The sequence below is a fragment of the Microcella alkalica genome (assembly GCF_014137945.1).
Lineage (GTDB): Bacteria > Actinomycetota > Actinomycetes > Actinomycetales > Microbacteriaceae > Microcella > Microcella alkalica.
The window spans coordinates 168679-224581 of record NZ_JACGWX010000005.1; the positions used below are offsets into that span (position 1 = coordinate 168679).

Annotated in this window: 55 protein-coding genes, 1 tRNA gene and 1 pseudogene (2 of these 57 running past the window's edge); 19 read left to right on the forward strand and 38 right to left on the reverse strand. The window is 70.6% G+C overall.

Features of this window, described 5'->3' with window-relative positions; translation table 11 throughout:
- The 3 genes in view from crtI to FHX53_RS10365 are tightly spaced (each overlapping or abutting the next) and all read right to left on the reverse strand, a layout consistent with a single transcriptional unit that may run on beyond the window.
- On the reverse strand, window positions 1-795 hold the 5' portion of the coding sequence (gene crtI / locus FHX53_RS10355) for a phytoene desaturase family protein (protein WP_182491276.1). 780 nt of this gene lie to the left of the window's left edge; only the first 795 of its 1575 coding nucleotides appear in the window; its start codon is at window positions 793-795; the stop codon falls past the left edge of the window.
- A complete protein-coding gene (locus FHX53_RS10360; RefSeq protein ID WP_182491277.1) occupies window positions 792-1688 on the reverse strand; it encodes a phytoene/squalene synthase family protein in 897 nt (298 codons plus the stop codon). The genes crtI and FHX53_RS10360 overlap by 4 nt, the downstream gene beginning before the upstream one ends.
- The gene (locus FHX53_RS10365) at window positions 1685-2755 is read right to left on the reverse strand and encodes a polyprenyl synthetase family protein (protein WP_343050959.1); all 1071 of its coding nucleotides are present in this window, start codon (window positions 2753-2755) and stop codon (window positions 1685-1687) included. Before FHX53_RS10365 ends, FHX53_RS10360 begins: the two co-directional genes overlap by 4 nt.
- A gap of 21 nt (window positions 2756-2776) precedes the next feature.
- On the opposite strand from FHX53_RS10365, the gene idi reads away from it, so the two are divergent.
- Window positions 2777-3313 carry an isopentenyl-diphosphate Delta-isomerase gene (idi, locus tag FHX53_RS10370; protein ID WP_182491278.1) on the forward strand — a complete coding sequence of 179 codons (537 nt, stop codon included), beginning with the start codon at window positions 2777-2779 and terminating at the stop codon, window positions 3311-3313.
- Window positions 3314-3344: 31 nt separating this feature from the next.
- Here the strand turns inward: idi and FHX53_RS10375 are convergent, their stop codons facing one another.
- Window positions 3345-5447: an ATP-binding protein gene (locus FHX53_RS10375; protein WP_343050960.1), complete on the reverse strand. Its 2103-nt coding sequence runs from the start codon at window positions 5445-5447 to the stop codon at window positions 3345-3347.
- Window positions 5448-5484: 37 nt separating this feature from the next.
- Between FHX53_RS10375 and FHX53_RS10380 the strand changes: the two genes are divergently transcribed.
- Window positions 5485-5853 (forward strand): response regulator transcription factor, encoded by a 369-nt coding sequence (locus FHX53_RS10380; RefSeq protein WP_343050961.1) that lies wholly within the window; start codon window positions 5485-5487, stop codon window positions 5851-5853.
- A gap of 48 nt (window positions 5854-5901) precedes the next feature.
- Here FHX53_RS10380 and dcd read toward each other — a convergent pair whose 3' ends face one another.
- Window positions 5902-6498, reverse strand: coding sequence for a dCTP deaminase (gene dcd / locus FHX53_RS10385; RefSeq protein WP_182491280.1), 597 nt, complete (start codon window positions 6496-6498; stop codon window positions 5902-5904).
- Between the two features lie 4 nt (window positions 6499-6502).
- Complete coding sequence (locus FHX53_RS10390) at window positions 6503-7990, reverse strand: aminotransferase class I/II-fold pyridoxal phosphate-dependent enzyme (protein WP_220476370.1); 1488 nt, start codon at window positions 7988-7990, stop codon at window positions 6503-6505.
- 81 nt (window positions 7991-8071) lie between these two features.
- Between FHX53_RS10390 and FHX53_RS10395 the strand changes: the two genes are divergently transcribed.
- Window positions 8072-8968: a LysR substrate-binding domain-containing protein gene (locus tag FHX53_RS10395; RefSeq protein ID WP_182491282.1), complete on the forward strand. Its 897-nt coding sequence runs from the start codon at window positions 8072-8074 to the stop codon at window positions 8966-8968.
- A 38-nt stretch (window positions 8969-9006) separates the two neighbouring features.
- Window positions 9007-9864 carry a MurR/RpiR family transcriptional regulator gene (locus FHX53_RS10400; RefSeq protein WP_182491283.1) on the forward strand — a complete coding sequence of 286 codons (858 nt, stop codon included), beginning with the start codon at window positions 9007-9009 and terminating at the stop codon, window positions 9862-9864.
- A gap of 11 nt (window positions 9865-9875) precedes the next feature.
- Here the strand turns inward: FHX53_RS10400 and FHX53_RS10405 are convergent, their stop codons facing one another.
- Genes FHX53_RS10405 through FHX53_RS10420 form a run of 4 tightly spaced genes read right to left on the reverse strand, consistent with a single transcriptional unit; the run spans window position 9876 to window position 15099 of the window.
- Window positions 9876-11123, reverse strand: a complete 1248-nt coding sequence (locus tag FHX53_RS10405; protein ID WP_343050962.1) for a M20 metallopeptidase family protein — start codon at window positions 11121-11123, stop codon at window positions 9876-9878.
- Window positions 11120-12319: an amidohydrolase family protein gene (locus FHX53_RS10410; protein WP_182491284.1), complete on the reverse strand. Its 1200-nt coding sequence runs from the start codon at window positions 12317-12319 to the stop codon at window positions 11120-11122. Before FHX53_RS10410 ends, FHX53_RS10405 begins: the two co-directional genes overlap by 4 nt.
- A complete protein-coding gene (locus FHX53_RS10415; protein ID WP_343050963.1) occupies window positions 12309-13664 on the reverse strand; it encodes a type I glutamate--ammonia ligase in 1356 nt (451 codons plus the stop codon). The genes FHX53_RS10410 and FHX53_RS10415 overlap by 11 nt, the downstream gene beginning before the upstream one ends.
- Complete coding sequence (locus tag FHX53_RS10420; protein ID WP_182491285.1) at window positions 13648-15099, reverse strand: APC family permease; 1452 nt, start codon at window positions 15097-15099, stop codon at window positions 13648-13650. Before FHX53_RS10420 ends, FHX53_RS10415 begins: the two co-directional genes overlap by 17 nt.
- A 259-nt stretch (window positions 15100-15358) precedes the next feature.
- Here FHX53_RS10420 and FHX53_RS10425 point away from each other — a divergent pair.
- The 4 genes from FHX53_RS10425 to FHX53_RS10440 all read left to right on the forward strand — a co-directional run bounded on the left by FHX53_RS10425 (window position 15359) and on the right by FHX53_RS10440 (window position 16955).
- Window positions 15359-15429: transfer RNA gene (locus FHX53_RS10425), tRNA-Gly, on the forward strand.
- A 2-nt stretch (window positions 15430-15431) separates the two neighbouring features.
- Window positions 15432-15818: a TIGR03618 family F420-dependent PPOX class oxidoreductase gene (locus FHX53_RS10430; protein WP_182491286.1), complete on the forward strand. Its 387-nt coding sequence runs from the start codon at window positions 15432-15434 to the stop codon at window positions 15816-15818.
- 9 nt (window positions 15819-15827) lie between these two features.
- Window positions 15828-16271: a DUF4383 domain-containing protein gene (locus FHX53_RS10435; RefSeq protein ID WP_182491287.1), complete on the forward strand. Its 444-nt coding sequence runs from the start codon at window positions 15828-15830 to the stop codon at window positions 16269-16271.
- A gap of 51 nt (window positions 16272-16322) precedes the next feature.
- Window positions 16323-16955 (forward strand): hypothetical protein, encoded by a 633-nt coding sequence (locus tag FHX53_RS10440; RefSeq protein WP_182491288.1) that lies wholly within the window; start codon window positions 16323-16325, stop codon window positions 16953-16955.
- Between the two features lie 18 nt (window positions 16956-16973).
- On the opposite strand, the gene FHX53_RS10445 is transcribed toward FHX53_RS10440, so the two are convergent.
- Window positions 16974-18299 carry an ATP-dependent DNA helicase gene (locus tag FHX53_RS10445; protein WP_182491289.1) on the reverse strand — a complete coding sequence of 442 codons (1326 nt, stop codon included), beginning with the start codon at window positions 18297-18299 and terminating at the stop codon, window positions 16974-16976.
- 57 nt (window positions 18300-18356) lie between these two features.
- Here FHX53_RS10445 and FHX53_RS10450 point away from each other — a divergent pair, with 57 nt between their 5' ends.
- On the forward strand, window positions 18357-19343 hold the full coding sequence (locus FHX53_RS10450; protein ID WP_182491290.1) for a hypothetical protein: 987 nt from the start codon (window positions 18357-18359) through the stop codon (window positions 19341-19343).
- Window positions 19344-19364: 21 nt separating this feature from the next.
- On the opposite strand, the gene FHX53_RS10455 is transcribed toward FHX53_RS10450, so the two are convergent.
- The 9 genes from FHX53_RS10455 to FHX53_RS10495 all read right to left on the reverse strand — a co-directional run bounded on the left by FHX53_RS10455 (window position 19365) and on the right by FHX53_RS10495 (window position 26018).
- Window positions 19365-21326 (reverse strand): bifunctional copper resistance protein CopD/cytochrome c oxidase assembly protein, encoded by a 1962-nt coding sequence (locus FHX53_RS10455; RefSeq protein ID WP_425488313.1) that lies wholly within the window; start codon window positions 21324-21326, stop codon window positions 19365-19367.
- Window positions 21327-21538: 212 nt separating this feature from the next.
- Window positions 21539-21811, reverse strand: coding sequence for an HU family DNA-binding protein (locus tag FHX53_RS10460; RefSeq protein WP_055857765.1), 273 nt, complete (start codon window positions 21809-21811; stop codon window positions 21539-21541).
- Window positions 21812-22050: 239 nt separating this feature from the next.
- Window positions 22051-22356 carry a 30S ribosomal protein S14 gene (gene rpsN / locus FHX53_RS10465; RefSeq protein WP_182491291.1) on the reverse strand — a complete coding sequence of 102 codons (306 nt, stop codon included), beginning with the start codon at window positions 22354-22356 and terminating at the stop codon, window positions 22051-22053.
- Window positions 22357-22359: 3 nt separating this feature from the next.
- On the reverse strand, window positions 22360-22527 hold the full coding sequence (gene rpmG, locus FHX53_RS10470; RefSeq protein WP_055857761.1) for a 50S ribosomal protein L33: 168 nt from the start codon (window positions 22525-22527) through the stop codon (window positions 22360-22362).
- A complete protein-coding gene (gene rpmB / locus FHX53_RS10475; protein ID WP_055857759.1) occupies window positions 22527-22763 on the reverse strand; it encodes a 50S ribosomal protein L28 in 237 nt (78 codons plus the stop codon). Before rpmB ends, rpmG begins: the two co-directional genes overlap by 1 nt.
- Window positions 22764-22915: 152 nt before the next feature.
- A complete protein-coding gene (locus FHX53_RS10480; RefSeq protein WP_182491292.1) occupies window positions 22916-23320 on the reverse strand; it encodes a Fur family transcriptional regulator in 405 nt (134 codons plus the stop codon).
- Between the two features lie 12 nt (window positions 23321-23332).
- Window positions 23333-24193: a metal ABC transporter permease gene (locus tag FHX53_RS10485; protein ID WP_182491293.1), complete on the reverse strand. Its 861-nt coding sequence runs from the start codon at window positions 24191-24193 to the stop codon at window positions 23333-23335.
- Entirely contained in the window at window positions 24190-25011 is an 822-nt protein-coding gene (locus FHX53_RS10490) for an ATP-binding cassette domain-containing protein (RefSeq protein ID WP_182491294.1), read from the reverse strand. Before FHX53_RS10490 ends, FHX53_RS10485 begins: the two co-directional genes overlap by 4 nt.
- Window positions 25008-26018 (reverse strand): metal ABC transporter solute-binding protein, Zn/Mn family, encoded by a 1011-nt coding sequence (locus FHX53_RS10495; protein ID WP_182491295.1) that lies wholly within the window; start codon window positions 26016-26018, stop codon window positions 25008-25010. The genes FHX53_RS10490 and FHX53_RS10495 overlap by 4 nt, the downstream gene beginning before the upstream one ends.
- Window positions 26019-26227: 209 nt before the next feature.
- Here FHX53_RS10495 and FHX53_RS14180 point away from each other — a divergent pair.
- Window positions 26228-26512: pseudogene (locus tag FHX53_RS14180) on the forward strand (nitroreductase/quinone reductase family protein); the annotation flags it as partial.
- 117 nt (window positions 26513-26629) lie between these two features.
- Here the strand turns inward: FHX53_RS14180 and FHX53_RS10505 are convergent.
- From FHX53_RS10505 to FHX53_RS10520, 4 genes are all read right to left on the reverse strand, one after another.
- Window positions 26630-28003: a dihydrolipoamide acetyltransferase family protein gene (locus FHX53_RS10505; RefSeq protein WP_182491296.1), complete on the reverse strand. Its 1374-nt coding sequence runs from the start codon at window positions 28001-28003 to the stop codon at window positions 26630-26632.
- A 22-nt stretch (window positions 28004-28025) separates the two neighbouring features.
- Entirely contained in the window at window positions 28026-28985 is a 960-nt protein-coding gene (locus FHX53_RS10510; RefSeq protein WP_246335659.1) for an alpha-ketoacid dehydrogenase subunit beta, read from the reverse strand.
- Window positions 28986-29113: 128 nt separating this feature from the next.
- Complete coding sequence (locus tag FHX53_RS10515; RefSeq protein ID WP_182491298.1) at window positions 29114-30229, reverse strand: thiamine pyrophosphate-dependent dehydrogenase E1 component subunit alpha; 1116 nt, start codon at window positions 30227-30229, stop codon at window positions 29114-29116.
- 34 nt (window positions 30230-30263) lie between these two features.
- Window positions 30264-31292, reverse strand: a complete 1029-nt coding sequence (locus FHX53_RS10520; protein ID WP_246335660.1) for a histidinol-phosphate transaminase — start codon at window positions 31290-31292, stop codon at window positions 30264-30266.
- 148 nt (window positions 31293-31440) lie between these two features.
- On the opposite strand from FHX53_RS10520, the gene FHX53_RS10525 reads away from it, so the two are divergent.
- On the forward strand, window positions 31441-31839 hold the full coding sequence (locus FHX53_RS10525) for a phage holin family protein (RefSeq protein WP_182491300.1): 399 nt from the start codon (window positions 31441-31443) through the stop codon (window positions 31837-31839).
- Here FHX53_RS10525 and FHX53_RS10530 read toward each other — a convergent pair.
- Together FHX53_RS10530 and FHX53_RS10535 are read right to left on the reverse strand one after the other, a co-directional pair.
- Window positions 31820-33229 (reverse strand): hypothetical protein, encoded by a 1410-nt coding sequence (locus FHX53_RS10530; protein ID WP_182491301.1) that lies wholly within the window; start codon window positions 33227-33229, stop codon window positions 31820-31822. The two genes, FHX53_RS10525 and FHX53_RS10530, sit on opposite strands and share 20 nt — an antisense overlap.
- Complete coding sequence (locus tag FHX53_RS10535; RefSeq protein ID WP_182491302.1) at window positions 33222-33536, reverse strand: hypothetical protein; 315 nt, start codon at window positions 33534-33536, stop codon at window positions 33222-33224. The genes FHX53_RS10530 and FHX53_RS10535 overlap by 8 nt, the downstream gene beginning before the upstream one ends.
- A 138-nt stretch (window positions 33537-33674) precedes the next feature.
- Between FHX53_RS10535 and FHX53_RS10540 the strand changes: the two genes are divergently transcribed.
- Window positions 33675-34202: a low molecular weight protein-tyrosine-phosphatase gene (locus FHX53_RS10540; protein WP_182491303.1), complete on the forward strand. Its 528-nt coding sequence runs from the start codon at window positions 33675-33677 to the stop codon at window positions 34200-34202.
- The gene (gene purB, locus FHX53_RS10545; protein WP_182491304.1) at window positions 34199-35581 is read left to right on the forward strand and encodes an adenylosuccinate lyase; all 1383 of its coding nucleotides are present in this window, start codon (window positions 34199-34201) and stop codon (window positions 35579-35581) included. Before FHX53_RS10540 ends, purB begins: the two co-directional genes overlap by 4 nt.
- Window positions 35582-35590: 9 nt before the next feature.
- On the opposite strand, the gene FHX53_RS10550 is transcribed toward purB, so the two are convergent.
- The 12 genes from FHX53_RS10550 to FHX53_RS10605 all read right to left on the reverse strand — a co-directional run bounded on the left by FHX53_RS10550 (window position 35591) and on the right by FHX53_RS10605 (window position 48420).
- Window positions 35591-35830, reverse strand: coding sequence for a hypothetical protein (locus FHX53_RS10550; RefSeq protein WP_182491305.1), 240 nt, complete (start codon window positions 35828-35830; stop codon window positions 35591-35593).
- Window positions 35827-36390, reverse strand: coding sequence for a hypothetical protein (locus FHX53_RS10555; protein WP_182491306.1), 564 nt, complete (start codon window positions 36388-36390; stop codon window positions 35827-35829). Before FHX53_RS10555 ends, FHX53_RS10550 begins: the two co-directional genes overlap by 4 nt.
- 159 nt (window positions 36391-36549) lie before the next feature.
- Window positions 36550-37734, reverse strand: coding sequence for a Wadjet anti-phage system protein JetD domain-containing protein (locus tag FHX53_RS10560; RefSeq protein ID WP_182491307.1), 1185 nt, complete (start codon window positions 37732-37734; stop codon window positions 36550-36552).
- Complete coding sequence (locus tag FHX53_RS10565; RefSeq protein ID WP_182491351.1) at window positions 37731-41099, reverse strand: ATP-binding protein; 3369 nt, start codon at window positions 41097-41099, stop codon at window positions 37731-37733. Before FHX53_RS10565 ends, FHX53_RS10560 begins: the two co-directional genes overlap by 4 nt.
- Complete coding sequence (locus FHX53_RS10570) at window positions 41096-41710, reverse strand: DUF4194 domain-containing protein (protein WP_182491308.1); 615 nt, start codon at window positions 41708-41710, stop codon at window positions 41096-41098. Before FHX53_RS10570 ends, FHX53_RS10565 begins: the two co-directional genes overlap by 4 nt.
- The gene (locus FHX53_RS10575; protein WP_182491309.1) at window positions 41707-43131 is read right to left on the reverse strand and encodes a DUF3375 domain-containing protein; all 1425 of its coding nucleotides are present in this window, start codon (window positions 43129-43131) and stop codon (window positions 41707-41709) included. Before FHX53_RS10575 ends, FHX53_RS10570 begins: the two co-directional genes overlap by 4 nt.
- Before the next feature lie 157 nt (window positions 43132-43288).
- A complete protein-coding gene (dnaB, locus tag FHX53_RS10580; RefSeq protein WP_182491310.1) occupies window positions 43289-44680 on the reverse strand; it encodes a replicative DNA helicase in 1392 nt (463 codons plus the stop codon).
- A gap of 487 nt (window positions 44681-45167) precedes the next feature.
- Window positions 45168-45620: a 50S ribosomal protein L9 gene (rplI, locus tag FHX53_RS10585; RefSeq protein WP_182491311.1), complete on the reverse strand. Its 453-nt coding sequence runs from the start codon at window positions 45618-45620 to the stop codon at window positions 45168-45170.
- A 10-nt stretch (window positions 45621-45630) separates the two neighbouring features.
- Window positions 45631-45891 carry a 30S ribosomal protein S18 gene (gene rpsR / locus FHX53_RS10590; RefSeq protein ID WP_055857729.1) on the reverse strand — a complete coding sequence of 87 codons (261 nt, stop codon included), beginning with the start codon at window positions 45889-45891 and terminating at the stop codon, window positions 45631-45633.
- 44 nt (window positions 45892-45935) lie between these two features.
- The gene (locus FHX53_RS10595; RefSeq protein WP_182491312.1) at window positions 45936-46451 is read right to left on the reverse strand and encodes a single-stranded DNA-binding protein; all 516 of its coding nucleotides are present in this window, start codon (window positions 46449-46451) and stop codon (window positions 45936-45938) included.
- 2 nt (window positions 46452-46453) lie between these two features.
- Window positions 46454-46843 carry a 30S ribosomal protein S6 gene (rpsF, locus tag FHX53_RS10600; protein ID WP_182491313.1) on the reverse strand — a complete coding sequence of 130 codons (390 nt, stop codon included), beginning with the start codon at window positions 46841-46843 and terminating at the stop codon, window positions 46454-46456.
- A 134-nt stretch (window positions 46844-46977) separates the two neighbouring features.
- Entirely contained in the window at window positions 46978-48420 is a 1443-nt protein-coding gene (locus FHX53_RS10605) for a CCA tRNA nucleotidyltransferase (protein ID WP_182491346.1), read from the reverse strand.
- Between the two features lie 26 nt (window positions 48421-48446).
- Between FHX53_RS10605 and FHX53_RS10610 the strand changes: the two genes are divergently transcribed.
- The 6 genes from FHX53_RS10610 to FHX53_RS10635 form a co-directional block, all read left to right on the forward strand.
- Window positions 48447-50597, forward strand: a complete 2151-nt coding sequence (locus FHX53_RS10610) for a DUF6049 family protein (RefSeq protein ID WP_182491314.1) — start codon at window positions 48447-48449, stop codon at window positions 50595-50597.
- The gene (murJ, locus tag FHX53_RS10615) at window positions 50594-52273 is read left to right on the forward strand and encodes a lipid II flippase MurJ (protein WP_182491315.1); all 1680 of its coding nucleotides are present in this window, start codon (window positions 50594-50596) and stop codon (window positions 52271-52273) included. Before FHX53_RS10610 ends, murJ begins: the two co-directional genes overlap by 4 nt.
- A 125-nt stretch (window positions 52274-52398) precedes the next feature.
- Window positions 52399-53355, forward strand: a complete 957-nt coding sequence (gene trxB, locus FHX53_RS10620; protein WP_182491347.1) for a thioredoxin-disulfide reductase — start codon at window positions 52399-52401, stop codon at window positions 53353-53355.
- Window positions 53356-53388: 33 nt separating this feature from the next.
- A complete protein-coding gene (gene trxA / locus FHX53_RS10625) occupies window positions 53389-53712 on the forward strand; it encodes a thioredoxin (protein WP_182491316.1) in 324 nt (107 codons plus the stop codon).
- Window positions 53713-53849: 137 nt separating this feature from the next.
- A complete protein-coding gene (locus FHX53_RS10630) occupies window positions 53850-55157 on the forward strand; it encodes an aminotransferase class I/II-fold pyridoxal phosphate-dependent enzyme (protein WP_182491317.1) in 1308 nt (435 codons plus the stop codon).
- A 10-nt stretch (window positions 55158-55167) separates the two neighbouring features.
- Window positions 55168-55903, forward strand: partial view of a D-alanine--D-alanine ligase family protein gene (locus FHX53_RS10635; RefSeq protein WP_182491318.1) — the 5' portion only. The gene runs 251 nt beyond the window's last position; 736 of the gene's 987 nt are visible here — the first part of the coding sequence; it begins with the start codon at window positions 55168-55170; the stop codon falls past the right edge of the window.

Below are 55903 nucleotides of genomic sequence, written 5' to 3' on the forward strand. Positions count from 1 at the left end.
CTCGACGCCGCGTGCGGCGCTCGACGCCTCGTCGACGAGGATACGGCCGACGGGCGCGCTCGTCCGGATCGTCACGCCGTGCTGCTCGGCGACCGCCTGGATGCGCTCGATGAGCGTCGTGAAGCCCCCCATCGGATAGAGCACGCCGTCGGCGAGATCGAGGTGGCTCATGAGGTGGTACATCGAAGGGGTGTCGAACGGCGAGGAGCCGAGGAAGACCGCCGGGTAGCCGAGGACCTGGCGCAGGCGCAGGTCGTCGAAGCGGTTCGCGACGTAGGAGTCGAGGTTCTGGAGGAGCATCTTCACGAGCTTCGGGGCGCGCTTGAGCACGTCGGTCGTGAGGAGCGGGCCGAACGACTCGAAGCTCGTGTAGAGGAAGCGGCGCTTGGCCATCTCGTACGTGTCGTAGGCGGAGTCGAGGTAGCGCTCGAGCTCGGCTCCCGCGCCCTTCTCGATCGATTCGAACAGCGCGACGTTCTCCTCGCGGGTCGCGGCGACGTCCGTCCACTCGTCGTGGCCCTGCGTGATGACGCGGTAGCCGGGGTCGAGCTGCACGAGCTCGAGCTGCTCGGCGGCGCTCGTGCCGAGGAGCTTGAAGAAGTGGTCGAAGACCTCGGGCATGAGGTACCAGCTCGGGCCGGTGTCGAAGCGGAAGCCGTCGGACTCCCACGAGCCCGCGCGGCCGCCCGTCGCGTCGCGCTTCTCGACGAGCGTCACCTCGTGCCCGTCGCGGGCGAGCAGAGCGGCGCTCGCGAGCCCGGCGATCCCGCCGCCGATCACGACGACGCGGCTCACGAGGTCACCGCCGATGCGCGTGCGGGGGCGGGCTGGGGAAGGCGCCCGGCGAGCACGCTCGCGGCGATGCGCAGCTTCACGGGGTCGGGGACGCGGACGCGCGTGCGCACGAGCTCGCTCGCGGGCGTGCGGCGCAGGCGCGCGGCGAGCTCGGCGAAGAGGCCCTGGGCGAGGGCGACGGCCCGCCGGCTGGAGATCGGGAGATCCGGGAGGACGGCGGCGGACATCCGCAGATCGTCGTCGATGTCGTCGAGCAAGCGGTGCTTCTCCTCTTCCGTGAACGAGTCAACGCGGACCCCCGGGAAGTAGCTGCGACCGAGCGTCTCGAAGTCGGCGGAGAGGTCGCGGAGGAAGTTGACCTTCTGGAACGCCGCGCCCAGGGCTCGGGCGCCGCGCACCATGCGGTCATTCTGCTCGCCCGTCACCGGGGCTTCCTGCATGAAGGCTCGGAGGCACATGAGCCCCACGACCTCGGCGGAGCCGTAGACGTAGAGGTCGAAGCTCGCCTGGTCGTGCTCGGTGTCAGTGAGATCCATGCGCATGGAGTGGAAGAAGGGCTCGGTGAGCTCGCGCCCGAAACCGACCTCGCGCGCCGTGCGGGCGAAGGCGTGCACGACGAGGTTGGAGCTGTAGCCGTGCTCCATCGCCTGATTCGTGTCGGCCTCGAGCTCGTCGAGATAGCGGCCGGCCGCCACCTGGTCGAGGCCCGCCTCGGCGACACCGCCGTCGACGATCTCGTCGGCGACGCGCACGAGGGCGTAGATGTTCTCGACGTGCTGGCGGATGCCCGGCCCCAGCAGGCGGGAGGCGAGGCCGAACGACGTGGAGTACCGGCGGATCACGACCCCCGCGACCTCGTCGGCGGTGCGGTCGTACAGGCTCAAGCGCGTCATCGCACCCTGTTCAGGACGGTCTCAGCGACGGGGTGGAGCTCCTCCCGGAGCGAGGCGGGGATGTGCGGCTCGGCCAGGCGGGCGAGGGCGCGCTGCGCGTAGCCGCGCGCGAGATCCTCGGCGAAGGCCTTGGCTCCGGACTGGATGAGCAGCAGCCGCGTCTCGATCGCCTGCTCGTGCGTCAGGTCGGGGTCGCCGATGAGCTCGCGCAGGCGCACCCATTCGGGCGTCGAGCACGCGAAGGCGATCATGACGGTGCGCTTGCCCTCGCGGAGGTCGCCGATCGTGGTCTTGCCCGTCGACTCCTCCTCGCCGAAGACGCCGAGGACGTCGTCGACGATCTGGTACGCGATGCCGATCTCGCGGCCGAACTCGCCGAGCGTCGCGACCGTCTCCTCCCCCGCGCCCGCGAGCACCGCGCCGGCCTGCAGGGGAGTCTCGAAGGAGTAGACGGCGGTCTTCAGGCGCTCCATCGTGAGGATGTCGTCGACGAGCGGCGTCGTCGAGGCCATCGACAGGTCGACGTCGATGAGCTCGCCGGCGGCGCTCGCGAACATCGCCTCGTCGAGGATGTCGAGGAGGCGGTCGCGCATCTCTCCGGTCACGCCGCTCTTGTCGATGAGGCGGTAGGAGTTGAACAGCGCGAGGTCGCCGGCGATGACGGCCGCGGAGACGCCGCGGTGCTCGGCGATCTCGACGCTCGCGCCGCGATCGACGGCGTGGTCGCGGTACGCGCCGGAGATGTTCGGGATGCCCCGCCGCACGAAGTCGCGATCGATGACGTCGTCGTGCACGATGAGAGCGGTGTGGAGGAGCTCGAAGCTCGCCCCGATGTAGGCCGCGGCGTCCATGTCGTCGCCACCGAGTCCGGCGTAGGCGGCCATGACCATGCGAGGGCGGAAGCGCTTGCCGCCCTGAGTGTTGCGCTCGAGCAGACCCCAGAGGTGCTCGTACGGGGCGCCCAGGGGCGTCGCCCGCTTCTTGGATAGGCTGAAGAAGCGCTCCAGAACAGCGTCGACCAGGGCGCCGCGCTCCGCGGCAACCGCCACCCTGTCGTGTCGATCCACCTCAGCAGACTAGCGGCACCCATGACCGGAATCCCCGAGAACGTCGTCCTCCTCGCCGACGACGGCACCCCCGTCGGCACGGCGCCCAAGGCGACCGTGCACACCGACGACACCCCCCTGCACCTGGCCTTCTCGTGCCACGTGTTCGACGCGCGGGGCCGGGTGCTGGTCACACGTCGCGCCCTCGGGAAGGCGACCTGGCCGGGAGTGTGGACGAACAGCTTCTGCGGCCACCCCGCCCCTGATGAGGACTTCGCCGAGGCCATCGCCCGTCGCGCGGAGCGCGAGCTCGGGCTCGCCGTGCACTCGGTGCGCAGCGCCCTGCCCGACTTCCGCTACCGCGCCGTCGACGCCTCGGGCATCGTCGAGAACGAGATCTGCCCCGTGTACACGGCGATCGCCGACGGTGACCCCGCGCCCGCCGCCGACGAGGTCGCCGAGTGGACCTGGGTCGAGCCGGGCGACCTGCGCGCGGCCGTGACCGCCACGCCTTTCGCGTACAGCCCGTGGCTCGGGTGGCAGCTCGCGGCGTGGCAGGGCGACTACCGGGCGCGATAACCCCCGCGCGTCGACTGGCTCGAGCCGCGGGTCAAACGTGGCCGACCGCCACGGTGTGGTCCTCGTCGATCGCGCCGGGGGCATCCGCCTGCACCGCATCGCGATCCCACGGGAGCGACACCCGCGCGGTCGTGCCCGTCGCACCGTCGGAGCTGAGCTCGACACGGCCACTGAGCCGCTGCTCGACGAGGGCGCGGACGATCGGCAGGCCCAGGCCGGTGCCCGGCACGTCGCGGTGCTCGGCGTCCGAGACGCGGTAGAAGCGGTCCCACACATGGCCGAGCACGGCCGGCGGAATGCCGGGACCGTGATCGGTGATCGTGATGTCGACGCCGGCTGCGCTCGGGTCGATGCGCACCTCGATGGAGCCGCCATCCGGCGTGAACTTGACGGCGTTCGAGAGCAGGTTGGCCAGCACGCGCGTGAGGTCCTGCGGCACCGAGCGGATCGGCAGCGCGTCGACGGGAGACTCGACGATGAGGCGGACGGCGCGGCCGGCGGCGAGACCCTCGGCGTCCTGCGCGCAGTGCCGCGTCAGTGCGACGACATCGAAGGCCACCGCCGGGCGCGACCCCGCGGCGAAGGAGCTGAGCTTGCCGAGCTCGAGGACGTCCTCGATGACGTCCGCGAGCCGCCGCGCGTTCCGGGCGATGACCTCGGTCGCGACGCGCTCGGAGGGGCGCAGGTCGGCGCCGTCGAGATCCTCCACGAACCCGAGGATGCTCGTGACGGGCGTGCGGAGCTCGTGACTGACCGAGGCGATGAAGTCGTCCTTCTGCCGGTTGAGGTCACGCATCTGCTCGGCGGCCTCGATCGCGCGGCGCTCGCGCTCGTCGCGCGCGGTCACGTCGGTGAAGACGATCGTCATGACGGATGCCCCGCCGACGCCGTCGTGGATTCCGAGGTCCACGTCGAACCGCCGACCCTCGCGCTCGAGCTCGAAGCGCGACGCCTCGCGGCGGCGGACACCGTCGTCGAGCTCGGCGACGCCGAACACCGGCTGCCCGCGCGCGATCCGCAGGCCGACGACGCCCCAGGTCGGCGGCATCGTCTCGCGCCCGAGCGCGCTCAGCGCCGTCGGGTTGACGCCGACGACGCGCAGCCGGTCGCTGTCGAGGATCTCGGCGATGAGGATCCCCGTCTCGGAGTTCACGATGCCGCCGCGAAGCAAGGCCTCCCGCGCGCCGAGCTGCGTGACGACGTTCGCCCAGTCGTTGCGCGCCGCGCAGACGAAGAGAGCGGCGCACGCATGGACGACGAGGAAGAGCTGGAGCAGCAGCGCGCTCATGCGCGGATCGCTCGCGGCGTACTGGCCGATCGCGCCACCTCCCATCCCGGCGAGCGTCGTCGCGAGCACGGCGAGCACGAGGAGCTCGACGGCGACGACCGTGATCGGGAGCCGGAACGCCGCCCACAGGAGAGCGACGAGCGGCACGAAGGCGACCGGTAGGACGTTGCCCGGCCAGAAGACCGCGCCGACGATCAGGATGAGGACGAGGAGCTGGATGAGAACCTCGACCCGACTGACGCCACGTGCGAGGCGCCTGCTCACGAGCGCGATAGGGGCGACGATGAGGATCGCCGAGCCGTGGGAGGACACCAGGGCGAAGAGGGTGGCGAAGAGGTCGGCCTGCACCACCACCGCAGCGGTGAGGCCGCCGATCACTCCGATCGTGAGCGCGCCGAGCACGGCGGCGATGATGAAGCGGCTGATGTCGCGCAGGCTGTCCAGCCGGGCCTCGGGGCCGCCCCGCGAGGCGAATTGGGCGACCACGTACGCCTCGGCGGCGTTGGCGATCGCATAGCCGACCGCGAGGCCGAGCTCGCGCCCGACGAGCGCGTTCGCGACGAGCGTCGCGACGAGGACACCCGCGGTCGCGACGAGCCGCGACCCGCGTGACGCGAGGACGGCGATGACCGCGACTCCGGCGGCGGGCCACCACGCGGCGACGGGTGAGCCCTCCGCGCGCAGGGCGACGCTCATCCAGCCGAGGAGCCCCACGAGCCCGATGAGGGCGGCGATCGCGGCACGACGGATGCCCGGGGGGCGTACCAGAGCTGGGTCGCGATGCCCGCTTGACCCATGAGGTGCTCCTCTCGCGACGCGACGCCCGAAAGGTCGTAGCCGCTCCACTGGTGAGACTAGAGTCTGATGACCGGAGAGGGGAATCGTGTCGCGAATCCTGATCGTCGAAGATGAGCCCGACGTTCTGCTGCTGCTCGAGAATCGAGTGCGCGGTGCGGGCCACGACGTGCAGAGCGCGAGCGACGGGGAACGCGGGCTCGAGCTCGCCCTCGCCGCGGAGCCCGACCTCATCATCCTCGACTGGATGATGCCTAAGCTCGACGGCATCGAGGTCCTCGAGAGGCTGCGCGCCGACGAGGTCGGCGGCGGCATCAAGGTGCTCATGCTCACCGCGCGCTCGCAGCAGAACGACGTCGACCGCGCGTTCGCCGCGGGGGCGAACGACTACATCGTCAAGCCGTTCAGCTCGCGCGAGCTCGTGGAGCGCATCGCGACGCTGCTCGAGGCGGACTGACCTCAGCGCTCGCTCAGCGCGCGCCGGGCATCCGCCCGCGTTGCCTGGTCAGTCGGCGGAGTCGACGCGCTCGATGACCGTGCGGTGGAAGTTCTGGAACGACCGCGACGCCGTCGGCCCGCGCTGACCCTGGTAGCGGTTGAGGTAGCCGCCCGTCCCGTAGGGGGTCTCGGCGGGCGAGCTGAGGCGGAAGAAGCACAGCTGGCCGATCTTCATGCCGGGCCACAGCTTGATCGGCAGCGTCGCGACGTTGCTGAGCTCGAGCGTCACGTGCCCGCTGAAGCCGGGGTCGATGAAGCCCGCGGTCGAGTGGGTCAGCAGGCCGAGGCGGCCGAGCGAGCTCTTGCCCTCGAGCCGCGCCGCGATGTCGTCGGGCAGGCTCACCTGCTCGTAGGTCGCGCCGAGCACGAACTCGCCCGGGTGCAGGATGAACGGCTCGTCGGACTTCGCCTCCACGAGGCGGGTGAGTTCGGGCTGCTCCTCGGCGGGGTCGATGTACGGGTACTTGTGGTTGTCGAACAACCGGAAGAACGAGTCGATGCGCACGTCCACGCTCGACGGCTGCACCATCGACAGGTCGAGCGGGTCGAGGCCGATGCGGCCCGAATCGAGTTCGGCACGGATGTCGCGGTCGCTCAGCAGCATGCGGTCAGCCTATCGACGCGTCACGCACCACCGACAGCGTCGCGAGAGCGGGGTCGGCGGCGCCGCGCACGAACCCTCCCGGAGTCGCTGCGACATGGCGGAGGAACTCGGCCACCTCGCGCGTGATCACCTCGCCGGGCAGGACGTTGGGGATCCCGGGCGGGTAGGCGGCGATAGCGGCGGACGAGACGCGCCCGATGGCGTCGTCCAGGGCGACTGTCTCCGAAGGCCGGAAGAACGCCTCCCGCGGGAGCAGGACGAGAGGGCCGGGCTCCGGCAGCGTCGCCATCGCGCTGAGCGCATCCCTCTCCCGGGCCACCCCGGGGTCGACGGGTAGGTCGTGCAGAGCGCGGACGATGCGCGACGCATCAGGCACGGCACCGGGCGCGATGACTCCGACGATGCAGGACTCGGTCGCGATCTCGAAGAAGATCCCGTCCTCCTTCATGAGCAGCTCGCGCGCGTGCGTTCCGCGCACGCCGCCGCTCGCGACATCGATCGAGACTCGGAGGGGATCCGCGGCGTGGATGTCATCGAAGCGCTCGAAGGCGTCGCTGACGATGCGGAAGCGGCCGCCGCGGCGGATGCGGTCGCGAAGGTCATCCGCGGCGGCGACGGCGGCCGCGATGCCGTCGCGGCCGTGCTGCAGCGCGTCGCGAGCGAGATCGAGCGATGCGAGCAGGAGGGAGCTCTCGCTTGTGGACTGCTCGAGGGCGAAGGCGCGGTCGATGAGCGGTTCGAGCTCATCGGCGAAGGGGCCGTGCCCGAGGTGCAGCATCGCGCTCTGCGTCAGGCTTCCCCCCAGCTTGTGGGTGCTCGAGACGACGAGGTCGGCCCCGAGCCGCAGAGGGTTCTCGGGCAGCGCCTCATGGAAGCCGAAGTGCGCGCCCCACGCCGCGTCCACGATGAGAGGGGCGCCCGCCCGGTGCGCGATCTCGGCGAGAGCGGCGATGTCGGCGACCGCGCCGAAGTAGCTGGGGGAGATCACGTACACGCCCTTCGGGGCGACGCCGCTGTCCAGCTGGGCCAGCGACTGCTCGAGCCGGGCTGGGGCGACTCCGTGATTGATGCCGAACCAGCCGTCGATGGACGGCTGGACGAATCGCGGAGAGAGGCCCCCGAGGACGATCCCGTCGGCGAAGGAGGAGTGGGCGCTGCGCTGGACGACGATCGGGTCCAGCGCTGCGCGGTATCCGGCGAGCGCCAGGGCCGCGATCCTGTTCGCCTGCGACGCTCCGTTGGTGAGGAACCAGGTGCGGCGAGCGCCGAACGCGTGAGCGGCCAGTCGGAGCGATTCGGCGAGCGGGTTGTCCTCGCCCTTGTCGAGCCCGTCGAGCAGGGGCGGCACGTCTTTGAGGAGGAGATCCTGGCCGAAGTACCGGACGAGCGCGGGCGCGGCCCCCGGGTCGGCGGCATGACCCGGCACGTTCAGGCGCACGGTGTCGCGGGCGGCATGACGGGCCAGGGCATCCGCGTAGGGGGTGGAGGACATGCGCCCATGCTCCACGGTCTGCAGACGATAGTGAATAGCGGATATGTTCTCCCTATCCATATCTGGTATTGAGGAGTCCGCGTGCTCGATCTCCGACAGCTCAGCGCCCTGCGCGCAGTGGCCGAGCACGGCTCGGTGCTCGCCGCGGCCGAATCTCTCGGGTGGAGCCAGCCGACCGTGGTGCACCACCTGCGCGGACTCGAACGAGTCACGGGCGCGGCCGTGGTGCAGAGCTCCCGGTCGGGCACGCGGCTCACGGCGGCGGGGCTGCTGTGGCTTCCCCACGCGGAGGCGCTGCTCGAGCGGGCGGAGCGCGCCCGCGCGGACATCCGCTCGACGCTCGCGGACGCGCGGCGGCGCATCCGGCTCGGGATCTTCCCGACAGCTGCCGCTCGACTCCTGCCCCGGCTGATCGCCGCCCTCACCGACGCGGGGTACGAGCCGCACGTCACAGAAGGGGAGCTGCCCGAGCTCACCGCGGGGCTGGAGCAGCTCGCCCTCGATGCCGCTGTCGTGTTCGATCACCCGGACCAGCCGGCCCCCGTCGCGAACAGGCTGATGCGCACGAGCCTCTTCATCGAGCGGTTCTCGCTGCTCCTCCCGGCTCGGCACCCGCTCGCGCAGGAGACGGCGGTGCGCCTCGTCGATCTCCGTGACGAGCGGTGGATCCTCGGCGCCCGGGATGCGGACCCCGCGGACGTCGCCTTCCTCGCCGCCGCGCGGTCTGCGGGGTTCGAGCCCCTCGTCGGTCCCCGCAGCGACAACTACCAGGTCGTCGCCGGATACGTCGCCGCGGGGCTCGGTGTCGCACTCGTGCCCGACATGGCCTGGGATGACGGGCCGGCAGCCCGCAACGACCTCGTCGTACGGGAGCTCGCCGAGCCTCGACTCGATCGCGAGATCGCGCTCCTCACCGCCCCGTCGCTCGACGCCCCGGTGGTCGAACTCATCCGCCGGAGCGCAACGCCGCATTCGTGACACACTCGTGTCATCAGGTGCCAGGGAAGGCGGTGGCGATGAGCGACGGACCGGACGACTCGCGACCGCTCATCGACGTGGTGCGCGAGTCGCTCGACACGTTCAGCTCGGTCGAGAGGAAGGTCGCGCGCGCGCTCCTGGCGAACTACCCCATCGCGGGTCTGGAGACCGTCGCCGAGCTCGCGGAGCGGTCGAACGTCAGCCCCTCCTCGGTCGTGAGATTCGTCGGGCGGCTCGGATTCACCGGATACCCGGCCTTCCAGAAGAAGCTCATGCGCGAGGTGCACGAGCGCCTCGGGTCGCCGCTCGAGCAGTACGGTCGCACCGATCTCTCCCTCGGCGACGGCGATCTCGCCCACGCGGCGCGCCACTTCTCCGCCGTCGTCGCGACGACGCTCACCGACCTCCCGCGCAGCGAGTTCGATCGCTGCGTCGGGCTCCTGTCGGATCAGCGCCGACCGGTGCGCCTGATCGGCGGTCGCTTCAGTCGGATCCTCGCCGAGTATCTCGGCGCTCACCTCCAGCTCCTCCGCCCGGATGTCGAGGTCCTCGGAACGGATGAGTTCGCGCGCTTCGCCGCGGTCTCGGATGCCGGCCGCGACGACGTCTTCGTGCTCTTCGACTATCGACGGTACGACGCGAGCAGCGTGCGCTTCGCTCAGCGGGTCAGCGAGCGCGGGGCCGATCTGATCCTGTTCACCGACCGATGGATGTCGCCGGCGGCGGACGTCGCGACCACCGTGCTTCCGGCGAACGTCGAATCCCCCTCCCCGTTCGATTCGCTCGTGCCGGCGATGGCGCTCGTCGAGGCCGTGATCGCCGGCGCGACCGAGCGGCTCGGCGAGACCGGACGTCGACGCCTCGAAGTCATCGAGAGGATGCGCGGCGAGGAGTGAGCCCGACGCCGTCAGGCGCGAGCCTCCTCGCGCTCGGTGAAATCCGATCGGTGGTGCTCGATGCCGAGGACCCGCTCGGCGGCGGCCAGGTAGCCGGCGAGCAGCGCGCGCGCGACCGCCCCGACCGCGGAGTCGTCCGGGAGGAAGTGCGGGTCGTGGAGGCTCGGCTGAGGGTCGCGGTCCGGCGTCTCCACGCCGACGAACATCATGAGCGACGGCACCTCGGCGCAGAAGTACGAGAAGTCGTCCGCGCCGAGAGAGCGCATCGGCTCCGCTCCGTCGACGCCGAGCCGGGCGAGCCAGTCGTCCGCGTCCGCGGCGAGGTAGACGTCGTTGATCAGCGCCGGCTCGCCCTCGATGCGGAGCACATCGGCCTGCACTCCGAAGGCGGCCGCGACGTGCTCCACCATCCGGCGAACGGCCTCGAACAGCGGCTGCCGGTCCGCCGGATCCGTCGTGCGCATGGTGGCGAACACGCGGCCCTCCCCGGGGAGCACGTTCGCGGCGCCCTCGCCAGCCGAGAGCGTGCCGATGCTGATGAGAGCCGGGCGCAGCGGGCTGACGGTGCGCCGCGTGACCTCCGGGAGGGACAGCGCGATCTGCGCGATCGCCGCGACGGTGTCGCTCGCCAGGTGCGGGTAGGCGGCGTGCCCGCCACGACCGTGCACGCGGATGTCGATCTCATCGGCCGCCGCGTTGATGAAGCCGCCTCCGGACGCCACGGCGCCCGGCCGGACCCCGGGATGCACGTGAGCACCGATGACGTGCGCCACCGCCCATCGATCGAGAACCCCGGCCTCCACCATGTCGAGCGCGCCCGACGGGTAGCTCTCCTCCCGCGGCTGGAGCAGCGTCACGAGGCCCAGCGGCAGCTCGAGCCCCTCCGCGGCGCGGACGAGCGCGACGAGCGCGGCCTGGTGCACGTCATGACCGCAGGCGTGCATCGCCCCGTTGCCCGAGCGGAACTCGGCGCCCGTGGCCTCGGCCAGGGGCAGAGCATCCAGTTCGGCGCGGATCGCGATCGCGGGCCCGTCGGACGGACCGATCCGGCCGACGCCGCCAGCATCCGCCACGCTCTCGACTCGGACGGCGTCGCTGAGCGCCGCGACGAGTCGCGCCGTCGTCGGATGCTCCGACCCCGAGAGGCGCGGTTCGCGATGCAGCTCGCGGCGGAGCTCCTCCGCGGCGGGCAGCTCTCGCTCGAGGGCGCTGTTCCAGCGCGCGGCGAGGGAGGTCAGCGCGAGCGAGAGCGGACTCACGCGCCGCCTCCGAGCTCGGGCTCGAAGAGCTCGTCGCCGAGGCGATAGACCCGTCGCGCGTTGCGGAAGGCGATGGACTCGACGATCCGACGCATCTCGGGCGCGGGCCAGTCGTCCTGACGGGCGAAGGCGTCGAGTGCCCGCGCGAGACCGCGACGGAAGAGGATCGCACCGAGGTAGTAGAGCTCCGCGACGCCGAACGCGTCCGTCGAGAACAGGATCTTGTGGAACGGCGCGAGCTCGAGCGTCTCGGCGATGACCGCATCCGACCGGGAGCCGGTGTAGTTGATCGCGAGTCCGACATCGAAGTAGACGTGCGGGAAAACCTGAGCCAGATACCCCGCCTCCCGGTGGAAGGGGTAGCAGTGCAGGAGGAGGACGCGCGCCCCCGACGCGCGGCTCAGCCGGAGGAACTCGGTCAGCAGGAGCGGATCGCACCGGTGGAGGTCCACGTCGGAATCGCCGTAGCCGATGTGGAACTGGATGGCGCACGCGCGATCGACGGCCGCCCACAGCAGGTGGCGGATGATCGTGGCGTCCTCCAGGCGCGAGGGTCCGCCCCGCGCGATCCGGTCCGCCCACGCGCGCACGGCCTCATCCACGTCGTCGTCGCCCGGCCGCTCGGGCGCGAAATCGAGCCCGATGCGGTACGCGGCGATCGACTTGACGCCGATCGCGCGGCGCAGCCGCTCGTCGAGCGTGCGCGCGAACTCGTCCCGGAACGAGTCGGAGCCCCCTCCTCGGCGCACGAGCTCCTCGAGCAGCTGCTCGGCCAGCTGCTCGAGCCGGACGACCTCGAAGGCGCGTGCGGCGGCGGCGGCGGCCATCCCCCCCGGGTCGAGGATCTCGTCCGAGCGATGTCCCACCTCGATGACGAGATCGCTGATGCCCGTCGCCCTCAGGAGGCGCTCGCTCGCCTCGACGCCGCCGAGCTCGCGGCGCCGCTCGAGATACTCCTCCGGCGTCGCGAAGGACGGCAGCCCGAGCACGGGGGCGCAGTAGCGGCGGATGGCCATGCCGACCTGGGAATCGAAGTGCGTCGCGCCGTCGGGGGCAGGCCAGTCGGACTCGCTGATGTACGTCTCGAAGCTCTCCCTGTCCAAGTCGTCCGTCGTCACGCCGTGGCAGTGATGGTCGAGGAGGGGAACGGAGTCCAGTCCGGACTCCGCGAGCGCCGATTCGACGTCAGTAGACATGGGCGTAGACCTCGCACTGCTCGGCGAGCGACCGCGCCTGCACCGATGCGAACTCGTCCCTCTTGATGGCGTCGAAGGTCGCGAGGAAGGACGGCGAGAACCATCCCGAGACGATCTCGTCGTCCTTCAGCATGTCGAGGGCGTGCTCCAGGTCGCGGGGAAGCCGCGCGAGATCCGCGTTCCGGCCCTCGAGATCGAGCTCGCCGACGACGATGGGCGGCGTCTCGAGCCCTTCGCGCAGCCCCTCCATGCCCGCGCGGAGGATCATCCCGAGCAGGATCCAGGGGTTCGCCCCGATGTCTCCGCCGCGGAACTCGAAGTGCAGCTGGCGGGTGGGGTCGCGCCCGTCGATCTCGTTGGTCGGGCAGATCCGCAGCAGGGCCTCCCGATTCTGCAGGCCGAGGAAGGCGCGAGCGCTCGACCAGTTGTGGGGAGCGAGGCGAAGGTAGCTGGTCGCGAGCGGAGCGAACAGCGCGGCCATGGAGGGGCTGTGCCGGACGATCCCGGCAGCGAAGCTGCCCGCGAGCGATGACAGCCGACCGGGCCGCTCCGAGTCGAAGACGAGGGTCCGGCCGTCCGCGTCATCGAGACCGAAGTGCACGTGGACCCCGTTGCCCGTCTCCCCCGGCGCGACGACCGGAGCGAAGGACGCCTCGCGCCCGTGCGCCTCGAAGAGGTCGTAGACGATGTCGCGGACCAGGATCGCCCGATCCGCCGCGGCGAGCGGATCGGTTGGCGCGACGGTGATCTCGTACTGATGGCGGCCGTACTCCGGAAGCCAGGTCTCCGGCTCCAGGCCCGCTCGATGCAGCACCGTCATGAGCTGCGAGCCGAGCGGTTCGGCGCGGCGGAACGCCTGCAGCGAGAACGGGTGGTGGTCGCCCGTCGCGCTCACGTCCATGAACTCATGCTCGAAGGAGCACTGGGCCGTGATGCCGAACTCCGTCCGCAGCTGCTCGACCGTGTCGCGCAGGAAGGTCCGAGGACAGCTCTCCCACGGAGTCCCATCGGTGTTGACGAGATCCGCATACACGATGTTCAGCGCCGGCCGCCCCGGGATGCCGTCCACTCGGGCCAGCGAGGAGAGATCCGGCCGCAGGCGCAGATCGCCGGTCGTCCCGTACGGGATGTCGCTGACGATGTGTCCGAGCGAGCCGATCCCGAGGTTCGCCGGGACCCACCCGAGCGAGCTGCGCTCATCGAAGTCGGCCATGCGCATCGAGCGGCCCTTGGTCCGCGCGGCGATGTCCGTCGTGGCGATGAAGATCAGCTCGTCGAGGTCGGCGTGCTCCGGGTGCTGGGTCATGGCGTCGGCTCCGATCGTGGTCTCAGTCGAGGTCTTCACGGGTCAGTCTGGACCCGATCCGCTCGGCCAGTCCCGGCTTGGCGAGGATGATGACGAGGCCGATGAGGCACCAGGCACCGGCGATCCACGGGAAGTAGCTGTACGGCGGCTGCTGCCCCGCGATCTGGACGAAGTACACCCAGCCGAGGAAGATCAGACCGAGTACGGGCATGATCGCCTCCCACTTCGGGATCACGGAGCCGCGCGAGAAGATGTGCCGGATCACGCCGATGGAGGTCATGCCGTAGGCCACGACCATGCACAGCACGGCGATCGTGGCGTACCAGTAGTAGACGTCGACGCTCGTCGCGCCGAGGAGTCCGAGGCCGACGGAGAGCACCACGGTGACGATGATCACGAAGACCGTGCTGCGCACCGGCACGCCGGTCGTCGGGCTCGTGGTCGCGAACGACTTGGGGCCGAATCCGTCGCGCGCCAGCGCGAACAGCAGGCGCGCGGCGGCGGCCGTCGAGCTGAGGAGAGCGGCGAACGCGACGACGAACGCGAGGATCGAGATGAGGACAGCGAACCACGGACCGACGTAGGTGGAGGCCAGGGCCGTCAGCGTCGAGGAGGAGCCCGCGAACGCGGCGATGCCCGCCTCGTCCGTGCCGAATCCGACCGTCTGGGCGAACATGACGAACACGTAGATCGCGCCGGCGAGGACGACGGCGAGGAGCAGCGCCAGCGGTACGACGCGCTTCGGGTTCCGGGTCTCCTCACCCAGCGAGGTTCCCGACTCGAAGCCGGCCCACGAGAGGAAGCCGAACACGACCGCGGTCATGACGGCGCTGATGGGCGCCTCGCCCGGCAGCAGCACGCTCAGGTCGATGCCCGTGGAGACCGGCGCGTCGCCCGTTCCCACCCGCACGAGGATCACGATGGACAGGATGACCATCGCCACGATGCCGACGAATCCGATGCCCAGGAGGGTCCGAGCCGTCACCGTCGACTCGCGGATGTTCAGCAGCAGGACGAAGACAGCGACGACGATCGGCACGGGGAGCCAGCCCCACGGCGGCAGGCTCAGACCGAGCTCGCTCACCATCGCCTCGAAGAACACCCCGCACGCACCGGCGATGCAGACGGCGAAGAAGATGTAGGTGCCGAGGAGCGCGAAGCCGCCGAAGAAGCCGGCACGGGGTCCGAGCGTCGACCCGGACAGCGCGTAGACCGACCCGGCGTGGGTGATGTACCGGGTGAGTCGGATGAACGCGTAGGCGACGAAGAGCGTGCCGATGAACGACACGATGAAGGTGAACGGCACGGCGGAGCCGACGAGTCCCGCCACTCCGATGCCGTTGAGGGACATGGCGAGGAGCGGCGCCATGAAGCCGACGGAAATCGCCACGACCTCCCAGAGCCGCAGTGGTTTCCGGGGGGTGAGCGTCGTGCCGCTCGTCGGGTCGCCTGGTGTTGTCGTCGTTGACGTCATTCGCTCGAACCTTTCGTTCGGGCATCCACGCTGATGCCCGGGTCGATGTGGGTAAAACAGTGCAGAAGTGTCCTCTTGGGACTGTTCTGGCATAAATGTTTCATGCGGTCGTCGGTTCGTCAACAGCGAAGTTCGAGATTGTTCAAGCGGCTCGAGCCTCCCCTGAGCAGGTCCGGCGGGCGGCTCGACCTCGCGGCGAGCGCACCGGGTATGCTTACGGACGCGAAGCACTGGCCCTCGATAGGGGCCCGGGCCGCCCGGGGATGTAGTTCAATGGCAGAACTTCAGCTTCCCAAGCTGATAGCGCGGGTTCGATTCCCGTCATCCCCTCTGTGTTAGAGCTCACCGACGCCGCGCTCGAGTTCCTCCGCGAGCGGCACCTCGCGACGCTGTCGACGATCGGGCGCGGCGGCCGCATCCACTCGGTGCCCGTCGGCATGACCTACCTCGACGGCGTCGTGCGCGTGATCGGCAGCCGCGGGTCGCAGAAGTTCGTCAATGCGCGGCGGTCGGGCCGAGCATCCGTCAGCAGCGTCGACGGGGTTCGCTGGATCAGCTTCGAGGGCCCGGTCCGGGTGCTGACCGACGCCGAGTCGGTCGCCCACGCCGTCGAGCTGTACGCCGCGCGTTACAAGCAGCCGCGCCCGAACCCCGAGCGCGCCGTGCTCGAGCTCACGGTCGAGCGCGTGCTCGGCTCGAGCGGCATGCGCGCCGAGTAGCGTGGTCGCGTGCGCCTCGCTGACCTCACCTGGAACCGCTCGTTCGCCATAGGGCTCGGCGCCGCCTTCCTCCTGCTCGGAGCCGCGGGGTTCGTCGTGTCGTTCGGCACTCCCCCGCTCGATCCGGTCGGCGTGCCGCTCATCGCGTACTTCACGGCGAACCCGCTGCACTCGGTCGTGAGCATGGCGATCGGCGCCGTCCTGCTCGTCGCCGGTCTCCGCTCCCTCGCCGTCGCGCGACGCGTCAACGCGATCATGGGCACGGCGCTGCTGCTGCTCGGCATCGCGGGGCTCTACCTGATCGGCACGCCCGCGAACGTGCTCGCGCTCACCGCGAGCGACGTGCTCGTCTACTTCGCATCGGCATCCTTGCTGCTGCCCGCGAGCCTCGGGGCCGACCGCGGTGCCGGGGGTGCCGTCGAGAGCGGCTCGAGCGCGACCCCCGCTCGCTGAGGCGGTGCTGAGCGCGGCCATCCACCGGGCCGCTCGCGCCGAATGATCGGCATGACCCAGACGCACCGCGCTCTCGCCGCGCTCGCCCTGCTCGGCGCGAGCGTCGTGCACCTCGCCGTCGCCGCGAGCGGCACCGCCACCCCCGTCGCCCTCCTGCTCGGGGTGCTCGGCGTCGCGGAGGCGACGGGAGCCGCCGCCGTCGCCCGCGGTGCGCTCGCCGCCCGCCCTGGCGCCCTCGCCGCCCTCCTCATCCTCCCGATCGTCGTGCCGATGGGCGCCCTCACGATCGCCAGCGCGCTCGAGCGCCCCGACCTCACCGGCGCCCTCGTGCAGCCGACCCTGCTCGGTGCCGCCCTCCTCTCCTTCGCGGGCGCGCTCGTCGCGGCCACCGCGGCGCGCCGCCTGCGCGCAACGGATGCCCGCCCCTCCGCTCCCGCTGCGCCGACCCGCCCCGCTCGCCAGGCCACGCTGCTCGTGACCGCAGCTCTCGTCACCGGTCTCGTCTCGGCTCCGGCCGTCGCGTCGGCCGGGCCCGGGCTCGTTCCCGGGGCGCCCGTCGCGTCGCTCACGGACCAGACGGGCACCATCGACGAAGCGGACACCGCGGACGAGGACGCCGCGGACGACGCACCGCGCTTCGCCGCGCCGAACGGGCACGAGGGCCACGTCGGCTACGCGCCGTAGACCGCGAACTAGCTGAGCTCAGACCGCCTTCTCGACCGCCCGCCCGATGACCGGCTCGACCTCGGCCATGAACCGCCGCACGTCCTCGTCGACGATGACGTCGCTCGGCCGCAGCCCACGGGTGAGGTAGAGGCCCTCGATCGAGCGGATGCGCGACAGCGCGACGTACGCCTGACCGGGCGCGAAGGCTCGCGGCCCGAGGTCGACGATCGCCTGGTCGTAGGTCGACCCCTGCGATTTGTGGATCGTCACCGCCCACGCGAGTCGCAGCGGGAACTGCGTGAACTCGGCCACGACGTCCTTCGTGACGCGCTTCGTCGCCGCCGAGTACGTGTAGCGGTACTTCTCCCACACCGCCGGCAGCACCTCGAAGTTCTCGCCGTCGACCTCGACCCAGACCGTCTTGCCGATGCGCTCGACGGTGCCGAGCGTGCCGTTGACCCACCGCGGGGTGCCGTCGCCGCCGGTGTCGTTGCGGAGGAACATCACCTGCGCGCCGATCTTCAGCTCGAGCGTCTCGTCGGCGGGGTAGCCGCCGCGTCCGCCGAACTCGCCTGCGATGTCGGCGCGCGCTGTCTTCGGGGCTCCGGGCAGCCGGCGCAGGGCATCCGTGTTGATGCGCGTCACGGTCGCGTTCGTCGTCGCGAGAGTCAGGATGCCCTCCGCCGGGGCGGGGCGCGCGCCGGCCTCGTTGAGGGCGCGCCCGATCTCCGGTGTCACCTCCCCGTGGCGCACGGCCGAGAGCATCGCGCGGAAGGCCTCGTCCTGCTGGCGGTGGATGGTCTGCAGCTCGACGATGCGCAGGTCGGCCTCGCGCCACACCTTCGCGTCGAAGAACCACATCGAGCGGTAGTGGTCGGCGTAGTAGGCGCGCTCGCCCTCGTCGCGGCCCGGCACCGGGGCGAGCTGGTACGGGTCGCCGAAGAGGACGACCTGCGCTCCGCCGAAGGGCTCGTGCGGGCGCCGCCGCGACTGCCGCAGGCGCCGGTCGATCGCGTCCATCAGGTCGGCGCTCACCATCGATATCTCGTCGATCACGATCGTGTCGACCTCGCCGAGGAGGCGCGCGAGCTGCGGGGGGCTCTCAAGCTCCTGGTCGGCGATGAGCCCGATCGGCAGCCGGAACAGCGAGTGGATCGTCTGCCCGCCGACGTTGAGCGCCGCCACGCCGGTCGGCGCGCACACGATCACCGTGCGGTCGGTCGCCTCGAGGAAGGCCTGCAGCAGCGTCGACTTGCCGGTGCCGGCGCGCCCCGTGACGAACACGTGGTCACGCGTCGACTCGATGAGCTCGAGCACGGCCCGCTGCTCTGTGGCGAGGCGGCCGTCGGGTCGATCGGGCATGCCAGCCAGGGTACTGCGCTCGAGGCGGGCATCCCGACCGCGCCTAGGCTGATGCGCATGGCACGGCGGGGGATGCTCTGGGGAGGGATCGTCGCCGCCTCCGTCGCCGTCGCGGCGCTCTCGGTCACAGCCGCAGTCGCCGACGCGACGAGCCCGGAGCGCACCGTCCGCGACTACCTCGCCGCGCTCGCCTCCGACGACCTCGCGACCGCCGCCGCGCTCTCCGGGCTCGACGCCGCCGACCTCGATCGACTCGGCGGCATGCCCCTCGGCGACGCCGGCACCTCCGACGTCGCCGACATCGTCGACGTCATCGAGCTCGGGCCCCGCACCCGGATCGTCACGGCGCGATACGGGGAGCGCGGCGTCGACGTCGTGCCCGTGACCTTCGAGCTCGAGGCGGCGCCGTTCGGTCCCTTCACCCGCTGGGTGCTGAGCGGGCCTCCCCTGGCCGAGGTCACCGTGGCCGCCGACGGGCACGTCGAAGTCGTCGTCAACGGGATGCCCCGCTCGGCCGAGCGCGGGGGCGGCGCCATCCACGTCGTCGGCTTCGTCCCGGCGCGATTGGAGGCCCGGATCGCGAGCCCGTTCCTCGACGGCGCGCCGGTGCGCGCACGATTCGGCACCGCATCCGCCGCCGACGCTCTTGTCGTGGAGGTCGCCCCCTCGGCGCGACTGCAGCGCGCGGTCGAGCGCGAAGTGGAGGCGTTCCTCGACGACTGCGTCGCGCAGCGCGTGCTGCAGCCGGCGGGCTGCCCTTTCGGCATCACCGTGCCCGATCGCGTCGTCGAGCCGCCGCAGTGGCGGGTGAGCGTTCCGCCCGTCGTGACGCTCGTCCCAGGCCGGCCGGCGGGGCTGGTCGCCGGTGAGTGGGGCATCGAGGCGGGCGTCACCGTGCGCGTCGCGCTGCGCGTGCAGCGGCTCATCGACGGAAAGATCGAGGATCGCGACGAGGCTGCGGTGGCGGTCGTCCGCGGGAGCGTCGCGCTCGACGACGAGGGCGCGACGATCACGATCGCGCCGCCGGAGGACGTCCCGGGCTGAGCGCCGCGGGCGGCGCCGACGTCAGGAGGTCGGGGCGCGGGGCTCGCCCCGCGCGGCGCGCTTCGCGAGCATCGCGTTGTACGCCTTGAGCTCGGCGTCGTCGTCGCGGTCGGCCTGCCGGTCGCGGCGCTTGGTCTCGCGCGAGTCGTCGCGACTCCACATCACGGCGACGAGGATGGCGAGCGCGACGGTCGGGATCTCGCCGACGCTCCAGGCGATCTCGCCGCCGCGCACCTGATCCTCGAGCGGGGTGTCGCCCCACTCGCGGCCCATCGCACCGTACCACTCCGGCAGCAGCAGGCTCGTGCCGGTGATGAGCGAGAGGCCGAAGAAGGCGTGGAAGGCCATCGTCGCGAGCAGGATCATGAGCCGCACCGGGTACGGCGGGCGGTACGGCGCGGGGTCGACGCCGATGAGCGCGTTGACGAAGAAGTAGCCGCTCAGCAGAAAGTGCAGGATCATCCACTGGTGGCCGAGGTGATCGGTCACCGCCCAGGAGAACAGCGGCGAGTAGTAGAACACCAGCAGCGAGACGGCGAAGATCACCGACGCGACGATCGGGTGCCCGACGATCGAGGCGAAGCGCGAGTGCACAATCGCGAGGATCCACTCCCTCGGCCCGCGCGATCCGTCCTTCCGCACCCGGATGGCGCGCGCCGCGAGCGTCACGGGCGCTGAGAGCACGAGCAGGACGGGGATGCCCATGCTGAGCATCATGTGCCCGAGCATGTGCACGCTGAACAGGTAGCGCTCGTAGACCGCGATGCCGCTGCTCGTGACGACGAGCAGCGCGACCATGCCTGCCACCCACAGGATCGAGCGGTGCACGGGCCACCGGTCGCCACGACGGTGCAGCCGCAGCACGCCGGCGACGTAGAAGAACGTGCCGAATGCGGCGAGGAGCGCCCACAGCAGGTTGAGATCCCACTCCGTCAGCACGCGCCACGGCTCGAACGGCGGCGGCAGGGGAGCGCCGGTGAGCCACTCAGCGGGCGAAGGGTCGTCGAGCTGATCGACGGGCACCTCCGGGACGGGCGAGGGCGTGCGAGCGAGCGCCGTCGCGAGGCCGCTCGCGATCCCCATGACGGCGAGCTCGACGACCACGATCGCCCAGAAGGATGCCCGGGGCGTGCGATCGCGCTCGACGCGCCCGATGAGAACGCGCCGGTACGCCGCCCCGAAGCCGCCGAGCGCGACGAGCGCGACGACCTTGCCGATCACGATGGCGCCGTAGCCCGAGTCGAGGCCCTCCCACCCGCCGACGCGCAGCTGCGCGCTCACGAGCCCCGAGGCCGCGACGACGACGAACGCGATGAGGGCGAGGGTCGAGTAGCGGGCGAGCACGACGGGGAGGCGGTCGCCGAGCTCGCGGCGGAGGAGGACGAGGGTCAGGAGGCCTCCGACCCACACGGCCGCGAAGACCGAGTGCAGATAGACCGCGGTGACGGCGGCGTCGTGATCGGCGGTGCCGCCCGCGTGACCCTGCTGCGCGACGGGCCACAGCGTCGCGACGGCGAGGAGGCCGACGAAGGCGAGCACGGCCTGCGAGCGGGCGGCGAAGCACAGCACCGTGACGGTCGCCGCCATGACGGTCGTCCAGAGCCAGGCGCGGCCGATGTCGGTCTCGCCGAAGAAGGTCGCGAGCAGGCGGCCGAATCGCTCGTCGAGCGCGATCGGCTCGAGGAAGACGCTGAGGAAGGTGAGGAAGCCGGCGACCGCGGAGGCGAGAGTCCAGAGACCGGCGGCGCCGGCGGCGATGTCGAGCGCCCGGTGGTGCTCGGGGCGGCCGGGCGCCAGCGCGATGAGGGCGAGCAGGAGGCCGCCGATCGTGGCGGCGGCCGAGAGGGTGAGGACGAGCTTGGCGACGGGGAGTCCGTACCGGACGACGAGGCCCGGATCGGCGACGAGCGGAGCATCGGCCCCGCCGCCGAGCGCGAGCGCGACGACGAGGGTCAGGACGGCGGTCGTCGCTAGCGCCCCGATACCGAGAGCGCCCCACGGCGAGCGAGTCGTCGTCGCGCGAGACGAATCGCGCGACGCGGGCGCCGGGCGGGTCGAGGTCACGGGTCAAGGGTAGGCGAGCATCCTGATGCATCGATGCGGGATGCGGCGTCGCTCGGATCGCCCGGGAGAACGCGACGACGGGGGCGATCCGCGCGGATCGCCCCCGTCGTCGGAGACCTGTGCGGTCGGAATTACTTGGCGGCAGCCTTCAGCTTGCTGCCGGCGCTGATCTTCACGCCGTTCGACGCGGCGATCTGGATGGTCTCGCCGGTCTGCGGGTTGCGGCCCTGGCGGGCGGCGCGAGCGGTGCGCTCGACCGAGATCCAGCCCGGGATCGAGACCTTGGTGCCCTTGCCCACGGCGTCGGACAGGACCGAGAACAGGCCGTCGACGACACGGTTGACGTCAGCCTGGCTCAGGCCCGACTCAGCGGCCACGGCGGCGACGAGCTCGGAACGGTTCATGGTGTCCTCCTCGGACGTCAAGTTCGGTGGAACGATCCGTGACCAGGGGATGGCCGCGAACCGCCTCGAAACTAGCACCAGTCCCGCGTGTTTCCGGGCTCATTCGCGGCTCGCGGCGTTGATTTTCCGCCATTTTCCGCGATTCGAGCCCGATCGGGCGCTCCTGGCTGGGAAATGCACGAGAGGCGCCCCGCGAACGGGACGCCTCTCGATGCCGGCAGAGCGGCAGGGAACCGGTGCTACCAGCTCGACTTCGTGATGCCGGGCAGCTCGCCGCGGTGCGCCATGTCGCGGAAGCGGACGCGCGAGATGCCGTACTGCTTGAGGTGGCCGCGGGGACGGCCGTCGACGGCGTCGCGGTTGCGGACGCGCACGGGCGACGCGTCGCGGGGCAGCTTCTGCAGCCCCTGGCGCGCGGCCTCGCGCGAATCATCGGTGCCGTTAGGGTCGACCAGGGCCTTCTTCAGCTCGAGGCGCTTCGCGGCGTAACGCTCGACGATGACCTTGCGCTGCTCGTTGCGCGCGATCTTGCTCTTCTTCGCCATTTCTTAGCGCTCCTCGCGGAATTCGACGTGCTTGCGGATGACCGGGTCGTACTTCTTCAGCACGAGGCGGTCGGGGTCGTTGCGGCGGTTCTTGCGGGTCACGTAGGTGTACCCGGTGCCGGCGGTCGACCGGAGCTTGATGATGGGACGGACGTCCTGCTGCTTGGCCACTAGATCTTCTCCCCACGGGCCAGGAGGTCCTTGACCACGGACTCGATGCCGCGCGCGTCGATGACCTTGATGCCCTTGGCCGACAGCGTCAGCGTGACATTCCGGCGGAGCGACGGCACGAAGTACGTCTTCTTCTGGATGTTCGGGTCGAACCGGCGCTTGGTGCGCCGGTGCGAGTGCGAGATGTTGTGACCGAAGCCGGGAACGGCTCCGGTCACCTGGCAGACGGCTGCCATGGTTCCTCCAAATATTCGGCTACCGTGCGGCGAGCGCCGCACCCAAGGTCACTTGTCGGCACGCTGACACCGCCTGATCCGTTCGAGTAGCGGGTGAACGGGGGGGAGAGCGCACAGGAAGGGCGAACGATCGCCCGACACAATCGCCCAGCTTACGGCCTGGATGCCCGATCGGCCAACTCGGAGCAGCGGGCGCAGAGCCCGAATATGTCGACGACGTGCTCGGCGCGGGTGAACCCGTGCTCGGCGGCCGTCCTGCGGGCCCAGTCCTCGACGGGCTGAGCCTCGATCTCGACCGTGGTACCGCACGTGCGGCAGATGAGGTGGTGGTGGTGATTGCCCGGAGTGCAGGCCCGGTAGAGCGCCTCCCCGTCCTGCGTGAGGGAGTCGGCCTCGCCGACGTCGGTGAGATCGGTCAGGGCCCGGTACACGGTCGCGAGGCCGATCGTGCTGCCGGCATCGCGAAGGGCGCCGTGGAGGGACTGCGCGCTGACGAAGCCCTCCGACTCGCTCAGCGCGGCCCGCACCGCCTCGCGCTGCCAGGTGTTCCTCTTCATGTCGATTCCAGGCTACGCGCTGAGCCGTGCAGAGCCGACCCGTCGGGGCGCGCCGGCCGAGCGTCGCCACTCGATGATTCGGCACACGAGGTAGATCGCGAACGAGATCGTCGTGATGTACGGGCTGATCGGCAGCGAACCGCCGAGCGCGAGGAGGATTCCGCCGACGGCCGACACCAGGCCGAAGACCATGCTGAGGACGGGGACGAGCACGGGAGAAGCCGATACCCGCAGCGCCGCGGCCGCCGGCGTGACGAGGAGAGCGAGCACGAGCAGCGCTCCGATGACCTGGATCGATACCGCGACGGCCAGGCCGAGCAGGATCATGAACACGATGCTCAGCGCGCGGCCGGGAACGCCGCGCGCGCTGGCGACCTCCGGATCGAGGCTGTCGAAGGTCAGCGGCCGCCAGATGACGAGCAGCGCGATGAGCACGAGAGCGCTGATGCCCATGAGCAGACCGAGCTGCGGCAGGTCGACGCTGATGATCTGGCCGGTCAGCAGGCCGAACTTGTTGCCGCTGCGGCCCGGGTACAGGGCGAGGAAGAGGATGCCGAGTCCCAGACCGAACGGCATCAGCACCCCGATGATCGAGTTGCGATCGCGAGCGCGCGCCCCCAGCACGCCGATGATCCCCGCCGCGATGAGCGAGCCGACGATCGAGCCCGCGACGATGTTCAGGCCCAGCAGGAGCGCGGCCGCCGCCCCGGCGAAGGAGAGCTCGCTGATGCCGTGCACCGCGAAGGCCATGTCGCGCTGCATGACGAAGACGCCGATGAGCCCGCCGACAATGCCGAGCACGCCCGCGGCGATGATCGAGTTCTGCACGAGCTCCAGCAGCTGTACGTACGTGCCCCCGTCGACGAAGGTCATGCGACCACCTCGTGGTGGTGATCGGCGTCCGGAGCGCCGACGACCACGACGCGGCCGTGCGTGCGGAAAACGTCGACGGGCGTTCCGTAGAGCCGACTCAGGACCTCGCTCCGCAGCACCTCGTCGGGCGAGCCGATCGTGAAGGCGCCGTGGGCGAGGTAGAGCACGCGATCGACCATGCTGAGCACGGGGTTCACGTCGTGCGTGACGAAGACGACCGCGGTCGCGTGCTCCCGGCGGCGCGCGTCGATGAGCTCGCTCACTGCCCTCTGGTGCTGCAGGTCGAGGCTCATGAGCGGCTCGTCGCACAGCAGAAGCGCGGGGTCGTCGGCGAGCGACTGGGCCACGCGCAACCTCTGCTGCTCGCCGCCGGAGAGGCTGCCGAGTGGCTGGTCGGCGTACGGGGCCGCCCCGACCGCGGCGAGCAGGGCATCCACCTTCTCGCGGTCGGCGCGCGTCGTTATCGGAGGGCCGTATCGCTGACCGTTGACACCGAGCATCACGAGGTCTCGCCCGCGCAGCGGGGTGCCGGGCGCGACGATCTTCTGCTGCGGGATGTAGCCGATGCGACGGTGGCCCCGATGCGCGGGATGCCCGTCCACGAGCACCTCTCCGGCGTCGAGTGGCTGCTCGCCGAGCATGGACTTGAGCAGGCTCGTCTTGCCCGTGCCGTTCGCCCCCAGCACGGCGATGAACTCGCCGGGCCGGATGTCGAGGTCCAGACCGCTCCAGAGGACGCGGTCGCCGAAGCCGAGCGCCCCGCCGCGGATCGTGAGAACCGGGGCGGGGTCGCTCGTCGACGGACGAGGGGTCGTCACGCGTCGGTCAGAGCCGCGCCGACCGCCTCGATGTTGGCGCTCATCCACGAGACGTAGTCTTCCGTCTCCGGGAGGGTTTCGGTGAACGAGACGACCGGCACGCCAGCGGCCTCGGCCGCCTCGCGCACGCGCTCGGTCTCGGGGCTCGCGGTCTGCTCGTTGTAGGCGAGCATGCGGACCTTGCCCGACTCGATGAGCTCGAGGGTCTCCTGGAGCGCGAGCGGGGGCACGTCGGCGCCCTCCTCGATCGCCTCGAGGAAGTCGGCCGGGGTCTCGTCGTCGAGCCCGAGCTCGGCGAGGAGGTAGGCGGGGACGGGCTCGGTGCTCGCGACGACGCCGCCGCCGAGCGAGTCGGCGAGCTCCTCGAGCTGCGCCTCCACCGTTTCGAGCTCCGCCTCGAAGACCTCAAGGTTCTCCTCGTAGGTCGCCGCGTTGTCCGCGTCGAGCTCGATGAGCGCCTCGGCGATCGCGCCGGCGATCGCGCCCATGACGTGGACGTCGTACCAGACGTGCTCGTTGGCGCCCTCGCCGTGGCCGTGGCCGTCGTCCTCGCCCTCCTCAGCGTGGTCGTCGCCCTCCTCCTCGTCGGAGTGAGCGTCCTCGCCCTCCTCGTCGGAGTGCGCATCCTCGCTCTCCTCGAGCAGGCCCCCCGCGGCGACGGCGCTGATGACGACGGCGTCCGTCCCCGATCCCTCGATGAGCAGGTCGACGAACGGGTCGTAGCCGCCGCCGTTCTCGATCACCAGGTCGGCGTTCGCGATCGCGAGCTGATCCTGCGCGCTCGCCTCGTAGCTGTGCGGGTCCTGCGCGGGAGAGTCGATGATGCTGGTCACGGTCGCGAGGTCGCCCGCGATCGAGGCGGCGACATCGCCGTAGACGTTGGTCGACGCGACGATCGAGAGACCCTCGTTGGAGGCGGAGTCCGGGGAGGCCGCACAGCCGGTGAGGGCGAGGCCGGTCGCGGTTGCGACGACGAGCACGGGGAACGAGCGGGAGAAATCGGGCATGCGCCGAGGCTACGTCTTAACGAGAACGGTTGTCAAAACGGTTCTCAATAGGCGAGGGGCGCTCGCCCTGCGGCCGGCACGGCGACCTCACCGTCGGCGCGGCTAGCCTGCACCTCATGTCGAACCGCCTCGCAATGCTCGCGATGACCGGGCTCCACCGCCTCGTGCTGCGCGCCACAGGAGGCCGCGTCGGCGCCTCGCTCGGGCACATGCGCGTCATCGAGCTCGTCACGCGCGGCCGGAAGTCCGGCGCGGAGCGACGGGCCATCCTCACCGTCCCCGTCGTCGAGACGACAGCGGCGGGGGAGACGCTCGTCGTCGTGGCCTCGCGCGGCGGCGACGACCTCATGCCGGCCTGGTACCTGAACCTCGCGGCCGACCCCGAGGTGGGCGTCGCCTCGGCGCAGGGCGGCGAGCCCGCCCCCTACCGCGCGCGCACGGCGAACGACGCCGAACGGGCGAGGCTCTGGCCGCTCGCCGTCCGCGCGTACAGCGGGTACGCCGCGTACCAGCGGAGGACCCGGCGGATCATCCCACTCGTGGTGCTCGAGCCGGATACGGCGCGTGCGCCCGGGGCGGGGCCGTCGGCCGCGACCCCCCGACGCGGCGGGCTAGTCGAGCAGCAGCGCCGGCTCCTCGATCACGGAGGCGACGTCCGCGAGGAAGCGGCTCGCGACATCCCCGTCGACGACGCGGTGATCGAACGAGGCGCCGAGCGTCGTGACGAAGCGGGGGCGCACCTCGCCGTCGACGACCCACGGCTTCTGCTTGATCGTTCCGAGCGCGACGATCGCGACCTCGCCGGGGTTGAGGATGGGCGTTCCGGTGTCCATGCCGAATACGCCGATGTTGGTGACCGTGATCGTGCCGTCGGCCATGTCAACAGGCTGCAGCTTCCCGTCGCGCGCGGTGATCGTGAGCCTCTCGATCGCCTGGGCGAGCTCGCGCAGGCTCATCGCCTGAGCGTTCTTGACGTTCGGCACGACGAGTCCGCGCGGAGTCGCGGCGGCGAAGCCGAAGTTGACGAAGTGGTGGACGACGATCTCCTCATCCGTCCACGTCGAGTTCACCATCGGGTTGCGGCGCACGGCCCAGATCATGGCCTTCGCCATGATGAGCATCGGAGAGACCTTGATGCCGGCGAAGTCGGGGCTCGCCTTGAGGCGCTTGACGAACTCCATCGTGCGAGTGGCGTCGACGTCGACGAAGAGACCGACGTGCGGAGCGGCGAACGCGCTCCTCACCATGGCCTGCGCGATCGCCTTCCGCACGCCCTTGACGGGGATGCGCTCCTCGCGCACCTCGGGCCAATCGGGCGTCTGGATGTTGCGGAAGACGCTCGCCTGGGATGCCTGCCGGATGACGTCGTCTCGTGTGATCTCCCCCGCGAGGCCGGTCGGCTGCACGGTCTGCAGGTCGACGCCGAGGTCTTTTGCGAGCTTGCGGATCGGCGGCTTCGCGATGACGGGCCCGGCCGAGGCGGCGGGCACGAAGGGCGAAGGGGCGGGGCGGGATGCCACGGCGCTCGTCGCGGCGTCGCCCTCGTGGCGCCCGCCGGCGTCACCGCCCGAACCCGCGCGCCGGCGCCGCGATGCCACGTGGCCCTTGGCGCCGTAGCCGACGAGCACGGCTCCGGGCTTCTCGTCGCGGTCGATGCTCTCGGCGGTGTCGGTCGCGGCGGCGGAGACCTCGGCGGTGGAGGCGGCCGAGCCCGCGGCCGGCGCCGCCTCGGCGGGAGCATCCGTCCCCTCGCGGACGCGCACGATCGGCGTGCCCACCTCGACGGTCTCGCCCTCGGCGACCAGCAGGGCATCGACCGTGCCCGCGAACGGGCTCGGCAGCTCGACGAGCGACTTCGCCGTCTCGATCTCGCACAGCACCTGGTTGACGGTGATCGTCTCGCCCGGCTGCACGCGCCACGACACGATCTCGGCCTCGGTCAGGCCCTCGCCGACATCCGGGAGCGGGAACTCGGAAACGCTCATGGTGACTCCTCGCAGGGGCGGGTCAGTAGGAGAGGGCGCGGTCGACGCCATCGAGGATGCGGTCGACGTCGGGGAGGTAGGCGCCCTCGAGCTTCGCGGGCGGGAAGGGCGTGTCGAAGCCCGAGACGCGGATGACGGGCGCCTCGAGCGAGAAGAACGCGCGCTCTGAGACGGTCGCGGCGATCTCGCTGCCGACGCTCACCCCGCCCGGCGCCTCCTGCGCGACGACGAGCCGGCCGGTGCGGCGCACCGACTCCAGCAGCGGCTCGTAGTCGATGGGGCTGAGCGAGCGGAGGTCGACGACCTCGATGCTCGTCCCCTCCTCCTCAGCGAGGGTCGCGGCATCAAGGAGCATGCTGACCATCGCGCCATGGCCGACGACCGTGACGTCGGTGCCGCGGCGCACGACGCGACTCGCGTGCAGGGCGATCCCCGAGGAGTCGAGGTCGACGGGGCCCTTGGGCCAGTAGCGGCTCTTCGGCTCGAAGAACAGCACGGGGTCGTCGCTCGCGATCGCCTCCTGGATCATCCAGTAGGCGTCGTGCGGCGTCGCGGGGCTCACCAGGCGCAGTCCGGGGGTGTGCGCGAAGTAGGCCTCGGGGCTCTCCTGGTGGTGCTCGACCGCGCCGATGTGACCGCCGTACGGCACGCGGATCACGACGGGCATCCGCAGCGAGCCCTCGTGCCGCGCGGTGAGCTTCGCGAGCTGGGTCGTGATCTGGTCGAAGCCGGGGAAGATGAAGCCGTCGAACTGTATTTCGCACACCGGCCGGTAGCCCCGCATCGCGAGCCCGATCGCGGTGCCGACGATGCCGGACTCGGCGAGAGGCGTGTCGATGACGCGGTGCCCGCCGAAGTCGCGCTGCAGGTTCTCGGTCACGCGGAAGACGCCGCCGAGCGGCCCGATGTCCTCCCCCATGAGCAGCACCTTCTGGTCGGCGGCGAGCGCCGCGGCGAGGCCCGCGTTGAGCGCCTTCGCCATCGGTATCGTGCGCACTCCGCCGCCCGTGATGAGGGATGCCGGGCTGGCGCCGGCCCCGTCGCCCGCGGCCGCGGGGGCCGTCGCCCCGGTCGCCGCGCTCACGGCGGCGGAGGCGTCGAGCGTGTCGGTCATGCGTCTCCTCCGAAGGAGGCCTCGTAGCTGCGCAGCCATTCGCGCTGAGCATCCATGAGCGGATGCTGCTCGCTGTACACGTGGGCGAACATCGACTCGGCCGCGGGCGGCTCGAGAGCGAGCGTGCGGCGGCGTGCGTCGGCGGCGAAGTCGGCGGCCTCCTGCGCGACGTCGGCGAAGAAGGTCTCGCTCGCCCCGAGGCCGCGCAGGTAGGTCTCGAAGCGGGCGATCGGGTCGCGGCGGCGCCACGACTCGACCTCGTCATCGGCGCGGTACTTGGTGGGGTCGTCGCTCGTCGTGTGGGCGCCCATGCGGTAGGTGAGCGCCTCGATGAAGCGCGGGCCCTCGCCCGAGCGCGCGGCGTCGAGACTCTCGAGGGTCACGGCGTAGCTCGCGAGCACGTCGTTGCCGTCGATCTGCACGCTCGGGATGCCGAACCCGGCGGGGCGGTGGAAGAGGGGGGTGCGCGACTGCACGCTCACGGGCACCGAGATCGCCCAGTGGTTGTTCTGGAGGAAGAACACCTGCGGTGTGCGGTAGCTCTGGGCGAAGACGAAGGCCTCGTTGACGTCGCCCTGGCTCGTGGCGCCGTCGCCGAAGTAGACCATGACGGCGGTGTCGCGGTCGGCGTCGCCGGTGCCGATGAGCCCGTCGAACTGCACGCCCATCGCGTAGCCGGTCGCGTGCAGGGTCTGCGAGCCGATGACGAGCGTGTAGAGATGGAAGTTGCCGACCTCCTCGGGCACCCACCCGCCGTGGCTGAGCCCGCGGAGCATGGCGATGATCTGCACGACGTCGAGGCCGCGGATGTGGCCGACGGCGTGCTCGCGGTAGGCGGGGAAGATGTGGTCCTGCGGGCGGGCGGCGTAGCCGGAGCCGACCTGCGCGGCCTCCTGCCCGAGGCTCGGGATCCACAGCGCGAGCTGGCCCTGGCGCTGGAGGTTGCCCGCCTCGATGTCGAAGGCGCGGATGACCGACATGGTGCGGTGGAAGCTCTGCAGGAGGCTCTCGTCGAGGCCGTCGACGATCGGCTTGTACCGCTCGGCGCTCTCGTTCTCGACGAGTCGGCCGTCGGGCGCGAGGAGCTGCAGGGTCTCGGCCGTGTGCGACATGGAGTCCACTCTAGGCGCGGGGTGGGGCACCCGCTCAGAGGGTGCGGACAACCTCGCCCGCGATCCGCAGGAGGGTGGCGACAGACGCGGCTTCGCCGATCGAGACGCGGATGCCCTCCGGCGGGAAGGCGCGCGCGATGATCCCGGCCTCGGCCAGGAGCTCGGCGACCTCGGTCGTGCGAGCGCCCGTGGCGAGCCACACGAAGTTGCCCTCGCTCTGCGGGATCATCCAGCCCTGGCCGCGCAGCGCCGTAACGATCTCCTCGCGGCGGTCGGCGATCTCGGCGACATGGCGGAGAAGCTCGGCCTCGTGATCGAGCGCGGCGAGGACGGCCGCCTGCGCCGCGCCGGTGACCGAGAGCGGGATCTGCGTGGCGCGCGCGGCGTCGATGATCGGCCGATCGGCGAGCGCGTAGCCGACGCGGAGGCCGGCGAGGCCGTACGCCTTGGAGAAGGTGCGGAGGATGACGAGATTGGGCCAGCGGCGGACGAGGCTCGCGCCGTCGACGGCGCCGTCGGCACGCACGAACTCGGCGTAGGCCTCGTCGAGCAGCACGAGGAGGTCGGCGGGCACGGCGGCCATGAAGCGCGCGAACTCGTCCGCGCCGACGGCCGGGCCGGTGGGGTTGTTCGGGCTGCAGACGATGACGAGTCGCGTGCGATCGGTGACGGCGGCGGCCATCGCGTCGAGGTCGTGCCGCGCCTCCGCGGTGAGTGCCACGGGCACCCCGGTCGCGCCGGCCACGGTGATGAGCCCGGGGTAGGCCTCGAAGCTGCGCCACGCGTGGACGACCTCGTCGCCGGCGCCCGCCGCGGCGGCGATGAGTTGGGCGAGGATGCTGACGGATCCGGCGCCGACGATGATCTCGTCGGGGGTGACGCCGTGGCGCTCGGCGAGGCGCTCGCGCACGGCGAGAGCCGTGGCATCCGGATAGCGGTTGGTGGTGGCTGCGGCCTCGGCGATCGCGGTGAGCACGGCCGGGTGAGGAGGGGCCGGATTCTCGTTGCTCGAGAGCTTGAAGGCGTCGGCAGCCGCGGGTCGCCCCTGGCGGTAGGGCTGCATCGCGACGATCTCGGGCCGCAGACGCACGGTGGGCGCGGGGTCGGTCGGCGCAGGCTCGGTCGGCGCAGGCTCGGTCACGCTGTCAGGATACGGCGCGAGCGAGGCGCCCCCGCTGGCGAGGGGCCGCTCGGCGGGGCATAGTGGCCTCATGAAGCGATTCGTCGTGCGCCTGCTCATCAACTCGGTGGCCCTGTGGCTCACCACTCTCATCGTGGCGGGCGTCTCGGTCGAGTCGTACGACGCCGACGACACGCTCGCGACCGTGCTCACGTACCTTCTCGTCGGTCTGATCTTCGGCGTCGTGAACGCCGTTATCGGCAACTTCATCCGCATCGTCGCCTTCCCCATCTATCTGCTCACGCTCGGGCTCATCGCGCTCGTCGTGAACGCGCTCCTGCTGCTGCTCGTGGCATGGATCTCCGAGCTCATCGGGTTCGGCCTCTCGGTCGACGGCTTCTGGTGGGGCGTGCTCGGCGCGATCGTCCTCGGCCTGCTGAGCTGGCTCATCGGGGTGCTCCTCCGCCCGATCATGGGTCGCAGCCGCTGAGCCGGAGCGCGGAGTAGCTGAGCGTCTCGCCGGGCGCTCCGTCGCGGCCGCCCGGCAGTCGAGCGATCGTCTCGCTCAGCAGCGGCGCCCCCGACGCGTCGACCCGTTCCGCGGTCTCCCGGTAGGCGTCGATCGCGTGGCCGGCGAGCACGGGGTCGCCCTCCTCCCAGCGATCGTCACGGGGAGCCGTGACGACGACCGCGTTCGTGCGCTCCTGCGGTCCCCCGAGCGCCGTCACGGGGTCATCGTCGTGCGCCACGACGACCGCCGGGTAGTCGCCCGCGACCGGCATCCCGCCCGTCGGGGCGCCGACCGTCACGAGGCCCGCCGTGGTGAACTCCCCCGACTCGGCGAGCAGCGTCGCGATGGCCGCGCCCTGCGAGTACCCGGTGAAGACCACGGGCGACGCGGGCCCTGCGCCGGCGTCCGCGAGCGCCTGCTTGACCGCCTGAAGGGAGGACGCGTCGTGCTCGGCGATGAGGGCGATGTTGCTCGACATGTCCCATGGGTGCTCGCCGCCCTCGACGAGCGGACCGCCGTCGGCGGCCTCCCCGGCCGTGCCCGCGATGTACACCTCGAAGCGATCGCCGCCGGGAGCGGCGAAGCGCTCGACGCGCACGGGAGCCGCGGAGTCGGGGATGCGCGCGACCCGCTCGGCGACGCCGACCGGCGCGGCGATCGGAACGGGCTCGGCGACGCGGCTGACGACGACGGGGGCTCGGCCGCGATCGCCTGAGAGCAGCCCGACGCCGAGTGCCGCGGTCGCCATCTGCGCGACCGACCCTGCGCCGCTGCCGCGGTACGCCGCGAGGAGCGACGCCGGCACCCCGAGGGCGCCGAGCACCACGTCGTCCGCCGAGGCGGCGAGCAGACGCAGGGCCTCGGTCGTCGCCGGCGAGTCGAACAGCGACCCGGCGAAGCGCTCGACGCCCGCGGAGGAGCTGCGCGACAGGGACTCGCGCGACGCGGCTGGCAGGAGCATCCACGCCCCCGCCGCGATCGCGACGACAGGGAGCACAGACGGCAGCAGTCCCAGCCCGATCCGACCGGCGAGGAAGCCGACCGTCGAGGCGACGGGCGCGATCGCCTCCTCGAGCCAGGAGCGCGCCCGGGATTCCGCCCAGCCGTAGCCGTCGATCGCGATGCGCAACGCCCCGCCGAGCGACTCGAGCGCTTCCGATTCGCGGCGCAGCACGGCCGCGGCCTCGGCGAGCTCGGCGCCGGTGCCGTTCCAGCGGTCGCCCGGCAGGGGAGAGGTGAGCGGTTCGAGCCGCCCGGCGGCGGTCGCGCAGGTCACCGACCCTCGCCGTATGCGCTCGAGCGCCTCGAGCAGGTGCTCGGAGGCGACGGCCGTCGACCCGCCTCCGCCGATGAGGAGCGCCTCAGCCACCGGCAGCCGCAGTCGCCGCGCGGTTCTCGGCCTGCGTGCGCGCCCAGGCGAGCGCTTGCCCGGCCGTGTCGAGCGAACGCCGCGCGTCGATGAGCCCGCTCAGGCGGTTCTCGACGGCACGGGCGTAGGCGCGCGCCGCGGGGCCGCGCCACTCATCGTCGTGCGCGGTCGTGCGGACGAGCGCCATGACCGACTCGACCTGCTCGGCGACGGCGATGACGACGAGCTCGCGGTGCCTCAGCTCGCTTGCCTGCGCGGCTAACTGCGCGGCCAGCGGATCGGGGTGCGCGGTGAGCGGGGTGTGCAACGGGGGCCCTCCTTCGACTCGTACGGGTGATCAGGATGCGGCTGGCGCGCGACCGCGCCGGAGCACGGGGCGCGATCGGGGCATCCCGTCGCCGACTCGACGGCTGTGGAGGAGGGGGAAGTGGGGAATGATGGGGGCATGAGCTTCGACCGGGACCTCGGCGTGCCCGGCGTCTTCCGCATCTGCTTCGTGTGCACCGGCAACATCTGCCGCTCGCCCATGGCCGAGGCGGTCTTCAACGAGCTGATCCGCAAGCGCGGCTGGGAGCACCTGGTCTCGGTCCGCTCGGCCGGCACGGGCGAGTGGCACGTGGGCGAGTCGAGCGATCCGCGCACACTCGCCGCGCTGCGCGACCGCGGCTACGAGGGCGAGGTCCATCGCGCCCGCCAGTTCGAGAGCCGCTGGTTCACCGACCTCGATCTCATCATCGCCTTCGACCGCACGCACGAGCGGATCCTCAAGACCTGGGCGCCCGACGACGACGCGCGCAGCAAGGTCCACCTGCTCATGTCGTTCGACCCCGCCCACAACGAGGCGCAGCTCGACGTGCCCGACCCGTACTACTCCGACGCCGCGATGTTCGACACGGTGCTCGGGATGATCGAGCGGGCGTGCACCGCACTGTTCCGCCAACTCGAACCCGGAATCCGACAGGGAGCCCCATGAGCCTCGCCCCCCAGCCCCTCAGCCCGCTCGACGGCCGCTACCGCGACCAAGTCGCCGCGCTCGGCGAGCACCTCTCCGAGGCGGGCCTCAATCGCGCGCGCATCCACGTCGAGGTCGAGTGGCTCATCCGCCTCACGGACGGCGGGCTGTTCGACGCCCCGCGCCTGACCGACGAGCAGAAGGCCGGCCTCCGCGAGCTCGTGACCGGCTTTGGGCAGGACGACATCGACTCCCTCGCCCGCCGCGAGGCCGTCACGCGCCATGACGTGAAGGCCGTCGAGTACCACGTGCGCGACCGCCTCGCCGAGCTCGGCCTCGAGTCGATCGCCGAGCTCACCCACTTTGCGTGCACGAGCGAGGACATCAACAACCTCTCCTACGCCCTCACCGTGCGCGCGGCGATCGTCGATGTCTGGATGCCCCGGGCCCGGTCGGTCGTCGAGGCTCTGCGCGAGCGGGCGCTCGCCTTCGCCGACGACGCGATGCTCGCTCACACCCACGGTCAGCCGGCGACCCCGACGACCGTCGGCAAGGAGCTCGCCGTCTACGTGCACCGCCTCGAGCGCCTGCTCGCCTCGATCGGGGAGGTCGAGTACCTCGGCAAGTTCTCCGGCGCGACCGGCACGTTCTCCGCCCACCTCGCCGCCGACCCCGAGCACGACTGGGTCGCGACCTCGCAGGCGTTCGTCGAGGGGCTCGGCCTGACGTGGAACCCGCTCACGACGCAGATCGAGTCGCACGACTGGCAGGCGCAGCTGTACCAGCGCGTCGCGCACGTCGGCCGCGTGCTGCACAACCTCTGCACCGACGTGTGGACGTACATCTCGATGGGCTACTTCCGGCAGATCCCGCAGCCGGGGGCGACGGGTTCGTCGACGATGCCGCACAAGATCAACCCGATCCGCTTCGAGAACGCCGAGGCGAACCTCGAGCTGTCGGCCGCCGTGCTCGACTCGCTCGCGGCGACCCTCGTCACGAGCCGCCTGCAGCGCGACCTCACCGATTCGTCGGCGCAGCGCAACATCGGCGTCGGTCTCGGGCACTCGATGCTCGCGCTCGACAACATCCTCAAGGGTCTCGGCGAGATCGATCTGGATCGGGATGCCCTGGCTCGCGATCTCGACGGCAACTGGGAGGTGCTCGGGGAGGCCATCCAGACCGTGATCCGCGCCGAGGTCACCGCCGGGCGCTCCTCCATCGAGGACCCGTACGCGATGCTCAAGGAGCTCACGCGCGGCCACCGCGTGGGCGGCGAGGAGCTGCGGGCGTTCGTCGACGGCCTCGACATCGCCGACGCCGCGAAGGCGCGGCTGCGCGAGCTGACGCCCGCGGGCTACGCGGGTCTGGCGGGCGAGCTGGCGCGACGCGTCGCGCGCTGACTCGACCGCTCAGTCGTGCGGGGTGTCGGGCGCCCGCTCGCCGTCCATCGGCTTGTTGGGCGTGATCGCGAGCATGAGCATCGAGATCACGATGAGATCGATGACGAAGGTCGCGCCGAGCACGATCGCGGCGAGAGCGATGTCGCGCGTGACGGCGAAGATGGTGCCGCCTGCGAAGAGCGCGATGACGGCGGCGAAGCCGATGAGCTCGGCGGGCCGCAGGCTCTCGCGACGACGGGGTTCGGTCATGAGGGGGAGTGCTCCTTCTGCGAGGCGCCCCACGAGAGGCTGAGTGCGGCGATGACGAGGAAGACGCCGACCACGACGGCGTAGGCGCCGAGGAACCCGACGGCCGACACCGAGTCGGCGACGATCGCGAGGATCACGGCGAGCGCGAGCGTCGCCCCGCCGACCACGAGGGCGTCACGAGCGAGGGCGTGGCGGGTTCGGTGACGGATGCCCCACACGAGCTCGACCGCGCCCGACAGCACCGCCCACCCGCTGGCGATCACCAGCAGGAAGGGGAGGCCTGCGTCGAGTCGCAGCAGCGCGACGGTGGCGGTCGCGAGGGCGAGGGCGGCGAGCATCGCGTGCAGGCCGCGGAGCGGCTCGTCGCGGGGCAGCGCCAGCGCGGGGAAGCCGAGGGTCGCGGCGAGCGCCGCTCCGAGCAGACCGAGCGCGAGCAGGCCCAGGCGTGCCGAGTGGTCGGAGGTGAAGGTGATCGCGAGGCCCGCGACGAGCAGCGGGGCGGCGCGCAGCAGCACCGCACGGGCGAGCGCGCGCGATTGGGGGGAGGCGGCCGACGCCATGGGGTCCTTCCGGCGGAGAGCGGGTGTGGCGGCCCCAGCCTACGGCGCGCCGCCCGAGCGAACGCCGCGCGGTGTATGGACCGCTAAGAGATGTCCACGACGACGTCGGCTTCCTAAGCAACGTCGACGTGACATGTCCACGCTAGCGCTCGCTCTTCGTTACGCCAGTTCTCCATCGCCCCCGACTGCCGGGCCTCCCGCCATTAGTCGAGCCAGCGCCCAGTCCCAGTCGATGCGCTCCTGCTCCAGCCGGACCCGGATGCCGTACCGGTCGGTGACAAGATCCGCATACAGTGCCGATTCCGCAGCATCTAGGTTCAAGAGCCGGCCGGTGTTCGGGGAATGCTCTGCGCCCCAGCGGTCTTCGTGCGCGAGCAGCGTTTCACGGTCCATCAGCACAGACCGCGCTTGCGGAAGCCATGCGCGCACGCGATGCAGGATACCGAATCCGTGCGTATCCAGATCGCCCCAGTAGTCCACGTCGATCCCGGTCAGCCACTGCAGCGAGGCGGGCTCGTCTACGTCATACCCCTTGCCCCACAGCACTACGCCGCCGTCGGGGACAGGGACGCTCAGGTAGGTGATCTCGTTCTCGACGATCAGAGCACGCCGCGGGCGCACGATGAGCCTGCGCAGTTCGTCGGTGCGTAGGACCGCCTCAGAGAGCCCCGACGGCATCGCCAACACGCCCGGCGCAAACCTCAGCCGCACCGTCGCTGGTCTCGTCGCGTACCCGAGCGCCGAGGCGAATCCACGGACAGGCACTCCCAGCATCGCCGCCAGAACACTGCGGTGGCGCTCGACGAACTTCGTGTCGACGCCGTGCGCGGTGACCTGCCGCAAGTAGAGACCGGAGTCTCGGTACTCACCCAACCACTGCAGCGCCGCCAGCAATATCGGCCACTCAGCTGCGAGTGCGACGGCCGCGATGGGCGATCGGAGCGCCCACTCGCGCGCCTCGGGCACGGTTCGCGCAGCCTCGACGAGGGTCTTGAAGATCACCGCATCCGTCGCCGTACCGAGAATCCGCCACGCTCGGTCGTACGTGTCCACGACCGCACGTACGGGCACTTCGGTCACCCCGGCGAGCCGGCCACCGATTCGGCCGGTCACCACCCGATAGGCCCGATCGTTGTGCGAAGCGGCGCGGATGCCGTCGGCCCACGCCCGCGCCCGGTCATAGTGCACGCCGAGATCGGCGGCGCCCGGTCCGCGCAGTGGCACCTCGATCGGCGGACACGGGTCTCCCGTCGCAAAGGCGCGCAGCAGGGATCCGTCGTCCCAGCGGCGCCGCACCGCCGCGACAATCCCGGCCGGCGTCGTCCAGCGCGACGGGTCGCTCATCCGCGGCTCCGCTGTCGCTCGCGGAATTCCTCGATCGTGAGCGTCTGCACGCGCGAGGCGGCGCCGGTCGGGTTGTCGACGAACCCGATCGCGCTGACGTACCGCTCGATCACGTGCACCTTCTGCAGCGGCGTCACGATCAGCAACTGAAGTCCCAGCTTGGCGAACAGTTCGAGGGCGTAGCGCGTCGATGCATCCGATCCGCGCCCGAATGCCTCGTCGATGACCGCGAATCGGAAGTCGCGGGACTTCTCTACGCCCCACTCCAACCCGAACTGATACGCGAGGGAGGCGGCGAGGATCGTGTAGGCGAGCTTCTCCTTCTGCCCGCCGGACTTGCCATCGGAATCTGTGTAGTGCTCGAACTCCTCACCCGTGCGCCGATCCTGCTCACTCGCCGCGAACGCGAACCAATTGCGCACGTCGCTGACGCGCCGCACCCACGCGCGGTCACTGTCGGCGTGACCGACCCGGCCCTGGAACCGCTCGATCAGCACCCGGATCTGCTCGAAACGCGCCTCTGCGGCGCCGTCTCCGGCTTCCGAAAGAAGGTCTGCCGTCGCGTCACGCAGGTCAGCGCGGAACTGCCGAACCTCCTGGTTGACGGTCGGCTCGGCTACGAGCACGATGATGCGACCCGGGTTGTAATCGATCGCTGCGAGTGCCTCGTTGATGACGTCTACACGTCCGCGAATCTCATCGGCCTGCCGCCGCAGCCACGCGTTGAACTGGGCCAGCTCACGCACCGCATTGGTGTTGAGCTGGTGACGGAACTCCTCCTCGTAGCGCGGCAAGTCGTCCCTCACCACGCGCGCGTGGAGCTCTCGGAAGCCGGCGATTGCGCGCACGCTCGCGTCGAGTTCGGATCGCTGATCGGGCCAGTTCCGAAGGAACTCACTCATCTGCTGCTGGATGCCCGTGGTGTAGCCGTTCATCTCCCGCTGCGCCGCCTCGATCGCCGCCGTCAACGTGCCGGTGAGACTCGTTCGCAGCCGGTCGCAGTCCTCCACGGTGCGCACGTCGGCGCGGGTGACGCGATCGTCGAGGCCAGGATAGTGCTTGCGCGCTCGAGCGAGGACGTCCGGCCCCATCGCCTCGATCGCCGCCCGCTCGCCGTCGTCGCGCGCGCGCATCGCGGCGAGCGCGGCGCGGGCGGCGCCCAGTCGCTCTGTTGCGGCATCGGCGTCCCTGCGCAGCCGGGAATCCTGCTCGTCGATCTCGGCGAGCTGAAGATCGACTTCTGCGAGTGCGGACGACCCGGCCACGAGGCGTTCGCGTTCCGTTTCCAGCGCGTTGAGTTGAGCGGAAGCTTCGGCTGTGTCAACCTCGCGCCACATCCCATACTGCGCGAGACCGGTCAGCGCCCGACCGAGGCCCGCGAGAGCGTCGGCCTCGGCATCCAACAAGTCGAACTCCCGGCCGAGACGCGCCAGTTCGAGGTCGTGGCGGTCGCGCTCCTCGGTAAGCGCCGCGATCTTCTGCTCGCTGGCGCGGCCGAGCACCCATGTGCGGGGGTCGGAAGCGCTGCGGCGGTCATCCTTCTCGTGACGATCACCATCGCGCACGAGGCCCTCGCGCGTGACGGCGCGCTCCTCGCGCCGAAGCTGTTCGACCGATATCGCCAGTACGTGATCGGCGCGGGAGGCGAGCTCCGCCGCGAGGTGATCCGCGAACGCTCCCGGCTCGATGTCGATTGCGTCGATGAGTCGTCGGCCGGAACGGGTGGTCGGGATGCTGCGCACACGCCGTTCGGGCACCCGCAGGTACACCAGACGCGCGCCGAGACGGTGTGCGTTGACCCACGTCGACACGGCCGCGTAGTGCTCTTGCGGGACGAGCAGCGACAAGGCGAAGCCGCGCAGCACTCGTTCGGCTGCACCGCGCCACTCCGCGTGATCACTGCGGACGTCGAGCAGCTCGCCGGCGAACGGCAGTGCGTCGGCGCAGAGATTCAGCGCGGCACAGAGCTCTCCGCGCACCCGGTCGAGGTCGCGGCCGACGTTGCTGCGTCCGTCGCGCAGGCGATCGATCTCCTCCTGCGCGCCTGCGCGTGCCCGACGGAGGTCGGTGCGCTGCTCGAAGAGAGGATCCCGCCGGTTCTTTAACACGCCTCGCCGGTCGTCGAGTCGCACGCGAAGCAGGGCCGCTTCCTCGCTGCGGGAGAGGAAGTCCGCGGCGTCCTCCACCGGCGCGAACTCCGCGTCCTTAAGCAGGGCGTCGTACTTTCGCCGCCGTTCGGCGCGGTTGTCGCGTTCGATCTCGGCTCGGGGGATCTCGATGTCGAGCTCCTTCAGCCGGTCGCCGCCCACGCCCGCACGTTCAAGCTTGAGCCGGTCGCGTGCCGGCACAAGGTCGGCACGTCGGCGGTCGATGTCTGCGCGCTGGGACTCGAGAGTTGCAACCTCGCCCTCTCGCGCGCTGATCTCAGCAGTGAGCAGTTCTCGCACCCGCTCGGCGAGGTAGGGCACCACCGCACTGCGTTGGTCGGTGAGTGCGGCGTGACGCCCCGCGGCGGCGTCGTACCGATCCGCGGCGGCAACCAGCGGTTCGAGCACGGCGATCTGATCGGTCGCCGTGCGAACGGCCTCATGCGCCTTCACGAGGTTTTCGAAGTGATCGACGATCGCTTTGACCTTCGGTGCGGTGTCGACGGGCTCGAGCATGTGGTCGCGAACGAAGTCATTGAGGTTGCCGACCGATTTCATCGAGACGGTCTGGTGGAACAGCTCCATCGCCTGCTCGGAGCGGATGCCGAGGAGTCGGCGGACCCGCCGGTGGTAGTCCGGGAACGTGTTGTCGATGTCGGCACCACCAGCGCGCAGTCGCGAGCGCAGCGCTTTCAGGTCACTGCCAAAGTCGATGAAGTCGGGGTCGATGGACAGCGCGGCCGACGCGGTCACGAAGAAGCGGTCGGGCTGGCCGGTGCGATCCCTCTGGTGAAAAACCTGCGCAATGGTGACTTGCTCACCGTGCCCATCGTTCGCGAAGACGCCGATGATCACCGAGTACGACCGGTGGTTACGCAGGCCGACCGGCCGCGAGGCGCCGGTCGCCTCATTACGCTCGGACTTGTAATGCCCTTCGACGTAGCTGCGAAGCGTCCGCTCCTTGATGTCGGCGCCGGCGGCTTTGTTGTACGAGATGCGGTGCGCCGGCAGGAGGAGTGTGCTCACGGCATCCACGAGAGTCGACTTGCCGCTGCCGATGTCGCCGGTCAGCAACGACGTCTGACCATCAAGACGCAATTTCCATACGTGCTTGTCGAACGTTCCCCAGTTGAATACTTCCACGGAATGCAGCCGGTAGCCGGTGCGGTGATGGGTCACGGCGGGCGCGTCGAGGGCCGAGAAGAGGGTGTCGGTCACGTGGGTTCTCTTTCCGCAGTGCCCGATACGCCGGAGTCCGCCCCAGCGTAGGCATTCAACCTGCTGGCGAAATCGGACAGCGTCTGGGCGTCGACGTACGCCTTGAGGATGCGGCGGACCTCCCATGCGCCCGGCTGGCCGCGGAGTTCTCGGAGGAAGCCCAGTTCCGCGACCTGGGCGATGGTTCGGTCGGCCTGGTCGATAGTGCGCGCCTCATTGCTCGAAGACTGCTGGAACACACGCAGCATCTCTACGAGCTGGTCGCGCGTGAGCACGAGCTTGCCATCGTCGCCAGTCGACTCGAATTCGACCATACGGTGTCGCAGCAGCACGAGGAGGAGGCTGGCGTTGTATGTGAGGGTCCGTCGGCGGACAAGACGCGGTAATGGATCTTCGCCATTTTCGGCCTCCCGTGTCGACAGGTATGCGTAGCCCTCGGTCTCGTCGACGACGACGTCGATGCCGATCGCGGCGAAATGGTCGGCGACGCGCCCGCGATGGCGCTGCAAGGTCTCCCACGCCACCTCGTGCGACGGGATCTCGCGGTAGACGACGTCGCGCATTAGGTGGATGATCGCGCTCGCGACGGACTGTTCGTCCGGGGTCTTCATGCTCGCGTCACCAGCGCCTTCTTCATCCGGACACGGCGGCGCACGCCTCCGACATCTGTGTAGTCGATCACCATCTGCTCGTCGGTTATCTCCACGGTGATGCTGTCACTATTCAGGGAGAGGTAGCCAAGGATCTCCGCGATCCCCTCTTCGACGGGGTACAGCGTGACGATCTCGTCAAGCGCGACCCAGGTGCGCAGGGGCACTACCGCCCGGACGTTCTCGGCGAGCCGCTCGGTGTCGACGAACCGTTGGGTGAGCAGGCCCGCAAGCTCCGCAGCATCGAGATCGGCAGGGGCGGGCAAGCTGTCGACGGCGACGTCCGGCTGGGGGTCGTACAACGGGCGCTCGAAGGGCAGCGCGATGGGCAGACCCGGTTGGTCCACGACGAGCCCAACATCGCGCGGCGGGTTCTCGCGCACTGCGAGAGCGGCCGCCTCCACAGTTCGCACGAGATCGAGCACGCGCCGGTTCTCGACCCATACCTGATCTCCGAGGAACCGGCGCAGCTGCTCAGAGAGGTTCCGCACCGTCTGCTGGGTGCGTTCGGCGGCATCCGCCCAATCATGGTGGACGCCGCGCAGTCGCCGGTCGACTGCTAACTGCGGCAGCGACTGTACCGCCTCGAGTAGATCTGTTAGTTCGCTCTGGCGTTCTTCGGAGAGCAACAGATCGTAGAAGGCCTGGAAGCTGCGGCCCTGATCGGAGGCGGTGATGTCCGTGCGACTCGAGACCAGATCGGCCAGCAGTTCGCCCTTCCCACCTTCCCAGCCGGCGATTTTCTCGCGCGCCGATCGGTCAAGGACGCGAAAATTCTCCTCAACCTCGCGGAAATCTCCTAGCAGTTCTCGAGCTGTCGTAGCGAACTGCTGATACCGCTCGCGCAGCGCGGTGTCGTCGAGCGTATCGAAACGCCCTTCGCGCGCCTCGGCAAGCTCGACCTCGATCGCTGCTCGGCGGCGCTCGATCTCTGCGATGCGCTGGTCTACGTCGGTCTCTGAACCATGCACGATCTGACGAAGCAACTCGACGGCAGTCTGCAATCGCGACTCGGTGCCGACGAATGCGCGACTGCGCAAGCTCTGCGCCCACGAATAGGCACGTTCGAGTGCGGGTGTCGCTTCGTAGTGCACTTCTTCGGATGCCGCAGGGTAGAACCGTCTCAGCCAGCCCGCCTCCGGGGCCGCCCAATCATCGAGGTATGTGGCGGGGTCGGCGAGGTAGCGCTCCGGGTCTAGGCGATGCACCGCGTAGAGGAAGTCGTCGAGCGATGAGACGAGCTCGCCGGCAGATACCGCGCCGCGGTTCTCGTCGATGAATCTCCCGCCGAGGAATGCGAGGACTAGCGGCGCATTACGCGCCCGCAGCAATCGCCATGCCGGATGCCGCTCCCACAACCGGTCAACTTCGTCGAGATCCATGTCGGCTACAGAGTACGGGCGGGTAAGGACACGCGCGTCACGGCCTGACAAGCCGAACCAAAATCAAGCCGATTCAAGCGATGCAGACCACCAGATCTGGTCTCGATCGGTCAGGAATCTCGGACGACTCTGGGGACATTTGGTCAATCTTGGGCCGCTACACCCGCGGCATGTCGGCGAAGCGGGAGAAGTGCCCATGGAAGCCGACCGTGATCGTGTCGGTCGGGCCGTTACGGTGCTTGGCCACGATGAAATCGGCCTCGCCCGCGCGCGGGTTCTCTTTCTCGTAGGCGCTCTCGCGGTGGAGCAGGATCACCATGTCGGCGTCCTGCTCGAGGGAGCCCGACTCACGGAGGTCGCTCAGGGCGGGCTTCTTGTCGGCGCGCTGCTCAGGCCCTCGGTTGAGCTGCGAGAGAGCGACGACGGGAACCTGGAGCTCCTTCGCCATGAGCTTGAGCGCGCGCGAGAACTCGCTGACCTCCTGCTGCCGGCTCTCGACGCGCTTGCCGCTCGTCATGAGCTGGAGGTAGTCGATGATGACCATCTTGAGCCCGACCGTCTGCTTCAGACGGCGGCACTTCGCGCGGATCTCGACGAGCGTCATGTTCGGGCTGTCGTCGATGTAGAGCGGGGCGTCGTTGATGCGGCCGCGCGTCGAGGCGATCGTCGTCCAGTCGCGCGACTCGAGCGTGCCCTTGCGCATCGCGTGGAGGGGCACGGAGGCCTCGGCCGAGAGCAGGCGCATCGCGATCTCGCTGCGCCCCATCTCGAGGGAGAAGAACACCGTCGGGTGATTGTGCTTGATGGCGGCCGCTCGGGCGAAGTCGAGCGCGACGGTCGACTTTCCGAGTGCGGGGCGAGCGGCGATGAGGATGAGCTGACCGGCGTGGAGGCCGTTGGTGAGCGCGTCGAGGTCGGCGAAGCCGGTCGGCACTCCCGTCATCGAGCCGTCGCGCCCGCGCGCGGCCTCGATCTCGTCTATGGCCTCGTTGACGGCCTCGGTGAGGGGCACGTAGTCCTCCGACTGCGTGCCGCCGGCGACGGCGTAGATCTCGGCCTGGGCGTTGTTGACGAGGTCGGTGACCTCGCCCTCGCTCGCGTAGCCCATCTGCACGATGCGCGTGCCGGCGTCGACGAGGCGGCGCAGCACGGCCTTCTCGGCGACGAGCGAGGCGTAGAAGCCGGCGTTCGCGGCGGTCGGGACGATTCCCGTAAGGGTGTGCAGGTAGTCGGCGCCGCCGGCGCGCGACAGGTGGCCCGCCTTCGTGAGCTCGTCGGTGACGGCGATGACGTCCGTCGGCTCGCCCCGCGAGTACAGCGAGAGGATCGCCTCGAAGATGACCTCGTGCTTGGGCACGTAGAAGTCGATGCCCCGGACGACCTCGATCACGTCGGCCGTGGCGTCCTTGCTGAGGAGCATTCCGCCGATCGCGCTCTGCTCGGCGAGGAGGTCGTGAGGCGGAGTGCGCTCGGAGTGCCGGCCGTCGGAGCCGCGGGAGTCGGAGCCGCCTCGAGCGTCGATGGCGCTGCCGATGTGCGCGAGCGACACGGGGCCTCCTTAGCGTCTGCGAGCGGGTCGCTGAATGATTCAGGTGTACCGCCGACCACTGACAGCGGAGCGATGACACGCGAGTTGCTGCGTGCGCGGCGGGATACGGCCTCACGATAGGGACGGCCGGCCCAGGCCCTCAACCAGGCCTGGGGATAACCATGTGGAGAGCTGTCGAGAAACGCCGGTGGCGATGTGCAGAGCTTGTGGACAAACCTGTGGCATTCGAGGTCGTCTTGCCCGTAAAAAGCCTCGCGACCAGGGTTTCCTCTGTCCACACAGTGTGTGGGGAAACAGGCTTCAACTGCCGCTTCAGGGTTGGGGCTCGAGGTGCTCACCTGTGCACAGAACAATGCTTCCCGCTCTTGCGGGAAGCGTGCATGACCCGATAGGGGGTCCGGATCGCGACGACCGCGAGCGCCCGCCCCGGACGACGAAGCGCCCCCGGGGTCGAGACCCCGGGGGCGCTTCCGTTGCGCGCTCGCGACTACTTCGCGGCGACCACCTGGAGGGTGATCGTCGCGACGATGCCGTCGCGGAGCTTGAGGATCGCCTCGTGCGTGCCGACCGACTTGATCGGCGCGACGAGCTCAACGAGGCGCTTGTCGATCGAGCCGATGCCGGCCGCCTCGACGGCCGCGGCCACGTCAGCGGTCTTCACCGAGCCGAACAGTCGGCCCTCGGCGCCCGCCTTGACGGCGAGCTTGACGGGGTTGGCCTCGAGGCGGGCCTTCAGGTCCTGGGCCTCTTCGATCGTGGCGTGCTCGCGGGCGCTGCGGGCGGCCTTGATCTGGTCCACCTGCTTCTCGCCACCGCGGGTCCACGCCACGGCGTAGCCCTGGGGGATGAGGTAGTTGCGGGCGTACCCGTTCTTGACCTCGACGACGTCGCCGGGGGCACCGAGACCGGTGACCTCCTGCGTGAGGATGAGCTTCGACATCACGGCCCCCTTAGCGGCCAGCGCCGGCGTACGGAAGCAGTGCCATCTCGCGCGCGTTCTTGACGGCGCGGGCGATGAGGCGCTGCTCCTGCACGGAGACACCGGTGATTCGGCGAGCGCGGATCTTCCCGCGCTCGGAGATGAACTTGCGGAGGGTGGCGACATCCTTGTAGTCGATGATGCCAACCTTGATCGCCTTCGCGGGGGCGGCGTTCTTCGCGCCCTTGCCGCCGCGAGGCTTGCGGCGGTCGCCGCTGCTCTTGCCAGCCATAGTGGTTGTCCTTTACGAAATCAGCTGCCGGTCGTCGGACCGGATCAGAACGGGGTGTCGTCGGAGAAGGAGCCGGGCGTGTTCCACACGTCCCCGGCGTTGGAGGAGCCGGAGCTCTGCTGCGCAGGAGCGCCCCACGGCTCGTCGGCGACCTGGGCGTTCCCGCCGCGGCCCCCGCCCATGGAGCTCGAGCCGCCCGACGTGCGGGTGACCTGAGCGGTGGCGTAGCGCAGGCTCGGGCCGATCTCGTCGACCTCGAGCTCGATGCTCGTGCGCTTCTCGCCTTCCTTCGTCTCGTACGACCGCTGCTTCAGGCGACCCTGCGCGATGACGCGCGAGCCTTTCGTCAACGATGAGGCGACGTGCTCGGCGAACTCACGCCACACGCTCGCGCGCAGGAACAGCGCCTCGCCGTCCTTCCACTCGTTCGCCTGACGGTCGAACGTGCGGGGGGTGGACGCGATGGTGAAGTTCGCCACTGCGAGCCCGTTCTGCGTGTAGCGCAGCTCGGGGTCGGCGGTCAGGTTGCCGACGACGGTGATGATCGTCTCGCCGGCCACGACTACTCCGCGGCCTTGGGCGCGGAGGCCTTGGCGGCCTCGCGAGCGGACTTGGACGCGGCCTTCTCCGCAGCCTTCGCCTCGAAGGCGGCGACGCGGGCGACGGCCTCCTCGGCACGCAGCACCTTGGTGCGCATGACCGCTTCGCTGAGCTTCAGCTGGCGGTCGAGCTCCTGCGTGGCCGCGGGGTTCGCGGTGAAGTTGACGACGGCGTAGATGCCCTCGTTCTTCTTCTGGATCTCGTATGCGAGGCGACGACGGCCCCAGATATCGACGTTCTCGATGTTCCCACCGTCATTGCGGATGACGTTGAGGAACTTGTCGAGGCTCGGAGCGACCGTGCGCTCGTCGATCTCGGGGTCGAGGATCACCATCAACTCGTACTGATGCATGACTCACCCACCTCCTTCGGACTCGAACGGCTGCAGACGATCTGCAGCAGGAGGGTATGGCATCAGTCGCCCACTGGGGACAGGGCCCCGGGCAACCTGCACAGCGTAGTCGATGAGGGATGCCGGGCGCCAGTTCAGGAGGCGCCGTCACGCTCCTGCCACCAGGCCAGCAGTCGCCGCTCGGCCTCCTCCGCACCGAGGGGCCCCTCGTCCAGCCGCATCTCCAGCAGGAACCGGTACGCCTCGCCGACGACCGGGCCAGGACGGACGCCGAGGATCGCCATGACCTGCTCGCCGTCGAGGTCGGGGCGGATGGCCGCGAGCTCCTCCTGCTCGGCGAGCGCCGCGATGCGCTCCTCGAGCTCGTCGTAGGCGCCGCGGAGGCGCGCGGCCTTGCGGCGGTTGCGCGTCGTGACGTCGGCCCGGGTGAGGATGTGCAGCCGCTCGAGCTGATCCCCCGCGTCGCGCACGTAGCGCCGCACGCCCGAATCCGTCCACGGAGCGTCGCTGTAGCCGAAGAAGCGCAGGTGCAGTTCGATGAGCCGGCACACCGCGACGATCGTGTCCTTATCGAAGCGCAGCGCCGTGAGCCGCTTGCGCGCGAGCTTGGCTCCGACGACGTCGTGGTGGTGGAAGGTCACGGCCCCGCCCGGCTCGACCTTCTTCGTCGCGGGCTTGCCGATGTCGTGGAGGAGAGAGGCGAGACGCAGCACGACGTCGGCGGGAGCATCCGGCCCCGAGCCGCGCGCGGCCTCCAGCTCGATCACCTGTTCGAGCACGGTGAGCGAGTGCTCGTAGACGTCCTTGTGGTGGGCGTGCTCGTCGACCTCGAGCCTGAGGGCCGGCAGCTCCGGCAGCACGAGCTCGGCGAGGCCCGTCACGACGAGGAGCTCGAGGCCGCGACGCGGGGAGGAGGTCGAGAGCAGCTTCACGAGCTCGTCGCGGACACGCTCGGCCGAGATGATGCCGATGCGATCGCGCATCCCCTCGATCGCCCGCAGCGTCGCGTCGTCGACGTCGAGGCCGAGCTGAGCGGCGAACCGCGCCGCGCGCAGCATGCGCAGGGGGTCGTCGCTGAACGAGCGCGCCGGCGAGATCGGAGTGCGGAGGCGCGCGCCGAGGAGGTCGTCGAAGCCCCCGCTCGGGTCCACGAGCGTGAGCGACGGCAGGCGGAGGGCCATCGCGTTGACGGTGAAGTCGCGTCGCTCGAGGTCGCCGTCGAGCGTGTCGCCGAACGCCACCTCGGGCTTGCGCGAGTCGGGGTCGTACGCGTCCGAGCGGTAGGTGGTGATTTCGACGGTGTCGGCGCCGATGCGCGCCCCGATCGTGCCGAAGGCCCGCCCGATGTCCCAGTGCGCGCTCGCGACGGGGGCGACGATGCGGATGATGTCATCAGGGCGCGCGCTCGTCGTGAGGTCGAGGTCGTTGACCGGCCGGCCGAGGAAGGCATCGCGCACCGGCCCGCCGACGAGGGCGAGCTCGTGGCCCGCGGCTTCGAATCGAGTCGCGAGGGTCGCCAGCGGCTCGGCGGCGGCGAGTGCCCGCAGCCGGTCGAGGGCCTCGGCCACGCTCTGCATAGTCACCAGAGTCTAGACTTCCGAGCATGTCGGCCGAGCGGGAGCGGAGGGGTTCTTCCGCGCCCGCGACCCCGCTGCGAGCGCTCCTGGCGATGCTCCTGCTCGTTCTGCTCGCGGCGCCCGCCGGCATTGCCCCCACCGCCCGGGCGACCACCGAGGCAACAGGGATGAGCGGACTGAGGCTCACGATCGCCCCGCTCGGCGCGGGCATCGTCGGCCCCGATTCCCCGCTCGAGCTGCGCGTCGTCGCGACGAATCGATCGACGGAAGCGACGCCCTCCGGCACGGCGACGATGTCGATCGCCGCGGACTCGCCCGCCGATCCGGCGGCGCTCGCCGCCTGGTTCGGCGAGAGCGACGCGGATGTCCGCCTCGCCCCGGTCTCGTCCGTCGCGCTCCCCGCGCTCGAGCCGGGTTCGAGCGCCACCGTCGTGCTGCGCGCCGAGTCCGACGACGTCGGGTTCGCCGGGACCTGGGGGCCTCGAGTCGTCGAGGTGACGGCGGAAGGGGAGGGCCGGATGCTCGGCTCGGGGCGCTCCGCCGTCGTCTGGGTGCCCGAGGACGCGACACCGCCCACGGCGACCGTCGTCTCCGCCGTGCCGCTCACCGCTCCCGGTTTCGATGGCGCGTTCATCCCCGCCGAGGATCTCGAGGTGCTCACGACGCCCGGCGGTCTGCTCATCCGCACCCTCGACGCCGTCGCGGGGCGCGAGGTCGCCATCGGGGTCGATCCCCGGGTCATCGCGTCGATCCGCATCCTCGGAACGGCGGCTCCCGAGTCGGCGATCTCGTTCCTCGACCGCCTCGCCCTCATCCCCAACGACACGTTCGCCCTGGCCTGGGCCGACGCCGATCCCCTCGCGACGGCGCACGCCCGTGGAGTTCCGCTTCCGCCGATCGAGGGCGCGGGAGCCGCGCTCGACCCGAGCGTTCTCAGCCCCGGAGAACCGGAGGGCGCGGACGGCGGGGACGCGAGCCCCGCACCGTCCGATGCCCCCGACGATCCTGACGCCTCGCCCTCCGCAGCACCCGCCCCGAGCGACGACGCCGAGGACCTCCCGACGCTGGATGAGCTCAGCGCATGGCCCCACGACATCGACTCGCTCGCCTGGCCGCGAGAGGGCACCGCGACCGCGAGCGCTCTCGGAGTGCTCGCGGAATCGGGCGTGCGCGCCGCGATCATCGGCAGCGGCAACCTCGACGGCGGCCGGGGCCTGGTGGCCGAGGCGGGCGATCTGCGCGTCCTGCGCAGCGACGACGCGCTCTCCCTGGCGGCGCGCGAAACGGTCGCCGCCACGACCGAGCAGGAGTTCGAGAGCGCGGCGGCGCGCGTGTCGGCGCTCATCGCGGCCTCGAGCGCCTCCGACGCGGCGGTCGTGCCGTTCTTCACCTTGAGCCGCGACCGGCTGGGCAACTCTCTGCGGCTGCTCGAGCTGCTGGGCGCGATCGAGGCGATGCCGTGGGCGCGCGGGGGCAGTCTTGCGACAGCGAGCGCGGCATCCGGGCCCGGGGTCGGCGTCATCGACGCCGCGATCGCCGAGGATCGCCTCGTCGACGTGGGGCGGATGCTCGACGCCGAGGCGGCCGACCGCGCTTTCGCCGAGGTGGCCGTCGAGCCCGCGCTCATCACCGACGAGCGGAGGCTCGAGCTGCTCGGCGCGCTCTCCCTCGGATGGGATGAGGAGACCGGCGAGGCCGCGACTCGATTCGTGGAGGCCTCGCAGGAGCTGCGCTCCGGCGTGCAGATCGTCGAGGGCAGCACGATCACGCTGCTGTCCGACCGCACATCGCTTCCCGTGACCGTGCAGAACGCGCTCGACGTGGCGATCAGGGTCTTCGTCCGCGTCGACAGCGCCACCGGGCGCCTCCTCGTCGAGGACCGCCGGGTCGAGACGATCGTCGAGCCGCAGTCGCAGACGCGCGCGCTCGTGCCCGTGCAGTCGCTCACGAACGGGGAGGTGCCGATCACGGTGTCGCTCGTCGATGCCGTCGACCAGCCCGTCGGCCAGTCGACGAGCGTTCTGCTCAATCTGCAGGCAGGGTGGGAGACCGCGGCGATCGTCGTCATGGCGGTGCTCGTGGGCGGTCTGCTCGCGTTCGGCCTGTCCCGCGACATCCGCCGACGACGGATGCGACGGCGACTGCGCGCGCAGCGCGGCGAGGAGGAGACGGCGTGAGCGACGATCCTCGCCAGGGCTTGCCCGACGGCGTGCCGGAGGACCGCTCCGGCGGCGTCGGCCGCGCGAGCCTCGTGCTCGCCTCCGGCACGATCGTGTCGCGCCTGCTCGGCTTCGTCAGCGCCGTCATGCTCACGCAGACGATCGGCGCGCTCGGGTCGGGCGCGAACACCTTCGCGCTCGCCAATCAGCTGCCGAACAACATCTACGCGATCGTCGCCGGCGGCGTGCTGAGCGCCGTGCTCGTGCCGCAGATCGTGCGGGCGAGCGTGCACGACGACGGCGGCGAGCGCTTCATCAACCGCCTCGTCACGCTCGGGCTCGTGGTGTTCCTGCTCGCGGCGGTGCTCGCGACCCTCGCGGCGCCGCTACTGGTCGCGCTGTACGCGGCCTCCTCCGACGGTGGAGGGCGCGGCTTCACGAGCGAGGAGATCGCCCTAGCGACGGCCTTCGCCTACTGGTGCCTGCCGCAGGTGCTCTTCTACGCGCTGTACACGCTCTTCGGCGAGGTGCTCAACGCGCGCCGCGTGTTCGGGCCGTTCACGTGGGCGCCCGCGATCAACAATGTCGTCGCGATCGCGGGCCTCGTGGTCTTCGGCGCGATGTTCGACGCCGACGTCCGGCGGGCATCCGAGTGGACGCCCGAGATGATCGCCGTGCTCGGCGGGTCTGCGACCCTCGGCGTCGCCGTCCAGGCCCTCGTTCTCGTGCTGTTCTGGCGGCGGGCGGGGCTGCGCTACCGGCCCGAGTTCACCTGGCGCGGCGTCGGCCTCGGCGCGACCGGCCGAGCCGCCGGATGGATCTTCGCGATGATCGTCGTGATGCAGATCGGCGGCATCGTTCAGACGCGCGTCGCCTCGGAGGCCGCGACGGCCGACGACGCCTCGCTCATGGTCATGCGCACGGCCTGGCTGCTGTTCATGCTGCCGCACTCGGTCGTCGTCGTCTCGCTCGTGACGGCGTATCTGACCCGCATGAGCGCGCACGCCCGCGACAAGGACCTCGATGCGGTGCGTGTCGACACGACCGAGGCGATCAGGATCACGGGCCTGCTCATGACGCTCGCGACGATCGGCCTCATCGCCGTCGCGGTGCCGTTCGCTCGCATCTTCGCCGAGGACGCCGTCGACGAGATCGCCACCGTGCTCATCGCGTTCGTCATCGGCCTCGTCCCGTTCAGCGTGTACTTCGTCATGCAGCGCGTCTTCTACGCCCTCGATGACACGCGCACGGCGTTCTGGCTGCAGGCGGCGCACACGGCGTTCTTCATCATCGGCGCGCTGCTGTGCTCGCTCCTGCCGACCGCCTGGATCGTGCCCGGCATCGGACTCGTGACCTCCGCGGCCGGCGCCTTCCAGATGGTGCTGGGGGGCCTCGTTCTCGGCCGCCGGCTGGGGGGTCTGGATGCTCCGCTCATCGCGCGGCGCATGACGCAGTTCATCGTCGCCGCCGTCCCCGCCCTGCTCGTCGGGCTCGGCGTCGGCGCGGCGCTGGGCACGCTCGGTGGCGGCCTCGTCGGAGACGGCTTCGCGCGCGCATCCGTCGGGGGAGCCCTCGTCAGCATCCTCGCCATCGCCGTTCCGACGGTGCTCGCCTACGGAGGAGCCCTGCTCGCGATGCGGGTGCCCGAGGCGCTCAGCACGCTCGCGCTCGTGCGCGGGCGGCTCGGGCGCTGACCTTCGGCGCCGCGCCGGGTGAACGCTCCATGAACACGCCCGCCCCCGGAATACCCCCGACCTAGGATGAGTTGTCACCCGTGTCGGAGCGCCTCCCGCCCGGCACCCACCTCGTGAGGAACGACATGCGCCACGTCATCATCATCGGCTCCGGCCCCGCGGGCTACACCGCGGCCATCTACGCCGCGCGCGCCAACCTCGAGCCGCTCGTGATCGCGAGCTCCGTCGAGTTCGGGGGCGAGCTGATGAAGACGACCGAGGTCGAGAACTTCCCCGGCTTCCCCGAGGGCATCATGGGCCCCGACCTGATGACCCGCATGCAGCAGCAGGCCGAGCGCTTCGGCGCCGAGATCGTCTACGACGACGTCGTGTCGCTCGAGCTCGAGGGCCCCGTCAAGTCGGTCACGCTCGGCAACGGCGACCGCCACGAGGCGCACGCCGTGATCTTCGCGACCGGCTCGGCCTACCGCAAGCTCGGCATCGCCGACGAGGAGCGCCTGAGCGGCTACGGCGTCTCGTGGTGCGCCACGTGCGACGGAGCCTTCTTCCGCCAGAAGACCGTCGCGGTCGTCGGCGGCGGCGACTCGGCGATGGAGGAGGCGACCTTCCTCACGCGCTTCGCCGACAAGGTCTACGTCATCCACCGCAGCGAGACCCTCCGCGCCTCCGCCGCGATGCAGGACCGCGCGAGGAACGACCCCAAGATCGAGTTCGTCTTCAACAAGACGGTCGAGCACATCTACGGCTCCGACCTCGTCACGGGCGTCGGCCTCGTCGACACCGTCACGGGCGAGGAGACCACGCTCGATGTCTCGGGCCTCTTCATCGCGATCGGCGCCGACCCGCGCACGCACCTCGTGCACGGCGTCGTCGACCTCACCGAGCACGGCACGATCGCCGTCGAGGGCCGCTCGTCCCGCACGAGCGTCGAGGGCGTCTTCGCCGCCGGCGACGTCGTCGACCCGACCTACCGCCAGGCCATCACGGCCGCGGGCAGCGGCACGGTCGCGGCGCTCGACGCCCAGCACTACCTCGAGACCCTGCACGACGCCGCGCGCGAGACCGCGTCGGCGACCGCCTGAACCGCAGAATCCGCAGAACCCAAGGAGAGACACATGAGCACGCGCGACGTCACCGACGCGACCTTCGAGCAGGAGGTCCTGAACAGCGAGAAGACGATCATGGTCGACTTCTGGGCCGAATGGTGCGGCCCCTGCCGCGCCGTCTCGCCGATCCTCGACGCGATCGCGACCGAGAACGCCGACAAGATCGACATCGTCAAGCTCAACGTCGACGATAACCCGCAGACGGCCATGAAGTACCAGATCACCTCGATCCCCGCGATGAAGGTGTTCAAGCGCGGCGAGGTCGTCAAGACCGTCATCGGCGCCAAGCCCAAGCCCGCTCTCGAGGCCGACCTGGCCGAGTTCCTGGCGTAGGCACCCCCCGCCACGGGCATCCGCCCGTTCACGTTGCGACGATCGGCCCGCCCTCCGGAGCGGGCCGATCGTCGTTCCGGCCGTATCCTGGAAGGCACTGCCGCTTCGGGCAGCCGCGTGATCGGTGGTGAAATGGCGTGATTCCCCGCGAAGGAACCAATCTCGACCCCTGGTACGGCCTCTACGCCGACCGCACCGCCGGCCTGAGCGCCTCCGAGGTCCGCGCCCTCTTCGCCGTCGCCTCGCGCCCCGAGGTGGTCTCGCTCGCTGGCGGGATGCCCTTCGTGAGCGCGCTGCCCCTGGAGAGCATCCGCAGCTCGATGGAGCGCGTGATGCGCGACCAGGGCGCCCGCGCCCTCCAGTACGGATCGGGGCAGGGCACGCCCGAGCTGCGCGAGCACATCCTGGAGATCATGGCGCTCGAGGGCGTGCGCGCGGGTGTCGACGACGTCGTGGTCACGACGGGCTCGCAGCAGGCGCTCGACCTCATCGCGAAGCTCTTCCTCGATTCCGGCGACGTCGTGCTCGCCGAATCGCCGTCCTACGTCGGCGCGATGGGCATCTTCCGCTCGTACCAGGCCGAGGTGTCGCACATCGCGATGGACGCCGACGGCATGATCCCCGCCGCCCTCGTCGAGCGCATCGCGTCGCTGCGGGCCGCGGGGCGACGCATCAAGTTCCTGTACCTCATCCCGAATTTCCATAACCCCGCCGGCGTGACGCTGAGCTGGGAGCGCCGCCTCGAGATCATCGAGATCGCGCGCCGGGAGGGCGTTCTGATCGTGGAGGACAACCCGTACGGGTTGCTCTGGTTCGATCGGCCGGCCCCGCACGCCATGCGCTCGGTCGAGACCGACGGCATCGTGTACCTCGGGTCGTTCTCCAAGACGCTCGCCCCGGGGTTCCGCATCGGCTGGGCGCTCGCGCCGCACGCCATCCGCGAGAAGCTCGTGCTCGCCGCGGAGTCGGCGATCCTGTCGCCGAGCGCCGTGAACGAGCTCGTCGTGAGCGACTACCTGGCGAACGCCGACTGGAAGGGCCAGATCGACACCTTCCGCGGCCTCTACCGCGAGCGGCGGGATGCCCTCATCGACGCCCTCGAGCACTACCTGCCCGATCTGGAGTGGACGAACCCCAACGGAGGCTTCTACGTGTGGGTGACCCTTCCCGAGGGCCTCGACGCGAAGGCGATGCTGCCGCGCGCGGTGAAGGAACTGGTGGCGTACACACCGGGCACCGCGTTCTTCGCCGATGGCGCCGGCCGGGCCAATCTGCGCCTGTCGTACTGCTACCCGACGCCGAACGAGATCCGGGAGGGCATACGCCGACTCGCGAGCGTGGTGCGCGGCGAGCAGGAGCTGCTGTCGACCTTCCACCCCACCGGCCCCGTGGATCTCGTCCTGCCTGCACCGCACGTCATCAGCCCGCCGCCGAACCTGGGATGAGCCCGATCGCATGACCCGACCCCCCACCGATTCCCCGGCGCAGCGCGTCGTCGTCCTCGCCGGCGGCATCTCGCACGAGCGCGACGTCTCCCTGCGATCGGGCCGACGCGTCGCCGATGCACTCGCCTCGCACGGCCTGCAGGTCGAGCTGCGAGACCCGGATGCGACTCTCCTTCCCGCTCTGCTCGCCGACCGACCGGATGTCGTGTGGCCCGCGCTGCACGGCGCGAGCGGCGAGGACGGTGCGCTTCGCAGCCTCCTGGAGTTCCTCGGCGTGCCCTACGTGGGCTCGCGCGCCTCGGCGACCCGCCTCGCGTGGGACAAGCCTGCGGCCAAGACCCTCGTCGAGAGGGCCGGGGTGCCGACCCCGCACTCGATCACGCTCACCCGCGACGCCTTCCGCGAGCTCGGGGCCGAGAGCGTGCTCGCCGTGGTCCGCGGCGAGCTGCCCGGTGAGCTCGCCGTCAAGCCCGCGCAGGGCGGATCGGCGCAGGGCGTGAGTCTCGTCAGCAGCGACGACGAGCTTCGCCGCGCCATGGTGCTCGCCTACACCTACTGCGACGTGGCGATCATCGAGCAGCGCATCCGCGGCACCGAGATCGCGATCGGCGTGATCGACACGGGCGACGGCCCCGTCGCCCTCCCGGCCGTCGAGATCGAGCCGCTCTCGGGCGTGTACGACTTCGAGGCCCGGTACAACGCGGGGGAGACCCGCTTCTACGCCCCGGCTCGCATCGCCGACGACG

Bases quoted from the DNA above. Each gene is read 5' to 3' on its own strand.
- trxB (WP_182491347.1), top strand. From the start codon at position 52,399: ATGCGCCACGTCATCATCATCGGCTCCGGCCCCGCGGGCTACACCGCG.
- FHX53_RS10540 (WP_182491303.1), top strand. From the start codon at position 33,675: ATGAGCTTCGACCGGGACCTCGGCGTGCCCGGCGTCTTCCGCATCTGC.
- FHX53_RS10400 (WP_182491283.1), top strand. From the start codon at position 9,007: ATGAGCGACGGACCGGACGACTCGCGACCGCTCATCGACGTGGTGCGC.
- idi (WP_182491278.1), top strand. From the start codon at position 2,777: ATGACCGGAATCCCCGAGAACGTCGTCCTCCTCGCCGACGACGGCACC.
- FHX53_RS10410 (WP_182491284.1), bottom strand. From the start codon at position 12,319: ATGTCTACTGACGTCGAATCGGCGCTCGCGGAGTCCGGACTGGACTCC.
- rpsR (WP_055857729.1), bottom strand. From the start codon at position 45,891: ATGGCTGGCAAGAGCAGCGGCGACCGCCGCAAGCCTCGCGGCGGCAAG.
- FHX53_RS10390 (WP_220476370.1), bottom strand. From the start codon at position 7,990: ATGTCCTCCACCCCCTACGCGGATGCCCTGGCCCGTCATGCCGCCCGC.
- FHX53_RS10485 (WP_182491293.1), bottom strand. From the start codon at position 24,193: ATGACCTTCGTCGACGGGGGCACGTACGTACAGCTGCTGGAGCTCGTG.
- FHX53_RS10515 (WP_182491298.1), bottom strand. From the start codon at position 30,229: ATGTCGCACACGGCCGAGACCCTGCAGCTCCTCGCGCCCGACGGCCGA.
- FHX53_RS10570 (WP_182491308.1), bottom strand. From the start codon at position 41,710: ATGAAGACCCCGGACGAACAGTCCGTCGCGAGCGCGATCATCCACCTA.
- FHX53_RS10505 (WP_182491296.1), bottom strand. From the start codon at position 28,003: ATGAGCGTTTCCGAGTTCCCGCTCCCGGATGTCGGCGAGGGCCTGACC.
- FHX53_RS10445 (WP_182491289.1), bottom strand. From the start codon at position 18,299: ATGCCCGATCGACCCGACGGCCGCCTCGCCACAGAGCAGCGGGCCGTG.
- FHX53_RS10555 (WP_182491306.1), bottom strand. From the start codon at position 36,390: ATGGCGTCGGCCGCCTCCCCCCAATCGCGCGCGCTCGCCCGTGCGGTG.
- rplI (WP_182491311.1), bottom strand. From the start codon at position 45,620: ATGTCGAAGCTCATCCTCACGCAGGAGGTCACCGGTCTCGGTGCCCCC.
- FHX53_RS10420 (WP_182491285.1), bottom strand. From the start codon at position 15,099: ATGACGTCAACGACGACAACACCAGGCGACCCGACGAGCGGCACGACG.
- FHX53_RS10460 (WP_055857765.1), bottom strand. From the start codon at position 21,811: ATGAACCGTTCCGAGCTCGTCGCCGCCGTGGCCGCTGAGTCGGGCCTG.
- FHX53_RS10510 (WP_246335659.1), bottom strand. From the start codon at position 28,985: ATGGCGAAGGCGCTCAACGCGGGCCTCGCCGCGGCGCTCGCCGCCGAC.
- FHX53_RS10450 (WP_182491290.1), top strand. From the start codon at position 18,357: ATGGCACGGCGGGGGATGCTCTGGGGAGGGATCGTCGCCGCCTCCGTC.
- rpsF (WP_182491313.1), bottom strand. From the start codon at position 46,843: ATGCATCAGTACGAGTTGATGGTGATCCTCGACCCCGAGATCGACGAG.
- FHX53_RS10610 (WP_182491314.1), top strand. From the start codon at position 48,447: ATGTCGGCCGAGCGGGAGCGGAGGGGTTCTTCCGCGCCCGCGACCCCG.
- FHX53_RS10525 (WP_182491300.1), top strand. From the start codon at position 31,441: ATGAAGCGATTCGTCGTGCGCCTGCTCATCAACTCGGTGGCCCTGTGG.
- FHX53_RS10560 (WP_182491307.1), bottom strand. From the start codon at position 37,734: ATGAGCGACCCGTCGCGCTGGACGACGCCGGCCGGGATTGTCGCGGCG.
- FHX53_RS10520 (WP_246335660.1), bottom strand. From the start codon at position 31,292: ATGCAGCCCTACCGCCAGGGGCGACCCGCGGCTGCCGACGCCTTCAAG.
- purB (WP_182491304.1), top strand. From the start codon at position 34,199: ATGAGCCTCGCCCCCCAGCCCCTCAGCCCGCTCGACGGCCGCTACCGC.
- rpsN (WP_182491291.1), bottom strand. From the start codon at position 22,356: ATGGCGAAGAAGAGCAAGATCGCGCGCAACGAGCAGCGCAAGGTCATC.
- rpmB (WP_055857759.1), bottom strand. From the start codon at position 22,763: ATGGCAGCCGTCTGCCAGGTGACCGGAGCCGTTCCCGGCTTCGGTCAC.
- FHX53_RS10440 (WP_182491288.1), top strand. From the start codon at position 16,323: ATGACCCAGACGCACCGCGCTCTCGCCGCGCTCGCCCTGCTCGGCGCG.
- FHX53_RS10575 (WP_182491309.1), bottom strand. From the start codon at position 43,131: ATGGATCTCGACGAAGTTGACCGGTTGTGGGAGCGGCATCCGGCATGG.
- FHX53_RS10495 (WP_182491295.1), bottom strand. From the start codon at position 26,018: ATGCCCGATTTCTCCCGCTCGTTCCCCGTGCTCGTCGTCGCAACCGCG.
- FHX53_RS10480 (WP_182491292.1), bottom strand. From the start codon at position 23,320: ATGAAGAGGAACACCTGGCAGCGCGAGGCGGTGCGGGCCGCGCTGAGC.
- trxA (WP_182491316.1), top strand. From the start codon at position 53,389: ATGAGCACGCGCGACGTCACCGACGCGACCTTCGAGCAGGAGGTCCTG.
- FHX53_RS10550 (WP_182491305.1), bottom strand. From the start codon at position 35,830: ATGACCGAACCCCGTCGTCGCGAGAGCCTGCGGCCCGCCGAGCTCATC.
- dcd (WP_182491280.1), bottom strand. From the start codon at position 6,498: ATGCTGCTGAGCGACCGCGACATCCGTGCCGAACTCGATTCGGGCCGC.
- FHX53_RS10360 (WP_182491277.1), bottom strand. From the start codon at position 1,688: ATGACGCGCTTGAGCCTGTACGACCGCACCGCCGACGAGGTCGCGGGG.
- FHX53_RS10605 (WP_182491346.1), bottom strand. From the start codon at position 48,420: ATGCAGAGCGTGGCCGAGGCCCTCGACCGGCTGCGGGCACTCGCCGCC.